Origin of the sequence: Parabacteroides sp. ZJ-118, assembly GCF_011038785.1 — a bacterium.
Classification (GTDB): Bacteria; Bacteroidota; Bacteroidia; order Bacteroidales; family Tannerellaceae; genus Parabacteroides.
Genome location: NZ_JAAKDT010000021.1, coordinates 1 through 49,763 on the forward strand (window position 1 = coordinate 1; position 49,763 = coordinate 49,763).

General features: G+C 50.3%; 33 protein-coding genes and 1 rRNA gene. 14 read left to right on the forward strand and 20 right to left on the reverse strand.

Annotated elements, in window-relative coordinates:
* Window positions 1-314 precede the first annotated feature (314 nt).
* Both G7Y39_RS07135 and gpmI read right to left on the reverse strand, forming a co-directional pair.
* Complete coding sequence (locus G7Y39_RS07135; RefSeq protein ID WP_165156454.1) at window positions 315-896, reverse strand: DUF3109 family protein; 582 nt, start codon at window positions 894-896, stop codon at window positions 315-317.
* Between the two features lie 18 nt (window positions 897-914).
* Entirely contained in the window at window positions 915-2,438 is a 1,524-nt protein-coding gene (gene gpmI / locus G7Y39_RS07140; RefSeq protein ID WP_165156456.1) for a 2,3-bisphosphoglycerate-independent phosphoglycerate mutase, read from the reverse strand.
* Window positions 2,439-2,544: 106 nt separating this feature from the next.
* Between gpmI and G7Y39_RS07145 the strand changes: the two genes are divergently transcribed.
* The gene (locus G7Y39_RS07145) at window positions 2,545-3,243 is read left to right on the forward strand and encodes a M48 family metallopeptidase (protein WP_165156472.1); all 699 of its coding nucleotides are present in this window, start codon (window positions 2,545-2,547) and stop codon (window positions 3,241-3,243) included.
* Window positions 3,244-3,285: 42 nt separating this feature from the next.
* Here G7Y39_RS07145 and G7Y39_RS07150 read toward each other — a convergent pair whose 3' ends face one another.
* From G7Y39_RS07150 to dxs, 6 genes are all read right to left on the reverse strand, one after another.
* Window positions 3,286-6,000, reverse strand: a complete 2,715-nt coding sequence (locus tag G7Y39_RS07150; RefSeq protein ID WP_165156474.1) for a TonB-dependent receptor — start codon at window positions 5,998-6,000, stop codon at window positions 3,286-3,288.
* A 100-nt stretch (window positions 6,001-6,100) separates the two neighbouring features.
* Window positions 6,101-13,519 (reverse strand): cell surface protein SprA, encoded by a 7,419-nt coding sequence (gene sprA / locus G7Y39_RS07155; RefSeq protein ID WP_165156476.1) that lies wholly within the window; start codon window positions 13,517-13,519, stop codon window positions 6,101-6,103.
* Window positions 13,520-13,562: 43 nt separating this feature from the next.
* On the reverse strand, window positions 13,563-14,153 hold the full coding sequence (ruvA, locus tag G7Y39_RS07160; RefSeq protein ID WP_165156478.1) for a Holliday junction branch migration protein RuvA: 591 nt from the start codon (window positions 14,151-14,153) through the stop codon (window positions 13,563-13,565).
* A 164-nt stretch (window positions 14,154-14,317) separates the two neighbouring features.
* Window positions 14,318-15,772: a TrkH family potassium uptake protein gene (locus G7Y39_RS07165; protein WP_165156480.1), complete on the reverse strand. Its 1,455-nt coding sequence runs from the start codon at window positions 15,770-15,772 to the stop codon at window positions 14,318-14,320.
* A gap of 9 nt (window positions 15,773-15,781) precedes the next feature.
* Window positions 15,782-17,119, reverse strand: a complete 1,338-nt coding sequence (gene trkA / locus G7Y39_RS07170; protein WP_165156482.1) for a Trk system potassium transporter TrkA — start codon at window positions 17,117-17,119, stop codon at window positions 15,782-15,784.
* A 20-nt stretch (window positions 17,120-17,139) separates the two neighbouring features.
* The gene (gene dxs / locus G7Y39_RS07175; protein WP_165156484.1) at window positions 17,140-19,038 is read right to left on the reverse strand and encodes a 1-deoxy-D-xylulose-5-phosphate synthase; all 1,899 of its coding nucleotides are present in this window, start codon (window positions 19,036-19,038) and stop codon (window positions 17,140-17,142) included.
* 262 nt (window positions 19,039-19,300) lie between these two features.
* Here dxs and G7Y39_RS07180 point away from each other — a divergent pair, with 262 nt between their 5' ends.
* The 4 genes from G7Y39_RS07180 (at window position 19,301) to G7Y39_RS07195 (ending at window position 28,056) form a co-directional block, all read left to right on the forward strand.
* The gene (locus G7Y39_RS07180; RefSeq protein ID WP_241159978.1) at window positions 19,301-19,594 is read left to right on the forward strand and encodes a hypothetical protein; all 294 of its coding nucleotides are present in this window, start codon (window positions 19,301-19,303) and stop codon (window positions 19,592-19,594) included.
* A gap of 21 nt (window positions 19,595-19,615) precedes the next feature.
* Window positions 19,616-24,229: a translocation/assembly module TamB domain-containing protein gene (locus tag G7Y39_RS07185; RefSeq protein ID WP_165156488.1), complete on the forward strand. Its 4,614-nt coding sequence runs from the start codon at window positions 19,616-19,618 to the stop codon at window positions 24,227-24,229.
* Window positions 24,230-24,276: 47 nt separating this feature from the next.
* Window positions 24,277-26,607, forward strand: coding sequence for a BamA/TamA family outer membrane protein (locus G7Y39_RS07190; protein ID WP_165156514.1), 2,331 nt, complete (start codon window positions 24,277-24,279; stop codon window positions 26,605-26,607).
* Between the two features lie 126 nt (window positions 26,608-26,733).
* A complete protein-coding gene (locus G7Y39_RS07195; RefSeq protein ID WP_165156490.1) occupies window positions 26,734-28,056 on the forward strand; it encodes a hypothetical protein in 1,323 nt (440 codons plus the stop codon).
* A gap of 200 nt (window positions 28,057-28,256) precedes the next feature.
* Here G7Y39_RS07195 and G7Y39_RS07200 read toward each other — a convergent pair whose 3' ends face one another.
* From G7Y39_RS07200 to G7Y39_RS07235, 8 genes are all read right to left on the reverse strand, one after another.
* On the reverse strand, window positions 28,257-30,413 hold the full coding sequence (locus tag G7Y39_RS07200; RefSeq protein WP_165156492.1) for an MAC/perforin domain-containing protein: 2,157 nt from the start codon (window positions 30,411-30,413) through the stop codon (window positions 28,257-28,259).
* Between the two features lie 66 nt (window positions 30,414-30,479).
* The gene (locus G7Y39_RS07205; protein ID WP_165156493.1) at window positions 30,480-30,965 is read right to left on the reverse strand and encodes a helix-turn-helix transcriptional regulator; all 486 of its coding nucleotides are present in this window, start codon (window positions 30,963-30,965) and stop codon (window positions 30,480-30,482) included.
* Between the two features lie 264 nt (window positions 30,966-31,229).
* Window positions 31,230-32,387: a 1-acyl-sn-glycerol-3-phosphate acyltransferase gene (locus G7Y39_RS07210; protein WP_165156494.1), complete on the reverse strand. Its 1,158-nt coding sequence runs from the start codon at window positions 32,385-32,387 to the stop codon at window positions 31,230-31,232.
* Window positions 32,388-32,404: 17 nt separating this feature from the next.
* A complete protein-coding gene (locus G7Y39_RS07215) occupies window positions 32,405-33,382 on the reverse strand; it encodes a D-alanine--D-alanine ligase (protein ID WP_165156516.1) in 978 nt (325 codons plus the stop codon).
* A gap of 3 nt (window positions 33,383-33,385) precedes the next feature.
* Window positions 33,386-34,465, reverse strand: coding sequence for an RluA family pseudouridine synthase (locus G7Y39_RS07220; protein ID WP_165156495.1), 1,080 nt, complete (start codon window positions 34,463-34,465; stop codon window positions 33,386-33,388).
* Window positions 34,466-34,469: 4 nt separating this feature from the next.
* The gene (locus G7Y39_RS07225; protein ID WP_165156496.1) at window positions 34,470-35,096 is read right to left on the reverse strand and encodes a PASTA domain-containing protein; all 627 of its coding nucleotides are present in this window, start codon (window positions 35,094-35,096) and stop codon (window positions 34,470-34,472) included.
* Window positions 35,097-35,247: 151 nt separating this feature from the next.
* Window positions 35,248-35,400, reverse strand: coding sequence for a 50S ribosomal protein L34 (gene rpmH, locus G7Y39_RS07230; protein ID WP_005633099.1), 153 nt, complete (start codon window positions 35,398-35,400; stop codon window positions 35,248-35,250).
* Between the two features lie 196 nt (window positions 35,401-35,596).
* Window positions 35,597-36,562 (reverse strand): tetratricopeptide repeat protein, encoded by a 966-nt coding sequence (locus tag G7Y39_RS07235; RefSeq protein WP_165156497.1) that lies wholly within the window; start codon window positions 36,560-36,562, stop codon window positions 35,597-35,599.
* A 163-nt stretch (window positions 36,563-36,725) separates the two neighbouring features.
* Here G7Y39_RS07235 and G7Y39_RS07240 point away from each other — a divergent pair, with 163 nt between their 5' ends.
* The 7 genes from G7Y39_RS07240 (at window position 36,726) to G7Y39_RS07270 (ending at window position 45,271) form a co-directional block, all read left to right on the forward strand.
* Window positions 36,726-36,956 carry a hypothetical protein gene (locus G7Y39_RS07240; RefSeq protein WP_165156452.1) on the forward strand — a complete coding sequence of 77 codons (231 nt, stop codon included), beginning with the start codon at window positions 36,726-36,728 and terminating at the stop codon, window positions 36,954-36,956.
* Between the two features lie 263 nt (window positions 36,957-37,219).
* Window positions 37,220-37,516, forward strand: coding sequence for an OadG family protein (locus G7Y39_RS07245; RefSeq protein WP_165156498.1), 297 nt, complete (start codon window positions 37,220-37,222; stop codon window positions 37,514-37,516).
* A gap of 18 nt (window positions 37,517-37,534) precedes the next feature.
* Complete coding sequence (locus G7Y39_RS07250) at window positions 37,535-39,430, forward strand: biotin/lipoyl-containing protein (RefSeq protein ID WP_165156499.1); 1,896 nt, start codon at window positions 37,535-37,537, stop codon at window positions 39,428-39,430.
* A complete protein-coding gene (locus G7Y39_RS07255; RefSeq protein WP_165156500.1) occupies window positions 39,430-40,665 on the forward strand; it encodes a sodium ion-translocating decarboxylase subunit beta in 1,236 nt (411 codons plus the stop codon). The genes G7Y39_RS07250 and G7Y39_RS07255 overlap by 1 nt, the downstream gene beginning before the upstream one ends.
* 216 nt (window positions 40,666-40,881) lie before the next feature.
* Window positions 40,882-42,738: a DUF349 domain-containing protein gene (locus G7Y39_RS07260; protein ID WP_165156501.1), complete on the forward strand. Its 1,857-nt coding sequence runs from the start codon at window positions 40,882-40,884 to the stop codon at window positions 42,736-42,738.
* Window positions 42,739-42,801: 63 nt separating this feature from the next.
* Complete coding sequence (locus tag G7Y39_RS07265; RefSeq protein WP_165156502.1) at window positions 42,802-44,010, forward strand: hypothetical protein; 1,209 nt, start codon at window positions 42,802-42,804, stop codon at window positions 44,008-44,010.
* Window positions 44,011-44,077: 67 nt separating this feature from the next.
* Complete coding sequence (locus tag G7Y39_RS07270) at window positions 44,078-45,271, forward strand: esterase (RefSeq protein WP_165156504.1); 1,194 nt, start codon at window positions 44,078-44,080, stop codon at window positions 45,269-45,271.
* A gap of 96 nt (window positions 45,272-45,367) precedes the next feature.
* On the opposite strand, the gene G7Y39_RS07275 is transcribed toward G7Y39_RS07270, so the two are convergent.
* The 3 genes from G7Y39_RS07275 to G7Y39_RS07285 are packed head-to-tail and all read right to left on the reverse strand — an operon-like array spanning window position 45,368 to window position 46,707.
* A complete protein-coding gene (locus G7Y39_RS07275) occupies window positions 45,368-45,994 on the reverse strand; it encodes a lysine exporter LysO family protein (RefSeq protein ID WP_165156506.1) in 627 nt (208 codons plus the stop codon).
* Window positions 45,991-46,269: a LysO family transporter gene (locus G7Y39_RS07280; protein WP_165156508.1), complete on the reverse strand. Its 279-nt coding sequence runs from the start codon at window positions 46,267-46,269 to the stop codon at window positions 45,991-45,993. Before G7Y39_RS07280 ends, G7Y39_RS07275 begins: the two co-directional genes overlap by 4 nt.
* A 54-nt stretch (window positions 46,270-46,323) precedes the next feature.
* A complete protein-coding gene (locus G7Y39_RS07285) occupies window positions 46,324-46,707 on the reverse strand; it encodes a hypothetical protein (protein WP_241159979.1) in 384 nt (127 codons plus the stop codon).
* A gap of 256 nt (window positions 46,708-46,963) precedes the next feature.
* Between G7Y39_RS07285 and G7Y39_RS07290 the strand changes: the two genes are divergently transcribed.
* Complete coding sequence (locus G7Y39_RS07290) at window positions 46,964-49,222, forward strand: GH92 family glycosyl hydrolase (protein ID WP_165156510.1); 2,259 nt, start codon at window positions 46,964-46,966, stop codon at window positions 49,220-49,222.
* Between the two features lie 6 nt (window positions 49,223-49,228).
* A complete protein-coding gene (locus tag G7Y39_RS07295; RefSeq protein ID WP_165156512.1) occupies window positions 49,229-49,549 on the forward strand; it encodes a heavy metal-binding domain-containing protein in 321 nt (106 codons plus the stop codon).
* 113 nt (window positions 49,550-49,662) lie between these two features.
* On the opposite strand, the gene rrf is transcribed toward G7Y39_RS07295, so the two are convergent.
* Window positions 49,663-49,763: ribosomal RNA gene (gene rrf, locus G7Y39_RS07300) — 5S ribosomal RNA — on the reverse strand; the annotation flags it as partial.

Genomic DNA, 49,763 nt, shown 5'->3' on the forward strand with positions numbered 1-49,763 from the left:
GACCCTCCGCCTTGTAGCGAATGTAAAAGTTTTCAAAATCTTCGTTGCTGTAATACATAATTTATCAAGATTAATGTTACAGCCGCGAATGTAGTCGGTTTTACTCAGGCTGTGCTTGGACGCTTACATGCCCATTCTAAGCTTGCTACAATGGGCATTCAAAGGATGCTATGATGCCCATCGTAATCGGCTTACGACTGCGATCGTAGCAAACCACCGGTTTCCGCTAAGGAAAACTCCGGTTTCTATTGGGGATTTGTGCTTCAAAAAAAGGTCGTACATGTTTTTAAGAAACACGTACGACCTTTGTCCAATTATTCTTCCATCTGACTCTTCCATTCCTCCCCGCACTTTTCCAAGGCCTTATACCAAGCCTCGCCGAACTTACGGATCAAAGGCTCCTTGAGGAACTCATAGACCGGCAATCGCTCTTTCTTTCCCAAGATCTCTGCCACCTTACAAACGCTCCAGCGATGATAGTTCACGGCCTTGAAATCCCGATACTGAGTGACACGTATCGGATAAAGGTGACAAGAGATGGGCTTAGGGAAATCCGTCTTACCTTCCCGGTATGCTTTCTCGATAGCGCATTTGCAATTGCCATCGGCGTCGTAACAGGTAAAGACACAATCCTCACCGTCCACGATGGAGGTAACCGTATCTCCCTCCTCATCGATGTAGGCTACGCCTTGCTTATTAATGACCTCGCGCGCTTTCGGGGATAAATCATTCCAAATCAGGGGCAATACCTCCCGGAGCTTCGCCAACTCCGAATCCTCCAATGGAGCGCCGGAGTCTCCTTCCACGCAGCACATCCCCTTGCATTTGGAAAGATCACATAAAAAATAACGGTCGAGGACTTCAAGACTCACCAAGGTGTCTTCTATCTGGATCATAAGATACTCCCGGTTCGCTTATTTGATCAATGACTTGCCGGTCATCTCCTTCGGCTGTGCCAATCCTAAAATATGCAGGATTGAAGGAGCCACATCGGCCAAGATGCCATTCTCTACTTTAGCGTCCTTGTTGGTTGTCACATATACGAATGGAACGGGGTTCAACGAGTGAGCCGTATTCGGAGTACCATCCTCGTTCAAAGCATGGTCGGCGTTACCATGGTCGGCGATGATGATTACCTCGTAGCCGTTGGCTTTAGCGGCCTCAACCGTATCGTGCAGGCAAGCGTCGATCGTTACGACCGCGTTCTCGATCGCCTTGTAGACACCCGTATGGCCTACCATGTCACCGTTGGCATAGTTCACTACGATGAAATCGAATTTCTTCGTGTTGATCGCGTCTACCAATTTATCTTTCACCTCGAAAGCGCTCATCTCCGGTTTCAAGTCGTAAGTAGCCACTTTAGGAGAAGGAACCAGGATACGCTCCTCGCTGTCGAACGGAGTCTCGCGGCCACCGTTGAAGAAGAATGTCACATGGGCGTATTTCTCTGTCTCGGCGATATGCAGCTGAGTCTTGCCTACGTTTGCCAAGAACTCACCCAGCGTATTATTTACGTTCTCTTTGTCGAACAGGATATGGACCCCCTTGAAGCTGGCGTCGTACGGAGTCATACAGAAATATCGCAAGTCCGGGATCGTATGCATACCCGCTTCCGGCATGTCTCGCTGGGTCAGTACGATCGTAAGCTCTTTCGCGCGGTCGTTACGGTAGTTGAAGAAGATCACGACATCCCCCTCCTCGATAACAGCTACCGGCTTCCCGTTCTCAACATGAACGATCGGCTTTATGAACTCGTCCGTCACACCCTCGGCATACGACTCTTCCACCGCTTTTACCATGCACTCGGCTTGCTTACCCTTACCTTCGACCAACAAGTCGTAGGCCTCTTTCACGCGTTCCCAACGTTTGTCGCGGTCCATCGCGTAATAACGTCCGATGATAGAGGCGATCTTTCCTCCTGTAGTCTTCAGGTGATTCTCCAACGTCTCGATAAAGCCTTTACCGCTCTTCGGGTCCGTATCGCGGCCATCCATGAAGCAATGAACATAAGCCTTGCTTACCCCGTATGCCTTGGCGATATCCGTCAACTTCAAAAGATGCTCCAAGGAGCTGTGTACACCGCCATCGGAGACCAAGCCCATGAAGTGGATCTGCTTATTGTTCTCTTTCGCATAGCTATAAGCACGTTTGATCTCCGGGTTCTCCAGGATCGTATCCTGGCGGCAAGCGATGTTGATCTTCACCAAATCTTGGTAAACGATACGGCCAGCACCAATGTTCAAGTGGCCCACCTCAGAGTTACCCATTTGTCCGTCCGGCAAACCAACGTTCTCGCCGGAAGCCTGTAACTGTGAGTTCGGATAGGTTCTCAACAACTCGTCCCAATAGGGGGTCGGCGTGTTAAAGATCACGTCGTCTTTACCTTTGTCACCGATTCCCCAACCGTCACAGATAATTAAAAGTGCTTTTTTGCTCATGATTGCTAATTTATTATATGGATTATGTTTTTAACCTTTACGGTCGCGAAGATAATCAATTCCATTCTATTATTGTTTCTCTCAATGTATTACTTTTGCGGCAGGAATGGAAAAGAATATACAAGACAAGGATTTGGGAGTCATAACGCTCCGGACCACTCCCCGGGCCACTCGATACACGCTCAAGATATCGAAGGGAAAGATAACCGCCACGATGCCGCCCGGAGGAGACGAGAAACGAATGATCGCTTTTATCCTGGAGAACAAGGACCGGCTGATAAAAGCGCTCCAGAAGTATCCGCCCCGGCCTCTGCTCGACGAAAGATCGGAGTTGCAGGCTACGACATTCCGCTTGCATATCTTCCGGACGGAAAGGGAAAATTTCTACATGCGCTTGGAAGAGGGAGTCTTGCATATCGCCTGTCCCTTGGAGACCTGCTTTGAGAGAGAGGAGGTACAATCCTTGCTGAAATCCATGTTGGAAAAGGCATTCCGCCACGAGGCGAAACGGTTGCTACCCCAACGGATCGCCCAGTTGGCCCGGCAACACGGCTTTACGCTGACCGGGGTAAAGATCAACAACAGCAAGACGCATTGGGGAAGTTGCACGCCGCGGAAAAGTATCAACCTCTCGCTATGCCTGATGCTTCTTCCTTGGCATTTGGTGGATTATGTATTGTTGCATGAGCTTTGCCATACGATAGAGATGAACCATAGCGAAAGGTTCTGGAAACTGATGGATCAGGTGACGAACAATCAAGCGACCCGTTTACGAAATGAGTTGAAAGGCTACCCTATGTTGTAGAGGCGGAGCGCGTGCGCTCCGCCTCTACAACCGGGTGAATTGTCAGAAATTGGCTCCTACCTGCAGGACGAAAGTCCGGGGTGCGCCGACGTCCATCGGGCGAGCGCTATAGCGCTTGTTCAAGAGATTGTTCACCAGCCCTTGTACACGGATATTCTTCGTCACCTTCATCCCGACACGCATATCCATGACGAAATACCCTTTGTTGTTCTCTATCCAATAATCATGCAAGTTCCCGAATAGCATCGAGCGCATATAATCCATCAGGTTAGGCTCCGCTTTCACGCGTTCATCGGCCATAAAATAATCGACCGCCAATGTCTTGCTTTTCCATGACAGATTCGTTCCGATATTAAACTGCTTCCATTCCAGATCGAGTACCCCCTTCACGGAATGTTTCTGGCGATATTTCAAATACTTGCTGTCGTTCGATTTCGAACGCATCGCCATCAAGTCGTCATTCGCTTCCTCCTCCGCATTCCGCGCGTCCACGTCCAGATCGATCGGATTCGTATAAACATACCCCAACGTATACGCCAGACGGGTATCACGGTTAAACTCATACGCGCCCGAGGTAGACAAGTCTACTCCATAAATCTCCGCCCGGCCTACGTTCGTGAACTGAGCGCCGATTCCTAGGCCGTCGCCGCTGGAGAACGCGTCGAACAACTTGGAAAGCCCGTCAATATAATCGAAGGTCTTCTTATTAAAGAGGCCGAAACGGAACTCGATCATATCCTTGTAACGGGTATAAAAGCCGGCCACATCGATAAAGCCCTTCAAATTGCCAAGCTTATAGCCTTGCTTGAAACCGAGCTCGGCGTTATAACCTTGCTCCGCCTTCAATTCAGCGTTCGGGAAAGCGCCCACACCTCCGATATCCTTCAGGATAAACTTCTCCGTAACGGATGGATAACGGTATCCCTGTCCGAAAGAAGCCCGGATAAAGCTATACTCACCCAACTCATAATTCAAGCCTCCGCGGAAGACAGGCTTTACCGGAATCTTCGCCCCGAAAATCTTCGTCTCCGCTTCCCGGTAGAAATCATCTACCCGGTAATACTCCAGACGAACGCCGACCGAGACGTTCAAACGATCGATAAACTTATGATCATATTGCAGGAAGGTAGCCACGTTATCGCTACTATGCTGTCCGGTCACCTTCGAATCCGCGTGGATACGCTCATAAGTACCTCCAACCGTGAGTTGTGAATGATCGAACTTCTTGCTGAATTGGTAATCCAGATTATAGGAATAGGTATGATCCGCAGCCCCCGGCGCCTTTTCCTCCACCGGTTTCATGGCATCTACCAGCCAAGCGCCTAAATTATTCTTATCGGGCAGCGGAGTACGTCCCATCACCCAAGAAATCAAGTCCATGTAATCCGCCGAGGTAGCTGTCGGGAAAAACTGATTCCCCAGCTTGCCCAACTCACCCATCAATCCGCTCACCTTCCCGTTCATCACCTCCGGGAGATACGGTAAGAAGGTCGGCAACAACTCGGTTTGCCAGTTTCGCGCGAGGTGGATAATCTCCGGGACGGATGAGATATCAAAACCCATCTGGTTCGTTATGTCGAAAAGCGACTTATCCGTGGTATGCGTGATGATACGGTTCCCTCGATGGAAGAAACGGCCCTTGAGACGATGCGTCGTCCCTTTCTCCGAATTTGTATAATTCAAGAATGGATCGATATAAAATGCATTCTCACGGCGTCCCATATTCGCCAGCGGAGACTGGACATAGGGCTCCTCCGGAGAGCGCCAGATGAAGAAACCGGTATAATCGTCATACAAGTAGTTCACATTCACGCCATAGTTCAACCCCTGTACCCGGGGATCGCGATACGTAAGATTCCCGCCGACCCGGACACGGCGGTTGTAATTATCCTGCCGATACCCATCGTCAAGGAATGTATTGGCGCCCACCGTCAAATCAAAGTTCTTGATCCTACGGGAATGAGAGAGATCCAAGCCGCCGTATAAGGGCGTCCCGTCTTGACGCGGCTTCCCGTACAAACCTCCTTGTACGTTCACCTGTGTTACCGGATCCAATCCGGGGCGTTTCGTTTTCACGTGAATCAAGCCATTCAAGGCTGATGAGCCATACAATACGGAAGAGGCTCCTTTCAGCACCTCTACTTGATCGACGTTCTCCATCGGGATCATGTTCCAGTTTATCTCACCGGAACCCGGTGTCAGCACCGACATTCCGTCCACAAGAATCAAGCAACGGCTACCCACCCCGTAGGTCCATCCCGTACCACCGCGTACGGAAGGCTGCCGGTCCGTCACATCCACACCGGAGATATTCTTCAGCACGTCCGTCAAATCTTTCGGAGACTGACGCGTGATATCTTTCGCTTTCAACAATTCCATGGAGACGGTAATATCGCTTAGCTTTTGCTCATAACGCCCGACGCTCACGACGACCTCGTCCATCATGTTTGAGTTGGTTCGTAAGGAGACATCATGTGTCAAGAACTCTCCCGGATCTACTTTCACGGGGACACTCAACGTTTCATATCCCAGATAGCTAAAAGTCAGCACAGCGTCGCCATCCGTCACCTTCAGCTCATAATAACCGTTTATATCAGACACGGTTCCTCTCATGCCCCCTTTGTCCTTATAAAAAACGTTCACCCCGGCTAAAGCCTCCTTGCTCTCCGCATCTTTAATATGCCCTTTCACGTCTTGACCGAAAGAGGCATGGGTGATCAGGAGAAGACATACTATCAATTTGTAAGTGTTCTTCATATCCAAATTATATTTTGCGCGAAGATAAAGGTTTATTCCATACTGCTAGACAGGTATTTAAAAACAGACCAAGAAGTCCTGCAAATAGACTACACTCTTTTTATTGCGCCAAGGAGAAGCGGAGGCTAATGCCATAGTTCGAGTTTGATGTCGGGTAAGAAGAGGTGGAGACGATCGGCTCGTTGATCTGTAAATCATAAAACGCTCTCAATGTCAAGGCACGACTTAACCCGTAATCCGCGGAAAACTGGATGGTCTTGGCGATATTCCCGCTGGTAGCCTGCGTCAATTGATCCTCGATCTTGCGGATCAGGGACATCATCTTACGGTAAGAGAAATCCAAGCGGATCGTAAGGTCATTACTGAAGTCGCGCGTCTTTTTCATTTTCAACACCTTGTTAAACTCAGTCAACTTATATCCGACCCCTATCACAAACTCGTTGGAAAGCGCCTCCACCAATTGGTAAGAGGAGATATTCAAGCTTAAGTTACGCGTCTTGCGCAACTCAACCTTACCGGTTATATTATTCAATAAAGTGGCGTCCACGCCAAACAACGGGCTGAATCCTTCCGTGATACTCACGGCCGCTATATCGTAAGGAGACGAGGGCGTAGGATTACCGGTCTGGATATCACGGATATATCCCAAACCATCCTGCCCGGCATCCACCCAATCCAAGAAGGAGGAGAACGCGCCCACACTATAAGAACAACGATATTGATGACTTAACATCATGTTCTTAAAGTATTTGCGGATAACCGGTATGCGGATCAATCCATCATACGTAACACGCCAGTTCGGTAGCAAACTCTTAACAGACGGGAAAGCTGACAGGCCCACCTTATTCGGATCCTTACCCGTATAAGCCGCCAAGAAAGCAGGTACCAATACCTCCATCGAGTTCAGGCTTACGCCTCCCCCTACGGCCGGATCATACGGTTTTCCCGCTAAAGCATGCCCCGCCATAAAACCGGAACTCGGGTAAACCGTACCGGAATAGGTATCCATCAAACGCCGGGCGATCACGTTACGATGAGCGATAAAGTTGTCGAAGGCTTTCGACGCATACCCGTTGTTAGCGTTTCCGCTACCGCCGAAAGCGCTTCCCAAGGCGATCGTCGTCATCGTAAAGCTGCCTCCCATCTGCTCGGGCATACCGTCTTGCATATAATAGATATCGGTACTACGGGTATCTACCCGGTTGGCGTTCAAATCAATCTTCAAGCCGGCTATAGGTTCAAGGTTCGCACGGATCGTAAGGTTCTTCGCGCTATTGATCATGGCGGGAGTCGTCAGATTCTCATTCTTTACCAGCCAACCCCGCTCGTCAGCCTCGTCGATAAAGCTCCTCCGTACTGCCCCGAAAGCGAAACCAAGCCCCGGAGCTAAGGTACCCGTACGCCGTTGTCCGAACATATCGCCAACCTCCGGAGCGTAACCACTCAACATCATACCGTCGATCAACGAGTACTGCACGTTTACCCGACGCAGCATCATCAAGAAACGACTTCCATATTCCGCTACTTTCGTCAAGGTCCCTTCCAAAGGTTGTGGACCGGGCACGATTGTCAACTTCAAATGAGCCGTATCTTTATTCAAGATCATGACTTGGGCATAATTGACCGGCTTATATTTAATTGAATAGACCTTCCCGTCCGCTCCGCGTGCCGTGATACGGACCTTCTTCGTAAACATTCCATGCTGCACGATCGTCCCACTATCCGGACTCAATTGGATCTCTTTCTCCAGCTTCACCTCTTTCTTCTTTTTCTCCGGTTGGCGAGCGCTTACCCGGGAAGAGGCCATAAACTTCTGGTTGATCTTCTTCAGATATTTATTCTTATTGTACAGTGACTGCAAATTGAAACTACCCTGCCAGTCAAATTGACGTTGGTTCTTTATGATATTACCCTGTTCCAGCTCAACACTCGCGACATTGGCTCCACGATCCCAGTTGTACGTAGCATTATACGTCAATGAGCTATTTACCCAGTCTAATGCCGGTATGAATTGCAATGGCATATTCCAAGTGACATTAAACGTCTGGTCGTATTTCAAAGGAGTACCTAAATCACGGATACTTTGCTTCACGGAGTCCTTCCATACCTGATAATCATCCGGGTTCAACTTCTTGTTAACTTGAACATTCGGCTCCTCGATACGGGCATTCGTACCGGAAGTAAACGTCATGCTCAGGTTGTTCGTAAAGTCCCAACGCAAACTGAAGGCACGGTCCCACAAGAAATTATGGCTGAATGAGAGCAACTGGTTACCTCCACCCGTAGAACTTGTCAAATCTCTCAGCTTAATCTCATAGTAATTCCGCATCATCGCCGTCTGGAAACTGATATTTGACGGGACGTAATTCAACCCGAACTGCTTGATATATTTCGTATATCCATTATTCTTCTTCAGCTTCTCGAATGGCCGGAACGGTTTCACGTAAGGCGTATAATTATAAGCGAAATTACCCCGGTAATCCTTGGTGGTCTCATATTCAGTCTCCGGATTCTTCTTGCTGTTTTGGCTATAAGAGTAACCAAACGAGAAGTTCGCCGGGTCATACGGCATCGGATTCTTGCTGCGGATATCTACCTTTACGTTATTGAAAGAGACGCTCTTAATCGTGGTCTGATCCAATGAATAACCCTTGATAGAATCTTTCTCGGCTTGGGTCTCTACCGCATCCAAAGCATCCGAAAGCTTAATATCCTCATTCAACGGGTCATACTCAGGGGTTGTCGTCTCCTTCGAATAAGCATAGTAAAAAGGTATGCTAACCTTTGCTTTCTCAGGGAACAACTTGCCCAACTCAATTGAGGTCGCTACGCTATATTGCGAATAATCATCCATCCGGCGTTCAGCCAGCGACTGATCCAACGCGCCGAAGCCAGCGGTTTCCATCCGTCCACTTACATTGACCGTACCCAAATCAGATAAAGCGACGTTCAGGTTCGCGTTAGCGGCCCAACCACCTTTCTCATCGAAATCGGTCATACGGAGTTCGTTTACCCAAACCTCGCCGCTCTTGATATCACCCGTGTTGTTACGTACACCGATCATGATCACTTTTACCTCCGCTAAGCTAGGGTTACCGATGATGCTGATTTTATTACGAGTATTATCCGGATCATTTTTCGAATAGACCTTTTGGTAGCTTACGTTTCCCTGTCCCTGACGTTTCAGTTTATCCCGCTCCAACTTCAAGTCGGTTAGAGTCTCCAGCTCAAAATTCAAGGTATTATTCAGAGGCCATACTTTTTCTTGATCCGCGCTATTATTCGTGTTATAAAGAATCGTACTATGAGGAGTCAGATCCAAAGGCACCTCATACTCGTAATAATTATTCTTATAGTCGGAACCTAAACGAATGAATACAGAGAAATCACCATTCGATAAAGTCTTGCTCTCGTCAATCGGCGCTTCCGCATGAGCAAACATTTGCAATCGTTTATACCGGCGAAGGTCATAGGCGGTAGATTTATAAACCGCACGCGCATCCGCAGGAGATAAATCTGTTATCTTCATGGATAATGCCTGCTCGTTCTGTTGAAGCAACTGAGGCTGACTGGAATCGAACATACGGCTGATACCCGGGGGCAACACATAGTTGACCGGCTGACGCTGCCCGTTCTCCTCTATATTTACGGAAGATACGACGACCTGTCCATCAGACTTTGGCGGAATAAGAGGATTTGACAAATCCTGCGTATAAGTACGCCAATCACCACGAACCAGTTCCAAGGTACCAAAACGCAGAACCGTAGGCTTACGGAATCCTGTCATATACATACGCATGAAACGGACAGTCTTGAAATCCCGGATCGCCCCAACTCTCTTCTCATAATCCTTAATAGGAATCTTAAATAGATACCATCTTACTTTCTCCTTATTACCATTCATTAAGGTTACCTCCGGAGTACGCTCATCGACGATGTTGTTTACACCGACCTGTAAGTCTTTTGGACGGAGAGATATCTTGTACTCAAAGTATTTCTCTGTCTCATTCAACGTATTATCGCCATTAATATCTTCCACATCCGGTGTACTCTTTCCGGCTGTAGCATATCTTTGATCGGATTCTTGCGAGTTTCCTTCTGTACCGTTATATCGCTTATAGCGAGATAAGATATCCAATTCCTCGGCATCGTAATCATCCCCCCGGAAATAGTGATAATTATCCCCGGCAGGATCGTTAAAAGGAGAAAATGGATCATCCATCATTTTAGAGATTGTCTCACCAGACAGTTTTGCCCTCAATTTATTCAAATAATCCGCGTACGTAGGGGAAGTCAGCTCTTCATCCGTAGAAAGGCCGTTCAACCCGACATCTTGCAACTCACGATTTTGGGCATCAAACGCATATCCCGTACTTTGCGTGCGAGGGACCTTACCCCAAACGGTCGTATCAACTTTCGACATATCACCGTCCACAGGCATACCATTCTCAAAGAATTTCCTCTCATCTTTCAAGATATCCTCGGAAATCTCGCCCAAGTTAACGTATAGGTCACCACCCTCGGCCGTCTCGTCCTCAAGATACGGGTCTAAAAGCCAGAATTCGATATATTCATAATTGGCGGATTCCAAATCGCTAGGCTCGATCTTACGCATTACACCGCCCCAACGTTTTTCCGGATTGCCTAATGTACCGTCCGCGTTTACATTTTCCGCATCTAGGTTATACGGGCCACGCTCATTCGGGTAAAAAGCGAGATTCAATACGGGCAAAGTCGTATTATCATTGGTTCCCAACTCTTTGTTCGGGAAGATCTCTTTATAACTGACCCCACGAGTATAATGATTCGACAAATCGTCATTCGTAAGATGTCGAGGGCGAGAAGAGGAACTCTTACGTGTGAAGATACCATCTACCGTATACCAAGCCAACAAAGCCCTGTTTTTACCATAAGCGATATCATTCACTTTCTCCGCTTCCGGAAATTTAGGATTCGAATCTTCATAAGGGGTACTCGCCAAGTTCCAGGCATAGGGGTTCAAAAGATCCATACCACTTTGTGTAGACTCGAAGTCATCCAAATAAGAGTAACCACCCGTATATTGATTCTCATAATGTCCTGCTATCAAATGAGCGAATTCCGCGTTGAATGAGATTTGGCTAGGTTTGGTCAATGTCAACAAAGGTAACTTATCAAATACATTTGTCAGCCACTGGCTCTCCGCTTTATAAGAGGTATTCAACCCCCATAAGGTATTCTTTATTGACTCATCTCCCAAAGTGGTTTTTACCGTAAGAGGCATTTCCGACATGTGCATAACCGTGGCTCCGACCATGAAGTCCTTATTGAACTGGTAATTCAAATCCAACCCGATCATCGTTTTCCGCTGCATATTAAAAACGGACTGGTTCTCCAAAGATACGCTAACAGGTGTTCCGCTAGATATGATACTCTCATTCAAGATCGTCACACGTCCCAAACTATAATCTACCGTATAATCCACATTCTCAGTCAGTGTAGCTCCTCCCGCCGTGACACGTACAGACCCGCGGGCTACGTTTGTGGCTCCCAAATCGATCTCCGAACCCGACGAGGCTTTATACTCACCACTTAAAAGAAATTTATTTTTCTCGGCGATCTGGCGGGCAACGGTTAATGTTGAATCGTACAACTCTTGGAACACATATTTGCTAGCATAGGCATTACCTACCTTTTCCCGCAATTTCGAGCCGAAAGGTTGTACGCAAGGAAATATAATCTTACCGGTCTCCGCCTGTATCGTATAACCGTCAATAAAATCGAAGAAACCATCCGGATTCGGATTGTCATAGGTATCCAATCGATCCAACCCTAATACCCGGATCAAAATTTGATTCGCGCAATCACCTTCCGGAAGATAGTTTACATACGTACCGGTAGAGTCGCTTTGATAGGTCACGTCCAATTTAAACTTCTCTTTCTGTACCGAATAAGCACCCAATGAGTATACATTCTTCATCATCAAGTCCCAGAACATCATATCCGGCGACATCGTGATACCCTTTAGTAACTTCACATAAATACAGTCGCTCGTATTCTCTTTATTATCCGTGGAAAATTCACCTACCTGATAGGTCTTGCCATTATAAATAAAACTAAAAGCGACACCTAATACCTCATCTGCCTGCAACTGGGTCCTCAAAGAAATATAGCCCAACTTCTTGTTTAATGTATACTCAGACGACTCTAGCAAACGGGCACTCTCGATTTTCTCAAAATCCCGTCCTCCCTCCATGGAACCTTTCAACGCATCATTAACCTTACTGATCTTTCGGGCATCCGTAAACTGTGTAGTTAAAGCCGTATATAAGTTATTTGCTGAATTATCCGGACGTCTGTCCGTTCCTGAAGGCATCACCAATGCGGTATTGCCGATATTACGAGATTCATTTTCCCCCAAATCTGTGAAAGCTAAGATATTACGGGATTGGTCATAATTACCGCGTTTATTGGTTACCCATACCTCTATCTTAGAGATCTCGATACCGGAGGTGACGGTAGGCAAAGACTCCATAAACTTATCGTAGTTATCATAGAAATAATGGGCCAAGAAGAAATGACGGTTCTCGTCGTATTCATCCACCTTGATCTCAAAGGGCTTCGTCTGCACGCCACCTTTTGAGCTAACCGTCTTGGATTCTGATTCCTGTTGGGCGAATAAGGCATTTACCCGCAACTTGCCAAACTGCAAATCCGCTTTCATACCAAATAATGCCGCACCTCCATTAATCAAGGAGTTGCTGGTATTCATGCTCACATTACCGGCTTCTAACGATTTGATAATCTCATCCTCCTCGCCGGTATACGCCAACTTCAATTTTTTAGAATCGAAATCAAAGGAGGTCTCGGTATTGTAATTCATTCCGAAATTCACCTTGCTACCCACCGAGGCTTGTACATTTAGCTGCACACTCTCGTCAAAATTGAAGAAAGTACGTTTACGGGAACGCTCCGGAAGAGAAGGATCATTATTCTTATTCGTCTTCAAACCCATCGTGATCTCGGCCGAACCTTGGGTCCTTACGCGTACTCCACCGGGGCCGAAAATACGTTCCGCCGCACCGATATTAAACTGCATATCGGTTAAGTTGAATTGTTTATTCGTAGCTTTTTGGAACTCTTCCTCGTTCTTTTGGCGGAAATAGGAACGAAGCGATTGTTGCATCGAATAATCTTGGTATTCCACTGGGGTTAAACTCATCGGCGTACCAATCTCCATATCGCCTAATTTCGTACGGACAATATACGTATTCGTCCTTAAATCATACTCAATCGTAGTCTTGACATTCTCCGGATCACGCAAATCGGCAGGTGATCGCTTCACGATATCTTGATATTCCTCCGGTGTGGTTTTAGCTACCGGATAACGGGGAGGGATCGTATCCTCCGGAGCTTCCAGCAACTCCAATTCCGGCAAAGATGATGTATACACAAGGTAGTCAGCATTCAGCGAATACAAGCCGACACCAAACAATAATACAACAACCCATACGGAATATTTCAATATTCGTTTTCTCATTTTCTCATTTAATTGTCAATCGTTAATCCTCAATTGTCAATTATCAAAGCATTCTAAGCGCAGTTTTAATGACTTGTTCCACAGCCAAAGCGGGCGAACCTTTCAAAATAGTGGATACTACTTTTTGTGAAGCCGCTTTCTGGAAACCCAACATAACCAACGCGGCCACAGCCTCCTCGGTTACCGCTCCATTAGAGACTGGAGCCTCCGGCAAATTCCCGGCCATACCCTCCATCGGTTTCACCTTATTTTTCAAATCTACCAAGATACGCTGGGCCGTCTTCAAACCAATCCCTTTCACGGCAGTCAATGCGGCCTCATTCTTCGAACCGATCACTTGAACCAATTCGGATGGCGGCAGAGAAGAAAGGATCATGCGTGCGGTATTCGGCCCCACTCCGGAAACGGAAGTAAGCAAAAGGAACAACTCCCTTTCGATTTTCTCGGCAAAGCCAAATAATAAATGAGCATCCTCCCTGATTACCTCATATATATATATTTTCCCGGAAGTCTCGTTCCCAAACGCACTATATGTATTCAAGGATATATTCAGCTCGTAGCCTATACCACCACACTCCAAAATCATACGTGCCGGCGTAAGTTCCACGATTTCACCCCTTATATATTCTATCATCTATATATCTTTTTAATATTCCGTACCTATTATAACGCAAAATTAATCAAAAACGTATATCAGGTTACCATTCTTTTCCCCAGATAGCTACCATCCGGGCGTACTATACAGAATACCACACAGCAAACCAGCGATGACCTGTATACTTTTCATGTTCAATAATTTTACTGTTTCCAAAAACCGGGGACTAATATCGTTAATACCGTAAATATCTCCAGACGCCCTGTTAACATCAAAAAGGACAGAAACCATTTCGAAAGCGTGGGGACATCCGCGAAATTGCCCACCGGTCCAAGCGTTCCCAAACCGGGTCCTATATTACTTATAGCAGAAACAGCGGCGCCAATCGCCTCCGAAAATTCCATTCCATCCAAAGATAGAGCCAAACAGCTCACCACGATTAACGTAATATAAGCGAACACAAAAGCTAACACACGGTGTACGATATCACCAGATACGACATGCCCGTTCATTCGTACCGGTATCACCGCATGGGGATGTGTCTGTTTCTTAAATTCATTGGAGAGATTCTTCGTTAAGATAACGAAGCGTCCCATCTTCAAGCCACCGCTAGTAGAACCGGCGCATCCACAAATAAACATCAAGATCAATGCGATAAACCAGAAGAACGGTCCCCAAGGGATATAGTCACCCGTTGCGAATCCACAGGTAGAAACCAAGGTCACCACTTGGAAAGCCGCCTTACGAAACGCATTCTCTACATCCGAAGCGAATCCAAGGTACAAGATCCACACCATGACAACGATAATAGCGCTTAAAACAAAAAAGAAAAACCAGCGAAATTCCTCATCTTTAATCAATTTCTTCACATTTCCATTAAAACAGAAATAAACCAATGTCATATTGGTAGCTCCGATAAACATGAAAATAGTTATTACATACTCTATGTAAGAGGAATTCCAATAAGCGATACTTGCATTTTTGGTTGAATAGCCACCGGTAGATATCGCTGTGAACGCATGATTTACCGCATCATACAAGTTCATCGGACCTGCCCATAAAAGGCCGACTAAGAAAAGTGTCAGAAAAACATACACCCCCCACAGGCGTTTAGCGACTTGCGTAATACGAGGACGAAAACGTTCATGGGTTATACCGGGCGTCTCGGCATCAAACATCTGCGAGGCCCCTCCTCCGAAAATAGGCATCAAGGCCACGGTGAATACAACCATACCGATACCTCCCTGCCACTGTGTAAGACTCCGCCAAAATAAGATACCTTTAGGCAACGCTTCTATATCCGTTAAAATAGTAGAGCCTGTAGTCGTAAATCCGGACATGGTCTCGAAGAAGGCATCGGTCACATTATCTACATATCCTCCCATATAGAACGGTAACATTCCAAATAAAGAGAATAAAATCCAAGTCAATGTCACGATCAACATTCCTTCCCGCCGACCAGCCGAATGTTCATTCGCCTTAAAGCCTATAGAGTAGAACAAAAAACCGATCCCGAATAAAATTCCGCTTGAGATAAGAAGCGGATACACATCACTTCCCCGATAAAGGAAGGCTACGACGGTAGCAGCCAGCATGAAAAAAGTCTCAAGGATGAACATCATCCCTAGCATCTTCACTATAAAACGTACGTTCAACATCACTATCAACTAGTTAAAGTAGTCCTCCAGCTTACGCATGGCCGTATCCAAGCAGAATACGACAACGTGGTCGTATGCCTGTATCTGAGTATCACCCTTGATCATCATAGGTTCACCGTCACGAATCAACCCACCGAGAGTCATATCTTTCGGCAGACGGAGATCCTTGACTTGTTTCTTGGTAATCTTTGAATCCGGGCGAGCCACCAACTCCGCCACATCCGCATTCGCAAAGGTCAAACATTTCACGTTAGAAACATCCGCATCCAGAAGAAATTGATAGATATGGCTGGCCGCTATCAGCTTTTTGTTGATAACCGAACCGATGTCCATACTTTCCGCCAATTGGATATAATCAATATTCTCAATCTTAGCGATTGTCTTAAACACACCTAAACGCTTAGCGGCCAGACATGCCAATATATTCGTGCTGGAGTTTTCCGTCAAAGCTATAAAAGTCTGCGCATCCTTGATACCTTCTTGCATCAACAAATCAGTATCGCGGCCGTCTCCGTTTATAATCAAGACATTACTGGGCACTACCTCTGCGATTCGATGACTTTTCTCTTTATTCGTCTCAATCACTTTTACCCGGATGTTATTCGGCAAATATTGGCAAGCACGGATAGCGATACGGCTTCCTCCCATAATAATGACCTTCTTTACTTCCGGATCTTTCTTCCCAGCCAACAAGCGCACATCCTCTATATGGGAGCGGGTCGTCGTAAAGAACACGATGTCACCAGACTCTATCCGGTCTGTACCGCGGGGGATTATTGTCTCGTTCTTCCGCTTAATGGCGACAATATGATATAGCTTCTGCTCATTTAGCAATTCAGCCAATATCTGGTTCACCAAACGGGAATTATCCCGAATTTTAACACCAATCAGAATTAAAGCGCCACCAAACAGTTCCCAATATTGGCGTGTCCACGGACGGCGGACAGCGGTCACGATCTCCTTAGCCGCCAACATCTCGGGGTAAATCATCGAGTTGATTCCCAGTTTCTCGAAAAGCTCTTTATTTCTGGGTAGTAAATACTCGTAATTATTGATTCGAGCCAACGTTCGATGCGCCCCTAGATTATGAGCCAACATACAAGCCGTCACGTTGGTAGTCTCCTCGGGAGTAACACTTACGAACAGGTCCGCTTTCTTGATCCCCGCCTCCTCCAAATCTCTAAGCGAAGTCGGATTCCCGACCATAGGGAGAATCTCCATGCTAGATTTTGAGAAATTCAGCCGTTCCTCATTCGGATCCATCAAAATGATGTCCTGATTCTCTTGAGATAACATTTTCGCTAAATGTGTACCTACTTCTCCCGCACCGGCTATGACAATTTTCATATTTTATTAATTGACAATAATCAATTCTCCTTCTTCAACTGTTTCGCAATGCTCTCGGCATCCATACCACAGAATTGATACAGTTCTGGTATAGAACCATGCTCGATAAACGCATCCGGCACCCCGATGCGCTTTACATGAGGCGTATAGCCATTGTCTGCCATAAACTCAAGGACAGCGCTACCCAAACCTCCTTTTATCACTCCATTCTCTACCGTAACAATACGGTTATATTTCCGCCCGATCTCATGCAACAGCTCCTCATCCAACGGTTTCAAGTAGATCATATCGTAATGGGCTATCGATACCCCCTCTTCTTTCACCATCTCGATGGCCTTGATCACCTCGTTTCCGATCGGGCCGATAGAAAGTATGGCGATATCATCTCCGTCACGCAACTTTTTCCCTTTTCCGATAGGCAATACTTGCATCTCGTTGCGCCAATCTTTCATCTCTCCCTTACCTCTGGGATAACGGATTACGAACGGACCATCAAAAGCAGCATAACCTGTATACATCAAATTCCTTAAATCCAACTCATTCAATGGAGAAGCGATTACCAAATTCGGTATCGGGCGGAGATATGCTAAATCAAACACGCCATGATGTGTAGCCCCATCCTCTCCCACTAAGCCCGCACGATCCAGACAGATCACCATATGTAGTTTTTGCAAAGCTACATCATGGATAACCATGTCATACGCACGCTGCATAAATGAAGAATACACGTTGCAGAAAGGCATCATCCCCTCCTTCGCTAATCCGGCAGAGAATGTCACGGCATGTCCTTCTGCGATTCCCACATCAAATGCACGATCCGGGAAGGCTTTCATCATATAAGTCATAGAGCAACCGGAAGGCATAGCCGGCGTTACTCCTACGATACGCTCATCTTTCTCCGCAAGCTCTACCAATGTATGACCGAATACGTCTTGATATAATTGGGGTTCATCCAATTTGCGAACGATAATGCGCCGACCCGTTTCCTTATTGAACTTTCCGGGAGCATGCCATTCCGTCGCGGACTCTTCCGCTGGTTTAAAGCCTTTTCCTTTTTTCGTTTTGATGTGCAACAGCTTAGGGCCTTGCATATCTTTTATATCATTCAATACCTTCACCAGATAATTTACATCATGCCCATCTACCGGACCGAAGTAACGAATGCTGAAGCCTTCAAATAAATTATGCTGCTGGGTAAGTAATGCTTTGAGACTATTGTTAAGACGCAAGATGTTTTCCCGGCGATCGTTATTGATGAGCTTGATCTTCTTTAAGCCCCGATACACATCGTATCTCATTTTATTATAGGCTTGACTCGTCGTTATATCCACTAAATATTGACTAAGACCGCCTACGCTATGATCTATCGCCATATCATTATCATTCAAGATAATCAACAAATTATTAGGGTTGACAGAGGCGTTATTCAACCCCTCGAATGCGAGCCCTCCGGTCATAGCGCCATCCCCGATCACGGCGATCACGTGGCGATCCAATTCCTTCTTCAAGGCCGAAGCCACCGACATACCCATCGCCGCAGAGATTGAATTTGAGGCATGTCCGGCGATAAAAGCGTCATACTCGCTTTCCGCGGGATTAGGGAATCCGCTAATTCCTTTAAACTTACGGAGCGTATGGAAAATATTTTTCCTCCCTGTAAGTATTTTATGCCCGTAAGCTTGATGCCCGACATCCCAGACAATACGGTCATAGGGGGTATTGAATACATAATGAAGGGCGACTGTCAACTCTACCGTGCCAAGGCTTGCGCCCAGATGACCGGGATTCTCAGACAAAACATCGATAATATATTGACGCAAATCGGCACATACCTGCTCCAACTTATCCTGTGACAACTGTCTCAGGTCTTCCGGAAAATGAAGGCTATCCAATAGGTGTTCAACTTTGCTTTCAGCCATGTCTGCTAATTTTTCTGGCAAAAATACAGAATAAACAGCATATACAATAGTATTGTCCTGTCATTTCTTAGACAAAGGAGAAATCCCTATTGATTTTAGCCGCGAATCCTATAAAATTCCATCGCTGTGTTTTTTCAAGTTATAATATAGTCGTGAATATAAAAACAATACCTATTACGAATTTGTCCTCAAACGCTGCCTCTAAGAAATATTATGTTATCTTTGTATTATGTCCAACTAAAAAGACTGAGTCGTGAAAACGATGCCTTATTACTCAATCATCCTCTTATTATTCAGCGGTCAAATACTTTTGGCGCAGAATAATCGCACATTCAACGCAGAGCGTCGTTTTCAACCGGACGAGGCCCTGAAAGAAATTAAGGAAAGGGAACGAAACAAAACAGTGGGCTCAAGCGTTATGAGTAAAGAAGAGATGCAGAAAACCGGATGCCGGGATCTCTATTGCCTGCAACGAAAGATGAGCGGCATAGCATTCGCCGGTGAATACGGAGTAAGAGGCGCGAACGGAGCGATCGTCATAAAAACAAGCAGATAAGAAAAAGAGAAACATATCAACATGAGAGTATGGATTAAACGGATAGGGGTGATATGCCTAATACCGATCGCAGGGGTATTGTTGCTCTCCATATTACTGTATATACCTCCTTTCCAAAACTTCGCAGTACGAAAAGCGACCGAATACGCGGGGAAAGCGACGGGTATGCAAATCGGGGTCGAACAGATCAGGCTATCTTTCCCGTTAGACCTTACGGTTAAGGGTGTCGAGGTCGTGAATCCTCCTGCCGATACCTTATTAAGTCTACAAAGCTTGATGGTACGGGTTCACGCTCTTTCGCTCTTGCGGAAGCAAGTATGGGTAGAGGCCATCGATCTCCAGAACGTAAAGGTTCATACCGGGACTATGATCGAAGGGATGGAAATCAAGGGATTCTTGGGGAAGCTTCACCTGCACGCCGATCGTATAGACCTGTCCGAGGAGAAAGCCACATTGAATATTGTGGATCTATCCGATACCGCCATCACCCTTCTGTTAAATGACTCGACCTCGAAAGAAGACACGACATCCTCACCTCTGAACTGGATACTCAAGCTGGATAAGATTCGTTTGGAGCGGGTAGCTTTCGCCTTACAGATGCCCTCGGATTCTTTACGACTTACTGCTTTCGTAAACAAAGCCGGGCTAAATAACGGCCTCGCGGATCTTGGAGCGGAACTGTATCAGGCTGGAAACTTTGACCTGACAAATTCCACATTCGCTTATGACGGAAATTACGCAGCACCCGAGCAAGGACTCGATTTCTCCCACATCCGTTTGACGAACCTGAACACCGCTATCGATTCCATCCGCTATCATGGAAAAGAGATGAACGCTCGTATCAAGGCATTCTCCGCGGAAGAGCGTTCCGGCCTCAAGGTATCGGCATTGACGGGAAATGTCCGGAGCGACTCTGAACAGATCGACTTACCGGATCTGCTTCTCCAGACCCCGAATTCAGAAGCGAGATTGACTGCGACCATCCCGTGGAGCTCCTTTGAGGATCATCCGCTAGGGAGCCTGAAGGCCCGGTTAAGTGCCTCGTTGGGGAAAGAAGATTTATTGATAGCGGCAGATCCCCTTCCGGAGGATTTCAAGCAAGCCTATCCGGACAAGTCGCTCGTTATTACGGCCGGTGTGGAAGGCAACCTTTCCGGTATGCGTATCACCCAAGGCGATATCGTGCTGCCGGGAGCATTTCAGATGAACGTCACGGGCAGCATAGAGTCCGTGACAGATCGCATCCGGCGAACCGGTGACGTTCAATTCGAGGGCCGATCCGGCAACCTGGATTTTTTGCTGGCCCTGCTTCCCGCCTCCCGACGAGATCCGTTCGCCCTTCCGGCAGGCATTCAGTGGAAGGGAGAGGCTATGGTCGCAAATCAGGAATACCGTGCGGAGCTTCTCCTTACCCAAGATAAGGGCAAAGTGGATCTAACCGCCCGCTATGATCCGGTGAAACAAGCTTACGAGGCTCATTTACGGATCGACAGCCTGGAACCCACCCATTTCATGCCCAAAGACTCTCTGTTTTGGCTGACCGCCTCCGTCAAAGCGGAAGGCCGGGGCACGGACCCTTTCGCTGAACGGACATGGGCCAAGCTGGAGGGTACGATTTCGGATATACGCTACGGCGCCTCATCGGTATCGGACATATCCATCGAGGGCTCTCTGGAAAAGAATTTGCTACAAGTAGACTTGCTCAGCGAATACCCGTTGGCGAAAATGGAGGTCTCCTTAAACGCGACCCTCCGCAAGCGAGAAGTAAAAGCGATGTTGATAGCGGATGTGGAGAACGCGGATTTACGGGGTATGCACCTGATGGAAGATCCTTTCGCCACCTCTTTCCAACTCTTCGCCGAGGCGGAAAGCGATCTCGAGGAGAACCACAGGATAGACCTTACGCTGGGAAACTGGGAGGTCGTCACCTCGAAACAACGCTTCAAGCCGAAAACGCTCACCTTGCATGCCCGGACAGATGCCGATACCACCCGCGTGTCTTTTCACGCCGGAGATTTGGGGATCATCCTCACGGGTAACGATTGCATACATCACATCGCAGATCAGTTGACCAAGGTATCGGATGATATCGCCCTCCAGTTGGAACGAGACTCGAGCGTCAATCTGGAGATCCTTCGCCAGCTCCTCCCCGATATGTACCTCGAGGTACGGGCCGGGCAAGACAATCCGATCTACAACTATCTCCAAACCTATTACGTAGATTTCAAGAGCATCGCCATGAACGCCTATACCTCGCCGGAGACGGGTATACGCATGGATGCCTTCGTTTACGAGCTGGCACGGGATACGACGCGGATCGATACCCTACGGGCGGAGATGCGCCAAGATTCGCTCGGGCTACGCTATCACGCCCAAGCGATCAAGAATGCGTACAGGCGGCAACCCCCCTTCAGCGCCGGGCTGGAGGGGCAGATACGTCCGGGCTTCGGCGACGCCCGCCTCTATTTCAAGGACGGGAAAGGTAAGACCGGCCTGTCGCTCGGGATCCGGGCCGACAAGATACCAGACGGGGTCAAGTTCCATCTCTTCCCCGATGACCCGATCCTCGCATTCCGCCCTTTCAAGCTGAACCCGGACAATTACGTCGCGGTACGCGGCCTGAAGGATATCGAGGCGAACCTGCGACTCAGCGGAGAGAACAACGCCGCCCTCTGGATACACTCCCAAGCGGGAAGCGACGGGAGGAAGGAGGTCCACGCCGAGTTGAACCAGATCGACCTAGGAATTATCTCCAACGCATCCGGTTATCTCCCGCCGATGAAAGGCCTCCTGAACGCCGATTTCCAGTATGCGCCTTCCGACTCTGCCTTCCTGGTCGTAGCGGATATAAACGCAGATGATCTCTATTACGAGAACGAGCGGGTCGGCGAGCTCATGTTCAACGCGGTCTATCTGCCTCTGGAGCGGGGGAACCACCAAATGGATATGCACCTTTTCCGAGACCGGAAAGAGGTAAGCGCCATTACCGCCTTCTACCGGGCGGGCGAGACCGACTCTATCAGCGGTACAATCGAGTTCATGCACTTCCCCTTGGATATCGCCAACCCGTTCATTCCGGATGACATGGCGAAAATGGGCGGAGACCTCGACGGCACGCTCGCCATCAGCGGACAAAGCGATACGCCCCTGGCCGAGGGGTATCTGGTGCTCGATTCCGCCTCCGTCTATGTAGGCGCCGTAGGCTCTACCTTCCGTTTCGACGACAAGAAGATAGCGATAAAGCAGAACCGGATTTTGTTCGACCAATACGGCATTTACGCCTACAACAAGCAACCGTTTATCATCAACGGGACGGTGGACTTCAACGATTTATCCCGGATGACCGCCGATCTTAAATTGACGGCGAATCATTCGCAACTGCTGAACGCCAGGAAAAACGAGGAAAGCCTTGTCTACGGGAAGCTGTTCGTCAACCTGAACGCTACCGCACGCGGACCGTTGGACGCCTTAACCACGCGGGGAGACTTGCAATTATTGGGCGGGACGAATATCACCTACGTACTGAAAGACTCCCCGCTGACCGTGCAAGACCGCATGTCGGACCTGGTAACCTTCACCTCTTTCTCGGATACCCTGCGCCGGCGCATGCCTCGCAAGCCCCCGTTGCCGGTGGGGGGGATGGACCTGTTGATGACGATCCGCATCGATCCCGCCGTACAAGCGAACGTAGACCTGAGTCCTGACCCGTCCAACCATATCCGCCTGGAAGGTGGCGGCGATCTGTCCTTCCAGTATACCCCGCAAGGCGATATGCTCTTGAGCGGACGCTACACGCTATCCGGCGGGACCGTCAAATACGCCATCCCGGTTATCCCGTTGAAGGAGTTCAACGTACAGGAGGGCAGCTACGTAGAATGGACGGGCGACCCGATGGACCCGATCCTGCACCTTACGGCCACCGAGCGAGTCCGTACGTCCGTCACCCTCACCGGGCAATCCTCTCCCCGCCCGGTGAATTTCGACGTAGGCATCGAACTGACCCAGCGACTGGAGAACCTGGGGCTGCAATTTACCCTTACCGCCCCGGAAGACCTGGCGATGCAAGAGGAGCTGACCCTGAAAGGTCCGGAGGAACGGGCGAAGCTGGCCGTCAGCATGCTTGTGACCGGTATGTACCTTGGCGGCGGCGGCGACGGCAAGGTAAACGTGAATATGGGAGACGCCTTGACCAACTTCTTGCAAAGCGAGATCAACAACATCGCCGGAAGCGCCTTGAAGTCCGTGGATATCAGTTTCGGCATGGAGACGTACGATGATAATGGCGACGCCGGAGGCGGTACCCGTACCGACTACTCCTTCCGCTTCGCCAAGCGATTCTACAATGACCGCATCCGCGTGGTCCTGGGCGGTCGTATCTCTACCGGCGAGAACATCAACAACGGGCAGGCGCAGCCGTTCATCGACAACGTATCCGTAGAATACCGGCTGGACAGCAGCGGCTCCCGGTACGTCAAGCTCTTCCACGACAAGAACTACGAAAGCCTGCTGGAAGGCGAGATCACGGAGACCGGGGCGGGCATCGTGCTCCGTAAGAAGATGATGCGCCTCCGGGAACTATTCAACTTCAAGAAGACGAAAGTGAAACCCATAAACGACGAAAAAGAAACGGAATGAGAAGCATTTTAACCTATTTCAGGCAGGGCACCTCGCCTTATCGGGCGATGACGCCTACCCGCAGGCCGCCACGCGTCGCCGCCGGGAGCCTCCTGCTATCCCTACTTATCCTCGCCGCTTGCTCCACCACGAAGCACCTTCCCGAGGGGGCGGTCCTCTATACCGGTATCCGGGAAATAGAGGTGAGGAACGAAGATAAGACCCCACCCGGCGAGACCGCTTTGGAAGAGATCGAGGCCGCCCTGGCCTATCCCCCCAACAACGCCTTGCTGGGAAGCTCCTCGATCCGGGTGCCCTTTCCTTTCGGCCTGTGGGTTTACAACGCTTTCGTGAACAAGAAGGGGAAGGTCGGCAAGTGGATCTTCAACCAATTGGCGGCGAAACCGGTGCTGATCACCACCGTGAACCCGGAGGTCCGCGTCAAGGTAGCCCGGAATCTACTGAACGAGTACGGTTATTTCAAGGGCGAGACCGCTTTCGAGGTCATTCCCGATCCGAAGAATCCCCGGAAGGCGAAGCTGGCATATCGCGTCACCATGAACGATGCGTATACGCTGGACAGCATCCGATACGTCCCGATCCGTCACTGCGTCGACTCCTTGATCGATGCCGCGAGCGGCGACCGCATCCTCCGCGAAGGAGCGCATTTCAATGTTGTCCGGTTGCAAGCCGAGCGGGAGCGCATCTCCTCCCTGCTCCGCGACAACGGCTATTACTATTTCCGCCCCGATTTCATCACTTACCAGGCGGATACGTTGCTGAGCCCGGGGAAAGTGGCCCTGCGGGTGGCTCCGAAGGAGAGCCTTCCCCCCTCGGCCCTGCGCCCTTGGAAGCTCGGGGAGATCTCCGTCTGGCTCAACGGCTACCGGAACGAACCCCCTACGGACTCGATCCGCTACAAGGATCTTACGATCCATTACGAGGGCAAGCTAAGGGTACGCCCCTCGGTCATCTACAACCGTTTATACTTCAAGCCGGGCGAGCTTTACAGCCAGCGGGCACAGGAGCGGACGCAAACCGCCCTGTCTCGCCTGGGTATCTTCCGCTACGCCGAGTTGCACTATTCCCCCCGCGACACCCTGCCCCGCCAAGATACGCTGGACGTACGGATCAATACGGTCTACGATCTTCCGTTGGATGGCGAGCTCGAGTTGAACGTCACCGCCAAGAGCAACGACCAGGTGGGGCCGGGCGCCATTTTCAGCGTGACCAAACGAAACCTCTTCGGAGGGGGCGAGACCTTCGGCGTGAAGCTCCGCGGCTCTTACGAATGGCAGACCGGGAACAAGCTGGATGGCAGCAGCTCCAAGATCAACAGTTACGAGTTGGGTCTGACAACCACGCTGACCTTCCCGCGGGTATTGTTCCCCACGTTCAGTCAACGAGACCTGAATTTCCCGGCCAGCACCACCTTCCGCCTCTACGCGGACCAGATGAACCGGGCCCGTTTCTTCCAGCTGCTGGCATTCGGCGGCGATGCCTCGTATGAGTTCCAGCCTACCGCCACGTCTCGTCATTCCATCACCCCTTTCAAGCTGACGTTCAACCTGCTCCAGCACACCACGCACGAGTTCGACAGCATTACCGACGTGAACAAGGCCTTGAAGAAGAGTTTGCAAGATCAATTCATCCCGGCCATGAGCTATACCTATACCTATGACGACTCCCCGATTACCACTCGGCGGAACCATCTTTGGTGGCAGGCATCCGTCACCCAGGCGGGTCTCATCTTGGATGGGATTTACGCGTTGGCCGGGAAGAAATTCAGTCAGGAGGATAAGAAACTACTCGGCAACCCCTTCGCCCAGTTCATCAAGGGGACCGCCGAGATACGCTATGACTACGCCCTCGGGCACAAGCAGCATCTGGTCGGCCGGTTAATGGCCGGCGCCATCTACAGCTACGGCAACGCCCGCACCGCGCCTTATAACGAGCAATTCTACATCGGCGGCGCGAATAGCATCCGCGCTTTCACGATCCGTAGCATCGGCCCCGGACGTTACTATCCGGACAGCGACGACCATAAGTACGCGTATATCGACCGCACGGGCGATCTTGCCTTCGAGGCCAACCTCGAATACCGCTTCCCGATCCTGGGCGACCTGTACGGAGCCACTTTCCTCGACAGCGGCAACATCTGGCTGATCCGCGACGACCCGGAACGGCCCGGCGGACAACTGAGGCGGGGGAGCTTCCTCAAGGATCTGGCCCTGGGTACCGGCTTCGGCCTGCGTTACGACCTGACCTTTATCGTCATCCGTTTCGACGTGGGTATCGGCCTGCACCTCCCTTACGATACCGGGAAGAAAGGGTATTACAATCTCCCGAAGTTCAAGGACGGCATGGGCTATCATCTGGCCATCGGATACCCCTTTTAGTTGTTCCATTTATAGGATTTTGTGGTCTTATCCACGTTTTTTTATCGGCGATCGGTCAACCCTGATTGGAAATGAGATACCTTCGCATTCGCATTTTACTAACAAGATTAATTATTGAATAGAATCATGAAGAAGATTTTTTACTTAATGTTGGCAGCCCTTACGATGGGATCCTTCACCGCCTGCGACGACGATGAGGATATTCCTGAAATCATCAACCCGACGCCCGACGATGACAACGCTGAGGATACCCCTCCAATCGTCAACCCGGCGCCCAAGGAGCAATGGGGCAAGACGCTTCGGGGCGACGATCAGTCCCTTTTGGCGTTTCCTGATATCTACGCCAATTATTGGGAATACACCTATTCCTACAAGGATCATCCCAACATCGGCCTTCGCCTGACCGGAAAGTTCCCGAAGGCGCGTTTCTTCAACTTCACGGTTTACAACGACGAGACCCAGGTGGACATGTCCAGCATTGAAGACGTAAACATCCAACCCGACGAGAACGCCATCAACCCGTATGTGACGGAGACGAGCGACTACGCGTCGAACGGCTACACGGTTTACATCATTCCCGCCGGCACTCCTGCCAGCATGCGCGCCTCGATGAAGAACGTATGCGAATTTCCGGACGATCTCAACATGGTCTCCATTTTCATGCGTCTTTACTTGGCGAAACAATATAGCGGCGATGAGTATGGCGGCGCGGAGATGCCTGCTATCCAAGCGTTCGACGTGACTACCGGCAAGGACGTGGAGTTCCCGAAACGCGAGGTCTGCAACATCCACGAATCGTTGATTATGCCGCCGATGAATTTCTCCGCCGATCTGCCGCAACTCCCGTTCATGCGTGCCCCGCTGAGCCTGATGTACCCGAACGGCCCGGCCGAATACCTGTTCGCCCGCATCAAACTGAACGAGGGTGAGGTGGCTACTTTCCGCTTCATACCTCCCACGGCGCCGAAAAGCGTAAGCGAGTACGCCACGGCTGACGTACGATACTGGTCCATCTGCCTGGGATCGGCCGAGAGCTACTCGTACGTCTCTATTTACGACGAAGAGATGCCGAAGTTGGACAAGGAGGGTTTCGTAACCTTTGTCATAGCGGACGCCAACTCCGCCAAGCTGGCCGATCTCCAAGCAAAGGCGGATGCCAACGACGGCACCTATCTGCTGAAGTGGAACCGTAAGGAGCATGGCGATGGAATCCTTGCCCTGTATCGCAACATGGTGATCAACGAGAATTACCCGCATTCCATGCGCGAGCTGATGGAACCCGTTCCGCTAGCGGCCGCCGGCGGCGATATGAGCGGTTTCAAGCCGCAGAAGATGCTCGCCAAGTTCGCCATGGGCAAGTGGGGTCCGCAGGGCCATAAGTTCAGCGAGGAGGAGTTCTTGAGCGACAGCTTCAATTACGAAGATATCCGAGGTCCGGAATTGAAATAAATCAAGATATACCCTAATCAGTCGAGAGTCCCCTTGTTTTCCGGTTGGGGCCGGATTCGAGGGGACTTCTTTGTACCCATAAGGAAGGATCAGATCTCGTCCGGGCTTTGGTCGCCGTCGCCGGTGTCATCGCCACCGTCGCCCGGGATCGCGGGCTCGGGAGGGGCCGCTACGGTCGTAGCGATCGCTCCCGAGGGGTTTTACCAGTTTTGCGCCTTCTGGGCCTTCAAGGGGCGGTCGAGCGCCTCGTACACGAAGACGGGCAGGATCCACTCGCCGTTATGGCCCGCCAGATGATCGCCGAACCAGCTGTCATACTTGTTCGGGCGGTACGGGTCGCCGGCTCCGAGGATATAGGGCTTTTGGTCGCCCGCGCGATAGTTCGTCGTCCCCCAGAAACGCTCGAATTGCGTTTGCGTCAGGGTATAGGGCATGAGCATATCGGTGCCCGGCGAGGAGGCGATGACGGAATACTGGTCCCCGCTCTCGCGGGCGACGCCCACGCCGGTGATGACACGCCCGGCCTCGCGGTCGGCCTCCTCGGCGAACTTGAGGGAGACGTAATGGTTATCGATGGCCGACCAGTTCATGCCCGAGTCGGCATTGTCGCCCCGGATGGTATAGCCGGCGCTGCGGGCGGCGTCGCTATCGAGGAAGCGGATGTTGGTGATCGGGTCGCACTCGTCCACAAAATCGAGGGCTACCCACCAAAGCTGGTCGGTCGCGTCGCTCACGGCGATGTAATTGGCCGACGAGGTCTCCAGCATGCACCCCTTCCGCTCGTCGCCGGGCGCCTTGCTGTTGGCCACGAGTGGGGTATAGATGCGCTTCGTCATGCCGTCCGGCCCTACCATCACGCGTTGCTCCGGTTGTTCTTGATAGCCGTTCTTGGCACGGAGCATCATGAAGTCCGCCACGACCAGCTTCGGCTTGTCCGCCAGCTTCGAGTGGTCATCCACGTAGGCGTTGAGGTGCTCCATCAGCGCGTCCCGCCGCGGCTGGTTCTTCGTCAGGAAATAGAGGGGGACCAGGAAGCACTTGGTGGTATCGCCCCTGGGGGCGTAGCTGACGAGGTGAAGGTTGCTGTTCTCGTCGGCGATAGACTGGTCCCAACTCTCGAAGTCCATGGAGGCGTTGCCGCCGGTGATGATCATGATGCTCTCCTCCGACATGTGCTCGTTCAGCTCCGACTTCGTGCTGCCGCCCCCGGCGCCGATCTTGCCGCCGTGCGTGCCCATCACCCGGTAGTAGGTCTGGAGCCAGTTCTCGCCCGCTCCCGGCTGCGCCTCCGCCTTGACAGAGAGGTCCACCTCGGCGGCGACCACCGTCTCGTCATAGTAGTAGTTCTCCTTGCGGCTGTATACATAGGTATAGCTTCCGCCGAAGACCCCTCCCACCAGCACGTGCGTGCCATAGGTATCGTAAAGCTTGTAGATGCCCTCCTTGGAGTTGTCGTAGCGCTTGTAGAGGTCGCTGCCGGGATCATTCAGCAGGCGCGAGGCGGTGGTGGTGAGGAACGGCAGGAAAAGGTCGGGATTGGTGTCGGCGGTATAGATGGCGGTGGCCAGGTGCAGCTCCACCATCGGCTTGACATGGATGTCGACATGATACTCGAAGCGGTTGGAGGAGGTGCGGTTGTGCTGGAACCGCTCCTCGAGCGAGCCGGAGAAGAGCTTCGAGGTCGACAGATCGGGCGCGCCCTGGTGGATGAAGCCGAGGTTGCTCGCCGATACGCCGAACTCCTGCCACATGTTGTCCACCAGCTCCCGGTAGTCGACGCCGGAGCGCTCGCGCCCCCACGACTCGGCATGCGGGGTCTTCACGAAGGCCTCGGTGCCGTAGATCAGGTTGAAATCGAGGAAAGGCTCGTTGGGGGCGGCGAAGATATCGCCGGTCGTGTTGATCGTCTTGCCGATGTTGTGCATGTAGCCCGGGGCGTCGGCCGACGCGGATCCGTCCAGCCGGGGTTGCGAGACGAGGTAGAGGGTGTCCGCCGGGGCGTCGGCCGACTTGGCGGCGCCTCCCCGCAGGGCGATCTTCTCGAGGAAGGGCTTGCGCTCCACCCCCTGCTTGAGGTTGAGCACGAGGAAGCGGCCCTCCGCCCCCTGCCTTATCTCGTAGTCAAAATAGGTACCGCCCAGCTCGACGTCGCCGACGCGGTCGTTGTCCACCGGGATGGCGATCTCGCCCTCCCACGGACAGATGATAAACAGGCGGCTGCCCTCCGGCCCGACGGCGAGGTCGAACTCCGTCACCCGCTGGGGGACGTACACCGTCGTGTCATCGTCGGAACATCCCGCGAGGAAGGCCGACGCCACCAGCGCCAAGGCGCCGAGAAACAAAGATTTCCTTTTCATACGTGTTGTGTTTATAGGATTTGTAAAATTAAGGATTCATTCGTTCGCCGTCCCGCGGGGGCAGCGCTACTCGATCGCCCGCACCCAGTCGTCCAGGACCTTGGCATCCTCCGGCAGCATCTTCTGCTTCAGCCGGTAGCGGGTGGTATGCAGGCTCCCGACGGAGATGGACATCTTGTCGGCGATCTCCCGGTTGCTCAGGTTCATCTTGATCAGCATGCAAAGGGTCTCCTCCACCGGCGTGATACCCGGCACCCGCTCCCTGAGCCGCGGCAGGAACCCCGGGTAGGTCGTCCGGAAGGAGCGGTGAAACGCCCCGTCCTTTTTCCGGTCCGGATCGGCGGGGAGGCACGAGGCAAGCAGGTTCTCCTTCCGCAGCGGACACTCGGCGGCGTGGCGCTCCAACAACCCCTCCAACCCGCCGAGACACTCGTCGATCCGCTCGTCGATCCGCCGGCTCAACCGCCGCCACACCAGCAACCAGCCGACCCCGCTGAGGAGAAGCGGCAGCATCGCGCACACCATCAAAATCCGCAAGTAAGACTCTTCCATGTCGTTTTATTTTTGTCAGCCCCAAAGAAAACGATTCCTATCCTTATACGACGAATACTTTTTTGAGCAATCCTCTCAACAACGTCTCAACAATGGCGCTATTCGTATGAATTATACCCCCCTATGCCGGCGATATGCCCCCCGAAGGGTTTCCCCGTCCACAAAAAAATCCCCCCTTTCCGGTGGGTGCTGCCGAAGGCGGCAGGCTCGCCAAAAAGGGGGGATCGAAAGGCGGATCGCCCCAGAACGGCCGACAGGGACGGCCTATAAAGTGACCAGATGGTTCTTCAACGGGTTGGAATACATCTCCAGGAGCTTCTTGCGCAGGAACGCCTCGTCCTTGTCCGGCAAGACGATCTTGTCCAGCTGCCCCCGCAGGTAGTCCTCGAACCGCTGCTTGTCCTTCGGGCCGTAGTGCGCCTGGAAACGGCGGGTGCCGTGCAGCAGGTCATACGCCACGTAGTTGCAGGGGTAGAAGCGGTAGTGCTTGTAGATCTCCCGGTCGATGATGGCGGCGATGGCGCCGACCAGCTCGTTCTTCTCCATGCCGGGATCCAACCGGGCCAGGGAGCCGTTGATGGGCGACGCCAGGGTGAAATGGACGCGTCCCTTGTCGCTGAGGATGCCGGTCTCCATGCTCAGCAGGTCATCGCGCTGGCTCTTGACGAAGTCGGGGTTGTCCCGCTTCATCTGGAACTCCTTCGCCTTGAGGTAGTCGCAGGGATCGAACTCGTAAGAGATGGAGACGGGGACGATGTTCAGATCCATCAGGTTCAACAGCAGGTTCCCCTTATCGCCGCCGATGCTCAGCATCTTCAACACGCTGCCCTGCGTACGGTCGTCCGAATCCTTGGCGCGGCCCTCGCGCTGGGCGATCCAGACGGACTCTTTCGTCTCCTTGATCGCGTGATGGATATAGGCGGAAAGGGTCTTGCTGACCTCCAACATCTGGCGGACGGAGACGCCGCGCTTCACGATAAAGCTGTTGTTCAGGCGGACGAGCGTCTCGATCCACGGACGGATCAGCAGGTTGTTGCCGATCGCCACCTGCGTCATGCCGTAGCCTACGTCGTAGAGCATGACGTTCAAGAAGGAGGCATCCAATACGATGTCGCGGTGGTTGGAGATGAAGGTGCAGGGCTTCTTGTCTTTCGGCAGGCGGCTGCGGCCGGAGATCGTCAGCGAGAAGGTGGTCTTCTTCGCCACCGTCATCACCGCCTCGTACGCCAGCTTCGCCTTGAAGTCCTCTTTGGTCTTGAAGGAACGCATGGTGGCTGAAAACTCTTTCCAATTCACGTCCGGGTAGATGTACCGGAAGGCCCGCTCGAAATCTTCATTGGCAATCAGCGATTCGATCGCCTCTTTCACCTCGTCGTTGTTCAGCGGACGGATATCGTCGAAATCATTCATAGGAACTTCCATCTCTTTATCATTGACTCTTAGTTAAACTCGCTTTCTATAATGTCTGTCAAGACCTCCCGGATCTCCAGGCCGGCGGCCCGCACCTGCTGCGGGATGAAGCTGGTCGCCGTCATGCCGGGCGTCGTGTTGACCTCCAGCAGGACCGGCTCGCCGTCCGGCGGGAGGATGTAATCGACACGGATCAGCCCCTTGGCGCCCAGCAGGCCGTAGATCCGCAGGGTCTCGCGTCGCACCTTCTCCGCCAGCTCGGCGGAGATGCGGGCGGGGGTGATCTCCTGTACCTGCCCGTTGTACTTGGCGTCGAAGTCGAAGAACTCGTTATCCGTAACCACCTCGGTCAGCGGGAAGACGACCGCCTTGCCGGCGGCCTTGTAGCAGCCGCAGGTCACCTCGGTCCCATCGATGAAACGTTCGATGACCACCTCCCGTCCTTCGCCGAAGGCCTTGGCGATGGCGGGTTGGATGCCCGAGGCCTCCTTTACCTTCGTCACCCCGAAGCTGCTGCCGCCGTCGTTGGGCTTCACGAAGAGCGGAAGGCCCAGCTGGCGGACCACCTCGTCGTCCGTCACCGTCTCTCCCTTGAACAGGTGGATGGAGGGGGCGATGTTCACGCCGAAGCCTTTCAAATAGTGGTTGCACACATATTTATTGAAGGTCAGGGCGCTCACCAGCATCCCGCAGGAGGAGTAGGGCATCCCGATCAGGTCGAAGTAGCCTTGCAGCCGCCCGTCCTCACCCGGCGTCCCGTGGATCGTGATGTAGGCGAAGTCGAAATGCCTCACCACACCGTTCTCCCGGAAGCTGAAATCATTCTTGTCGATCGGCGCGTGTTCCCCGCCGGGGAGCCGTACCGCCCATTCGTCTCGCTTGACGATGGCAATATATACATTATATTTCTCTTTATCAAGAAAGGAGTAGATTCCTTCCGCGCTTTTCAATGAAATAACGATCTCGGAGGAATCGCCTCCGGCAACAATAGCAATGTTCCTTTTCATCATCTATAGTTCTTTAGTAGTTGCATATACGCGCCATCTGTCGACCAACGCGGCCATGTCGGCCGGTATCTCGGAATCGAAAAACATCTCCTTGCCGGTGGTCGGATGGACGAAGCCGAGCGTCTTGGCATGCAATGCCTGGCGCGGGCAGATGGCGAAGCAGTTTTGCACGAATTGTTTGTACTTGGTGGTGGTGTTCCCTTTCAGGATCTCGTTCCCGCCATACCGCTCGTCGTTGAAGAGGGTATGCCCGATGTGCCTCATGTGGACCCGGATCTGGTGCGTGCGCCCCGTCTCCAGACGGCACTCCACCAAGCTCACGTAGCCCAGGCGCTCCAGGACGGTATAATGGGTGACCGCCGTCTTCCCCTGGTCGCCCTCCGGAAAGACCGCCATCTGCATGCGGTCGCGGGGGTTACGACCGATATTGCCCTCGATCCGCCCCTCGTCTTCCCGCACGATGCCCCATACCAAGGCGCGGTATGCGCGCCGGGTGGTCTTGTGGAAGAACTGCAGGCTGAGGTGGGCCTTCGCCTCGGGCTTCTTGGCGACCACCAGCAGGCCGGAGGTATCTTTGTCGATGCGGTGGACGAGTCCCAAGGCGGGGTCGTTGGGGTCGTAGGCAGGGTCGTCCTTCAGGTACCAGGCGAGGGCGTTCACCAGCGTGCCGGTGTAGTTGCCGTGCCCGGGATGAACGACCAGCCCCGCCGGCTTGTCGACCACCAGCAGGTCGTCGTCCTCATAGACGATATTCAAAGGGATTTCTTCGGGGATAATCTCCAGTTCCCGGCGCGGGCGATCCATCACGATAGAAACCACGTCCAAGGGTTTCACCCGGTAATTGCTTTTCACCGGCTTGTCGTTCACCCGGATACAACCCACCTCCGCCGCCAATTGGATGCGGTTACGGGTGGCGCCCATCATCCGGTCGACCAGGAATTTGTCCACCCGGAGCAGGGACTGCCCCTTGTCCGCCACGAAGCGGAAGTGCTCATACAGCTGGTTCGACGATGTTTCGTCTTCTTCCGGCATCAGCAGGTCGTCTACCTGTTCATCATCCCTATCGTCCAAAAACTCGTCCATTCCCTTAAAACCAGTTTTCTATATCACTATCCAAGGGTTCTACCGGAATACTATCCAAAGCCAATGAGTCGGGAAGCATATTCGGATCGCCACTGCTTACTTTCAATACGAGATGAGCGGTCAACGGTACCTGTTCCCCCTTGAGCAAGGTACGCCCGTTTAACTCCACCCCCATCGCCAAATCTTTATAATCGCCCGGCACATATTCGATCTCAACCGACGAGAAGCCGCGGGCCCGCAGTAAGGCATACGCCTGACGGAAAGATAAGTCTTCCACCTCCGGTATCGCGGCCATCTGGGAGGTCAACGCGTTAATCGTAACAAATAGGATCCGTCCCTCTTTCACCTTCGATCCGACACCGGGCACCAACTCCACGATGGAACCCGGAGCCACCTCTTTCGAGAAGACGGAATCGATCACGTTATAGCGCAGCTTGTTATTCCGGAAAAACTCAGCGGCCTCCTCCAGCTTCATTCCTTTCACGTCCGGGACGACCACCGCTTGATTATGGCGGGTATAAGAATCCAGCCACGCCAGCACGCCATAAACAACGCCGCACGACACGACTATCACCAGCAAGAGATTGATGACAAATGGATTCTTTATCAGTTTTACAAAAAAGTTACTCATTTCATGTATGTGTTTGTAGGCGGTTCAAAAGTAGAAAAAAAACGGCATATAGACCAATATCCACCGGAGCAATACTACAAAAACAAAGAAAGTAAAGGCTTTTTAGGAAAAAAACCTCTACTTTCTCTATAAATCTTCAGGACGGGATTGCTTATCCGTTGTATTCGTCTGATACCGTCAATTTCGCTCTGCCCTTCGCACGACGAGACGCCAATACTCTACGGCCATTAGCGGTAGCCATTCTTGAACGGAAGCCATGCTTGTTCTTTCTTTTCCGGTTGGAAGGTTGGAATGTTCTTTTCATCTTTCTATATTAATTTATTATTATTCGCATACTTATTCGGGCTGCAAAGATAGAGCCTTTTTTTTAATAAACAAAAGGTCGTGCGATTTTTTTAAATATCAAAGGAGCGTCATCGTCATCGAGACCATAGCGAATCGCGCAGGACTCTCTCCAGAAGAGATAGCGGAGTGCTAGCGCGGACTTAAAAAGAGGGGAGTCAAAAGATTCCCCCTTTATACATGTCATCGAAATTCGAATGCTGCCCGTTCATCTTCCGGGCCTCCTCGCCTTCCGGATTCAGTTCCAGAGATTTCTTCAGATCCTCGAACGCACCGGCCTTATCACCTTTCAGATTCTTGGCTCGCCCACGCTCGCTATAAGCCTTGGCAAAAGACGGATTCGTCTCGATCGCCTCATCAAAGAAAGCGATCGCCTCGTCATATTTCTTTTGTTCGATCAATAACTGACCGGACAAGATACAAGCGTCCTCATTAAACGGATTTAGATCCAGGGCCTGCTGGAAATCAGAATTCGCGGCATCGATATTTCCTAAAGCCAGATGAATACGTCCTCTTAGCAGGTAAGAACTTTCCTCCTCCGGCACGATCTCGACCGCTTTTTTCACATCGGGCAGCGCCTCTTTAGCTTGTCCCATTCCTAAAAGAATCTCCGCACGTGACAAATAAGCATCGGCGAAATCCTCCTTCAAGGTGATCGACCTCGTCAGGTCGGCGATAGCGCCAAATAGGTCATTCGTCGCTTTCTTCGCTTTTGCCATCATGAAATAAGCGACATGATTAGAGGGTTCTAGTTCAATCACGTGCAAACAATCCGTTATGACCTCCGCGTCCTTATCCAACATAAACAATAAGTTGACCCGCGTCAAGCGGGTAGCGATATGATCCGGCTCCATCTCAACCATCCGGTTCAACACCTCTTCGGCTTTCCCCAGCTCGTTCGCCATCGTATAAGCGGAGACGAGATAGCTCATCGTCTCAAAATCCTCTTGTATATTCAGCGACTCCGTAAAGCATTTGATCGCATAGGCGAGTTTTCCCATCTTTTGGGCACGTATACCGTCGTATTTCAAGATATCAAAGTTCTTCAACTCATTCTTCGCCCTATCCTCCGTCGCCTCGGCCGGTTTGGAAGAAGAGAATAAAGATGTAAAGAAATTTCCCATAGTCTTATACCTTAAGGCAGATTATAATTCCTTAATTCCGCAATATTTCAATTAGAGTTTCTTATAAGTTCCTGAACAACATTCTGTTGCCTAGAATTTTGCCATGTCAGGGAGACCACTTAACTTAGTGTTGTGGAAAAAACCCAAATAACCCTTGACTGGCATGGCGAAAGTAGTAATAAAATCAGAGAAACTCACACCTTTCGGTGGAATATTTTCAGTTATGGAGCATTTTGATGCTCTTTTGTCAAAGACGTTGCTCAATGCCCTGTTGTCGACAGGCGGTTTGCGGGCGGGTGGAAGAAGGAGGAAAATAGAGGTACGTAAAGATGCGCCCTTTGCACCCTGCCCTCCCCACTTTTTTTTCATTGAGATACGACCGGAAAACCATTGAGATACGGTGCCAAGTCAATGAAACGCGAGACGGATTCCCTAGTATCTTGTGCCGCCAGTCAAAAGCCGTTTAACAGCATCTATCCATCCTTTTTCTAACAAACATCCACAAAAGGACGATTTCCGCTTATTTATTTTCATTTTTTTAATTAAAATGTAACAGATCGTTTTCCCGCATTTTATAATTTCGCGGTTGTTTTTAATTTGGCTGAAAGTTGCTCAATCTTTAGTAGAAACCTTTTAAGCTATCCACAAATATAGAATATGGAGAATATAGAAACAGGACTTTTGTTAATGGGAGTTGGGATGACCACCGTATTTGCTATCCTTTTGATCGTTATCAATCTGGGAAAAGGACTTATCGTTTTGGTGAATAAATACGCACCGGAAGAGATCCTAGCGAAGAAGCCGGTAGCGGCATCCACTCGGGTACAAACGGGCATTTCAACGCAAACTACCGCAATCGGCAGCCTTTCCGGACAGGAGACTGCCGCCATCGTATCGGCAATCAGCGCCGTGACCCGCGGACGGGGGAAAGTTATCAAAATTGAGAAAGTATAAATAAGACATATTAACATCATGAGAAGAGAAATCAAATTCAGTTTGGTCTTCCGAGACATGTGGCAATCTGCCGGAAAGTATGTCCCGACCGTAGACCAACTAACCAGAGTCGCTCCGGCAATTATCGAAATGGGCTGTTTCGCCCGGGTGGAAACGAATGGCGGAGGATTTGAACAAGTCAACTTATTATTCGGCGAGAATCCCAATAAAGCGGTCCGGGAATGGACGAAGCCATTCCATGCGGCAGGTATCCAGACGCATATGTTAGACCGTGCGTTGAACGGACTTCGCATGAGCCCGGTGCCCGATGACGTACGCCGGCTATTTTACAAGGTAAAGAAAGCGCAAGGAACGGATATCGCCCGCACGTTCTGCGGTTTGAACGACGTGCGGAACATCGCCCCGTCTATTAAGTATGCGAAAGAGGCCGGTATGATCTCACAGTGCTCCTTGTGTATCACGCATTCTCCGGTACATACGGTTGCGTATTATACAAAAATGGCCTTCGAGTTGATCGAGCTCGGAGCGGATGAGATTTGTATCAAGGATATGGCCGGTATCGGACGTCCGTACACATTGGGTCGTATCGTAGCCAATATCAAGGAAAAGTATCCGGAGATTCCTATCCAATATCATAGCCACGCAGGTCCCGGCTTTAGCGTGGCTTCCATCATGGAGGTTTGCGATGCGGGCTGCGACTATATCGACGTAGGTATGGAGCCGCTTTCTTGGGGTACAGGCCATGCGGACTTGCTAACCGTACAGGCCATGTTGAAAGATGCCGGTTATAAGGTGCCTGAGATCAACATGACGGCTTATATGAAGGTTCGTGCCTTGATTCAAGAATTCATGGATGATTTTTTGGGATTGTATATCAGCCCGAAGAACCGGTTAATGAATTCCTTGCTGATCGGGCCGGGACTTCCGGGCGGTATGATGGGTAGCTTGATGGCGGACCTTGAGAAGAACCTAGAGACGATCAACAAGAGCAATATCAAGAACAACAAACCCCTGATGTCTCAAGACCAGTTGTTGATCAAATTGTTCGACGAGGTCGCTTACGTATGGCCGCGCGTCGGTTATCCTCCATTGGTAACACCATTCAGCCAATACGTGAAGAACCTAGCCTTGATGAACGTCATGCAGATGGAGAAGGGGAAAGCCCGCTGGAGCATGATCGCCGATGATATCTGGGATATGATCCTTGGAAAAGCCGGACGACTCCCGGGTCCGTTGGCTCCCGAGATTATCGAGAAGGCGCAAGCCGAGGGACGTAAGTTCTTCGAGGGTAATCCTCAAAACAATTACCCGGACGCGTTGGATAAGTATCGCAGGTTGATGAACGAGAAACAATGGGAAGTTGGCGAGGACGAGGAAGAGCTCTTCGAATACGCTATGCACCCCGCTCAATACGAGGCCTATCGCTCCGGAAAGGCCAAGGTCGAGTTTAAGGTAGACGTAGCAAAACGTAAGGCTGAGAAAGCGAACGCAGGTAAACCGGTGACACCCGCCGCTACATTGGCGATGCCAACGACTCCGCAAGTCATGACCGTAGATGTAAACGGACAGGCCTACCGCGTGACCGTCGCTTTCGGTGATACCAACAGCGCGGCTCCGGAAGCCAAACCGACGGCGGCCCTCGCCCCGAAAGCCCCGGAGGCGGCAAACGTTCCCGCAGGTGCGGGAAAAGAGGTGCTTTCTCCGCTAGAAGGTAAATTCTTCCTGGTAAAGAATGCTTCCGATACCCCGGTGAAGGTGGGCGACGTAGTGAAAGAAGGAGATATCCTTTGCTATGTGGAGGCCATGAAGACATACAATGCCGTACGTGCGGAGTTCGGGGGAACGATCACGGCGATCTGCCTGTCTTCCGGCGATGCCGTATCTGAGGATGATGTATTAATGACGATTCAGTAATGAACGAGATATTTCAAAACTTATATGAGATGACTGCGTTCAGCAATATCATTGCTGAACCGCAGTTCTTGATCATGTATGCCATAGCGTTCGTATTGCTCTACCTCGGCATCAAGAAACAATATGAGCCGCTATTGCTCGTGCCTATCGCGTTCGGCGTATTGCTCGCCAATTTCCCCGGAGGCGATATGGGAGTGATTCAAGCGGATGAGAATGGATTGGTCAATGTACACGGTGTAATGAGGAACATCTGGGAGATGCCGTTGCATGATATCGCCCACGAACTTGGCTTGATGAACTTCATCTATTATATGTTGATCAAGACGGGTTTCTTGCCGCCGATTATCTTCATGGGTGTCGGCGCATTGACCGACTTCGGCCCGATGCTCCGCAACCTTCGCCTATCCATTTTCGGCGCTGCGGCTCAACTGGGAATCTTCACGGTACTTTTGGTAGCGATCTTGATGGGATTCACGCCGAAAGAAGCCGGATCTCTTGGAATCATCGGAGGTGCAGATGGCCCGACGGCTATCTTCACGACCATTAAGTTGGCGCCCCATTTATTAGGGCCGATCGCTATCGCGGCTTATTCTTACATGGCTTTAGTTCCAGTTATCATTCCTTTGGTAGTTAAACTATTGTGCACGAAGGAAGAGTTACGGATCAACATGAAAGAGCAAGAGAAGAAATTTCCTTCCGGCACGGAGATCAAGAACTTGCGTGTATTGAAGATCATATTCCCGATCGTGGTAACCACGGTAGTCGCCTTATTCGTCCCCAGCTCAGTTCCATTGATCGGTATGCTGATGTTCGGTAACTTAATAAAGGAGATCGGGACAAATACGTTCCGCCTGTTCGACGCGGCTTCCAACAGCATCATGAACGCTGCAACGATCTTCCTTGGATTGTCTGTCGGAGCTACCATGACATCGGAGGCGTTCTTGAACCTGACAACGATCGGTATCGTAATCGGAGGTTTCTTGGCATTCGCTTTGTCCATCGCCGGGGGTATCTTCTTCGTTAAGATATTCAATTTGTTCACGAAGAAGAAAATCAATCCGCTTATCGGAGCCACGGGTTTAAGCGCCGTGCCAATGGCCTCTCGTGTGGCGAATGAGATCGCGTTGCGATATGATCCGAAGAACCATGTCTTGCAATATTGTATGGCTAGTAATATCTCGGGGGTGATCGGCTCGGCAGTAGCTGCCGGTGTGTTGATTTCCTTCCTGGGATAAATAAGATTAAATAGTATGAGTAGATCCCGGGAGACGGGGCATGCCCCGTCTCAACAACCGGAATCAAGAAAAATAGACCAGCCTTAACATCTATTAGTATCCAAAATAACTTTTTAGATAAATAATTCCCCTGAAATGCTGTAATCCAAAAATATTTAGTTTAATTTGTGACTTGATATAGGGATGTATTTATCCTTTCCTTAAAAGCGATTGTATATGAAGGACACTCTTGAGACTAATTTGCCGGAAGAAGCCGGGAAATTGGAAGAAACTAAAAAACCGGTTGAGATGCCGGAAATCGATGCTACCGCAGACGTTGAAGAAGCCAACGGCACGGCGGAGGCTGGTGCTGCTATTGCCGCAGGTAAATTAACCAAAGAAGAAATTCTCGCTAAGTTAACCGAACTTGTTGAGACTTCCGTAGAGACTTCCCGTGGAGAAGTAGAGGCTTTGAAACAGGCTTACTACAAGATTTGTCGTAGCGAGGTGGAAGAACTTAAGAAAAAATTCGTCGCTGATGGTGGCGAAGAAAAGGATTTTACAGCCCCCGCTGACGAAACCGAGAACAAGATCAAGGATTTGCTCACCTCTTATAAAGAGAAAAGAGCCGCTATCCTCGCCGAGGAAGAGCGTGTTAAGGCCGCTAACTACGCGTTGAAATTGCAGTTGATCGACCAATTGAAAGAGCTTTGCGAAAGCCAAGATGATTTCAATAAGTTATACAACTCCTTCAAGGACATCCAACAAAGATGGAAAGAGGTGAAAGCCGTTCCTCAAGAGCACGTGAATGAGCTTTGGAAGAATTATCAGATCTACACCGAGAAATTCTACGATATTATCAAGATAAATAATCAGTTCCGCGATTACGACTTCAAGAAAAATCTGGAATTGAAGACCGCTTTGTGCGAAACCGTAGAGAAACTAGGTAACGAGCCGGATGTTATCTCCGCATTCCACCAGCTTCAGAAACTGCATCAGCAATGGCGTGAGATCGGGCCGGTAGCGAAGGAGTTACGTGAGGATTTATGGGCTCGCTTCAAAGCAGCCTCGACCGTGATCAACAAGCGTCACCAGGAGCACTTCGAGAAACTGAAGGCGAAAGAGCAGGAGAATCTGGATGCGAAGACTGTGATTTGCGAACAAATCGAGGCGATCGATTTCAGCGTACTGAAATCGTTTAAGGACTGGGAAGAAAAAAACAAGGAGGTAATCGGCTTGCAAGAGAAATGGAAGACGATTGGTTTCGCTCCGAAAAAACATAATGTAAAGATATTCGAACGTTTCCGTGCCGCTTGCGATGTCTACTTCGAGAAGAAGAGCGAGTTCTACAAGACGATCAAGAGCGATATGGAGAAAAACCTGGACGCTAAGCGTGCGTTATGCGAGAAAGCCGAGGCCTTGAAGGATAGTACGGACTGGAAAGATACGACAGATAAGATGGTCGCATTGCAGAAAGAATGGAAGACGATCGGACCGGTAGCCCGTAAGCATTCCGACGCTGTCTGGAAACGTTTTATCTCGGCTTGTGATTATTTCTTCGAGCAAAAGAATAAGAACGTTGTTTCCCAAAAGAGCATAGAGCAGACCAACTTAGCCGCAAAGAAAGAGCTGATCGCCAAGATCAAGGGCATGGACGAGAGCCTTGAGCATGATGAGGCTATCGCGACCTTGAAGTCTTATATGGCGGAATGGAATACGATCGGTTTCGTACCGTTCAAGGAGAAAGATAAGATCTACAAGGAATATCACGAGGCGGTTGACCAACAATTCGATCGTTTGAAGGTAGACCAAAACGATCGCAAGATGCAGTCGTTCCGCAACAATCTAAACGAGATGACCAACGGCGAAAGAGGTAAAGGCCGTTTGTTCAGCGAACGTGATAAGTTGATGCGTATGTACGAGCGCATGAAGAACGAGCTTCAGACTTACGAGAACAACATCGGCTTCTTAAGCGTTTCCTCGAAAGGCGGCGGCGGCTTACTGAAAGAGATGGAACGTAAGATCGAGAAACTGAAAGAGGATATGGCTCTAACGATCAAGAAGATCGATGCCATCGACGAGAATCTGGAATAACAATCCCATAAACCCGAGCGAAGCCGTCCCTTAAAAAGACGGCTTTGTTGTTTTTACGCTTTTATGTCACGGATACATTATTTCAATCCCGGCCACGAGACGGCCGTACTTTTAGGGACACAGAACTACACGGCGCCGACAAATGTCCGTAAAATGCAACAAGACTTGGCGCTGCTGCCAGTTTGGTATGCGGAAGAGGATGCTTTTGTCTATCTGGAAGATCGTAAAGCAGCCCCTCCGTTTCTTGCCCATTTGCCCAAAGACCTGCACCCTGCTCCTATACCCGTAACAAAAGCGATGCTGGCGAAAAACGCGCCTTATCTCGCTCCTATGGATGCGGTTCCGTGGGGACTTTCCCCGCATAGTCTCCACCTATTCGAGCGGTTGAGGGACAAGACAAAAGTCCAGCTATCCGTCCCGGCTTGGAAGGAGGATTATTTTCGCCTTACCGGCAGGCAGACGGCGGCAGAATGTCTGGAAAAGATACAGACGCTCCTGCCCGATCTCTCTATTCCGGGAGCGCCTCGTTTCTGTACGAAAATCCGGGAGGTGGAGAGATACATGCTCTTATGCGACACTCCCTTCGTATTAAAAACGCCCTATTCCTCTTCCGGACGGGGACTGCTATGGGTAGAGAAACGAAAACTGGATACAAAGACGAAGAACTGGATAGAGGGCGCATTCAACAAACAAGGAATGATCAGCATCGAAAGCGGATTAGACAAAGTACAGGATTTCGCCATGGAATTTTATTCCGACGGGCAAGGTAATGTCCGTTACGAGGGATTATCCGTTTTCAATACCGAGGAGCGAGGTTCCTATACAGGTAATATCCTGGAGGAACAATTCGCCATGCTCTCTCGCATCACCCGATTCACGGGCGAAGAAACCTATTCCCGCATCCAAGAGGCGGTACGTATCGTATTGCAAGAAGCCTACGGATCTACCTACGCAGGTTGTATCGGTGTGGATATGCTGGTCTATAGACAAAAAGACGGATCTTTCGCTATTCATCCTTGCATTGAGATCAATATGCGGTATACGATGGGAATGGTCGCTTTACGTCTATTCCAGCACTATGTGGTGCCCGGAGCTATTGGCGATTACCGGGTTTCCTACGAGAAGGAAGCCGGGAAGGCTCTCGATAAACACCGCTTCATGTCAGAGGCTTATCCACCTCGCCTTGTCAATGGAAAGATTCAAGAAGGTTACCTCTCGCTATGTCCCGTCACAAAAGAGACACATTATCGAGCCTATTTATTGTTCATGTGACAAATTATTCATTATATTTGCGATAATCTTTGGAGCCTAGTATAATACCATTAATAAATTTATCATTATGAAAAGATTATCAATCTTGACCGTGTTCATGCTGATCAGCGTGATCACGTTCGCCCAACAGGCCCTTTGGGGTAGTCAGAACATCGTCTCTCCGGAGATTCATCCGGACAACACCGTAACCTTCCGGTTCATAGCACCCAAAGCGATAAAGGTGCAGGTAACAGGAGATTTCCTTCCCACACAGAAGATGAAGACTCAGTTCGGTTCAGTGGATGTACCCGGTACCGCTGATTTAAAGGAGGGCAAGGAAGGCGTTTGGGAATATACCACACCTAAACCGCTTCCCTCCGAATTATATAGCTACTCCTTTATTGTCGACGGATTAAAGACCACAGACCCGAACAATGTCTATCTGAACCGTGACGTGGCATCCGTTACGAATATCTTTATTATCAAAGGCGGGCAGGGCGATGTATACAGCGTCAATGATGTGCCTCACGGAACAGTCGCTCGCCGTTGGTATGAGAGTCCGACATTGGGGAAAACCCGCCGTATTACCGTTTATACACCGGCTGGCTATGAAACAAGCGGTAAAAAATATCCGGTATTCTACCTATTACATGGCATGGGGGGCGATGAGGAAGCTTGGATCGCTTTAGGACGTACGGCCCAGATCATGGATAACCTAATCGCACAAGGCAAGGCGAAACCGATGATCGTGGTTATGACAAACGGAAATGCGAATCAAGAGGCCGCTCCGGGAGAATCCAGCCTAGGTTTAATCAAGCCGAATATGCAACTGCCGAAAACCATGGAGGGTAGCATGGAAAGCAGCTTCCCGGATGTTATTAAGTTTATCGAGAGCAATTACCGCGTGGAAAAAAAGAAAGCCAGCCGTGCGATAGCCGGACTTTCCATGGGTGGGTTCCATTCTTTGCATATATCTAAGCAATATCCGGATATGTTCGATTACGTAGGATTATTCTCTGCCGCTATCCTCCCCCGCGAAGACTCCGAATCTCCCATCTACCAGAATATGGATGAGAAGCTGAAAGTACAATTCGGCAAGCACCCGAAATTATACTGGATCGCTATCGGTAAAACCGACTTCTTATACAAAAACAACGTGGACTATCGTAAGAAACTAGACGATAACGGCTACAAATACGAATACTATGAGAGCGACGGCGGCCATATCTGGAAAAACTGGCGTATCTATCTCACAAAATTCGCCCCGATGCTATTCAAGTAACAAAACACCCCAGTTGTAGAGGCGTAGCGTGTGCCGCGTCTCTATAACCGTCTCATACAATTACCGCAGAACTAAAGTTTCGACCTCAAGAAACGCTCACATCGAGCAGAAGAAAGATACGAAAAACGGAACCGTGAAGTCCACCACGATCCCGTGAAAGATAGAGACAAAGACCAAGTCCTTTCCGCAATAACGGGTGATGATCGGTAATGTCGTGTCCATCGTAGTAGCTCCTCCCGCACAAATCGGAGATAGCTTTCCGAGATATTTAACAAACAACGGAGCGCCCAGCAAGGCAAACATCTCACGGATAATATTAGCGATCAAGGCGATCGTTCCTAACTCCGCTGCCAATTGAGCCCCCAAGGTAGGTTCTTTCAGCTCTGTTATCAAGATGGATGATAATGAATAATAGGCGAAACCGCTTCCGACCGCCAAACAATCGAATACGCTCCATTTCGTAAGTACGAGACTGATCAAGGCGGAGAATGTCAACGTCCCGACAATCGTAGCCAAGGGTACCAGCAGCAATTTGGGCCGTATACTCGACAAAATCTCTTTCAGTTTCTTGTCGCTTCCGATGCTAATCCCTACTTGAAACATCAAGAGGTAAAGTACATAAACCGTCGCGTCACTCTCGATAACGACCTCGGGCAGATAGCCACTCCATCCCAGCAAGCAGCCCAAGGCAAAGAAGCCCGCGACGACCAAACTCCCTTTCATCCCCAATTCCTCTCCTTAAAAAAGAAATGGTAAACGCCCCATGCGGCCAAGAGGCTGCCCGACGTAGCGGCCGAGGCAATCAACAGGGCTTGCCCGCCCAACGTCGTAAGATTATTCACGACAGACTCATTAGCCCCTACCGAGATTCCCAGCAGGAACAAAAGGAGAAGAATCGTATAAGAAATAGGCTTACCGATCTTTTGCAGCCATTCTACTTTACGAAAGAAATACCCCACGGCAATGCCGCAGAACATGATTCCGATTACTGTAAACATCCTTTTGTAGTTTTTGCCGCGAAGTTAACGGAAACTCACGGTACCACAAAGCGGTTACTTCTTCGTTTTCTTGAATTTCACGGGGATCTGCATACCGCCGGCGTCGGCCATTCCCTTTAACGTATTTCCTTCCTGGATCATGGTCAAGTCTACGGGCGTTCCATCCACATAAAAGGAACCGAAATACTTATCTCCTCTCGCCTTGATATCACGTATCTCCAAGATGCTACCTTGTATATCCACTTTGGCGGTCAACTTGCCGTTCTCTTGCCTGATCTGAAAACTGCCCGCTTGATATCCATACGGAGCGTCGGGGGCAGAGAAGGACCAATCGCCTACGAGCTTACTAAAATCAGCGGCTTTATCCTGTGCCGAGATCGTGATGCAAAACAAAAGGCATAAAAGAGCCGTGAAGGCTTTCTTCATGTTCGTTCCCATAATCTTATGCGTTAAATGAGTAATAAGTTTAAATAACGGCTCAAATGTAGTGATTAATTTTCGATCTTCCGAGACATGTCCCCCTATACGGGCGCCAAAATCTTTTCCAAGGGAAGAGGGAATGCCCCGGCCTCATGAACGGAGCCCGAAAAAGGTCGTAGATTTTAAAGGGAAATTTCGAATATTCCCCCAAAGCCATTATCTTTGTGACAGATGTGCGATAATTTGCTTATTACAAACTAAATCCATAATAACAGTGAAAAGAACGATCTTATTTTTTCAAGCCGCTCTTGCCTGCCTGCTGGCAGGATGCAAGCAAGCGTCGGAGTCGCCACAGCTACAAGATGAGGTGAGGTATGTAGACCCATTCATCGGAACCGGATTCCATGGGCACACCTTTCCCGGAGCTACCCGTCCGTACGCGATGGTACAATTAAGCCCGGATACCCATATCTTGGGATGGGACGCAAGTAGTGGTTACCATTATGACGACAACCATATCTACGGGTTCAGCCACACGCATCTTTCCGGTACGGGTATCGGCGATCTGGGTGACGTAGCCTTATTGCCTTTCTCCGGAGGCGATTCCATCAAACCGATAGCGACCTTCCGGAAAGACACCGAGAAAGCGACACCGGGGTATTATGCCGTACGTTTGGACAACTTTGGCATCAACGTAGAATTGACTTCTACGGATCGCGTAGGTTTCCATAAGTATACATACGACAATCCCAAAGAACGTCGTGTCTTGCTTGACTTGGGGCATATCCTGCAACCGAACTGGGGACACAGGCTGGTCGGTAACCAGTATTTACTCGTAAACGACTCTACGGTGGAAGGAACCGTGAAGACACAAGGCTGGGCGCATTACCACTCCATGTCCTATCGGATTACTTTCTCGGAACCGATCGAGACCGTATACCAATACATGGACGGGAAATTACGTAAAGACTCCTTGTTCTTACGCCTGAATACGGCCGGGGATTTGAAGTTTCATTACAAATTCGCGGAAAAGGCACGACCGCTTTACGTAAAGGTTGCCTTATCCGTAATCGATCCGGAAGGCGCCGAGAAGAATCTCGCGGCAGAGTTGCCCGGATGGGATTTCGATAAGACCCGTGAGGAATCGGCACGTGTCTGGAACGAGGCCTTAAACTCGATCCAGCTCGAGGCAGATCCGAAAGTCATGGTCAATTTCTATACGGCGCTCTATCATACCATGATCGCCCCCTTCGCTTATCAAGATGTGGACGGGCGTTATCTAGGCATGGACAAGAAAGTACATACCGCCGAACCGGGTTATGTAAATTATTCCGTATTCTCCTTATGGGATACGTTCCGCGCGCTTCATCCATTAATGACAATCATTAATCCGACCCTGGCGACAGATTGGGGAAAGGTGCTCGTGCAGGGTTATAAAGAAGGCGGAATATTACCCAAATGGCCTTTAGCCTCCAGTTATACAGGTTGTATGGTAGGGTATCCGGCCGTCTCGGTCCTCGCCGACCTGGTAGCGAAAGATTTAGCGGAAGGAGATATGAGCACTTGGGCGGAAGCCGGCGCACGTTCTTCCGTTTATCGGGAGGATCTTGCCGAGAAGTTTAAAGGCACCCGCGAGCTGGATCTGATCACGATACATCCTTACTATAAGGAGAAATATGGTTTCGTCCCCGCCGACTCCGTGCCCGAATCCGTATCGTGGGGTCTGGAGATGGCGTATGAGGATTGGTGTATCGCCCAGATCGCCAAGAAAGCTGGTAACATGGAGTTAGCGGATGCGTATGCCAAGAAAGCTGAATACTACAAACGCTATTTAGATCCCGAGACGAAGATGATGCGTCCGGTAATGGGCGACGGTTCTTTCCGCACCCCATTCAATCCCCGCTATTCTTCGCACATGAAAAGCGATTATACCGAGGGGAATGCCTTCCAATGGAGTTTCTTCGCACCTCATGATATGGACAACTTCATCGCCGCTATCGGTGGCAAGAAAGAGTTGGAAACACGTTTAGACACCTTGTTCACCACCTCTTCCCAGATAGACGGGGCGGAAGCCTCCGGAGATATTACCGGATTGATCGGCCAATACGCTCATGGAAACGAACCAAGCCACCATATGGCCTATCTCTATAACTGGACAGATTCTCCATGGAAGGGGCAAGGGTATTTGGATTATATCATGCGGAATTTCTACACGAATGAACCGGATGGTATCATCGGCAATGAGGATTGCGGGCAGATGTCTGCTTGGTATGTCATGAGCGCGCTAGGTTTTTATCAGGTGAGTCCGGGTATTCCGGTTTATACATTGGGTCGCCCGATGGTAAACAAGGCTTCTGTGCACGTAAAAGGCGGTGTTTTCGAGATCGTGGCGATCGACAACAGCCCTGCCAATAAGTACGTGAAAGAGGTCAGGCTAAACGGCAAAGTCCTTGAGACTCCTTTCATCAGCCACTCCGATATCATAAATGGAGGTAGGCTTGAGTTTATCATGACCCATCAACCGGTAAAATAAATAGCTATGTTACTCACAACAACTAACACGATTGAAGGAAAAGAAATTACCCAGTACTTCGGAATCGTATCCGGTGAAACGATCATCGGAGCGAATGTATTCAAAGATTTCTTCGCAGGTATCCGAGATATTGTCGGAGGACGTTCAGGTTCTTACGAGGGCGTCTTACGCGAAGCGAAAGAGACGGCCTTGAAAGAGATGAGTGACCATGCGGCACGAATGGGCGCAAACGCTGTAATCGCCGTAGATCTGGATTTCGAGACCGTAGGAGGAAGCGGAAGTATGCTGATGGTTACTGCCGCAGGAACAGCCGTACGCTACCAATAAAGTAGAGAGACGCGGGCACGCCGCGTCTCCCTACAACGGATGGCTCATAAAAAAGAAGGGGAGTCAACCCTTTCGGATTGACTCCCCTCTCTTCCGGCTATCGCCTTCACTCAAGACGGCGGCTACCTACTCTCCCACTGTTACGCAGTACCATCGGCGTGACGAGGCTTAACTTCTCTGTTCGGAATGGGAAGAGGTGGATCCCTCGTGCCAT

Excerpts from the sequence above, each read along its gene's own strand:
- G7Y39_RS07135 (WP_165156454.1), bottom strand. The coding sequence starts at position 896 with ATGATCCAGATAGAAGACACCTTGGTGAGTCTTGAAGTCCTCGACCGT.
- gpmI (WP_165156456.1), bottom strand. The coding sequence starts at position 2,438 with ATGAGCAAAAAAGCACTTTTAATTATCTGTGACGGTTGGGGAATCGGT.
- G7Y39_RS07145 (WP_165156472.1), top strand. The coding sequence starts at position 2,545 with ATGGAAAAGAATATACAAGACAAGGATTTGGGAGTCATAACGCTCCGG.
- G7Y39_RS07150 (WP_165156474.1), bottom strand. The coding sequence starts at position 6,000 with ATGAAGAACACTTACAAATTGATAGTATGTCTTCTCCTGATCACCCAT.
- sprA (WP_165156476.1), bottom strand. The coding sequence starts at position 13,519 with ATGAGAAAACGAATATTGAAATATTCCGTATGGGTTGTTGTATTATTG.
- ruvA (WP_165156478.1), bottom strand. The coding sequence starts at position 14,153 with ATGATAGAATATATAAGGGGTGAAATCGTGGAACTTACGCCGGCACGT.
- G7Y39_RS07165 (WP_165156480.1), bottom strand. The coding sequence starts at position 15,772 with ATGTTGAACGTACGTTTTATAGTGAAGATGCTAGGGATGATGTTCATC.
- trkA (WP_165156482.1), bottom strand. The coding sequence starts at position 17,119 with ATGAAAATTGTCATAGCCGGTGCGGGAGAAGTAGGTACACATTTAGCG.
- dxs (WP_165156484.1), bottom strand. The coding sequence starts at position 19,038 with ATGGCTGAAAGCAAAGTTGAACACCTATTGGATAGCCTTCATTTTCCG.
- G7Y39_RS07180 (WP_241159978.1), top strand. The coding sequence starts at position 19,301 with ATGCCTTATTACTCAATCATCCTCTTATTATTCAGCGGTCAAATACTT.
- G7Y39_RS07185 (WP_165156488.1), top strand. The coding sequence starts at position 19,616 with ATGAGAGTATGGATTAAACGGATAGGGGTGATATGCCTAATACCGATC.
- G7Y39_RS07190 (WP_165156514.1), top strand. The coding sequence starts at position 24,277 with ATGACGCCTACCCGCAGGCCGCCACGCGTCGCCGCCGGGAGCCTCCTG.
- G7Y39_RS07195 (WP_165156490.1), top strand. The coding sequence starts at position 26,734 with ATGAAGAAGATTTTTTACTTAATGTTGGCAGCCCTTACGATGGGATCC.
- G7Y39_RS07200 (WP_165156492.1), bottom strand. The coding sequence starts at position 30,413 with ATGAAAAGGAAATCTTTGTTTCTCGGCGCCTTGGCGCTGGTGGCGTCG.
- G7Y39_RS07205 (WP_165156493.1), bottom strand. The coding sequence starts at position 30,965 with ATGGAAGAGTCTTACTTGCGGATTTTGATGGTGTGCGCGATGCTGCCG.
- G7Y39_RS07210 (WP_165156494.1), bottom strand. The coding sequence starts at position 32,387 with ATGGAAGTTCCTATGAATGATTTCGACGATATCCGTCCGCTGAACAAC.
- G7Y39_RS07215 (WP_165156516.1), bottom strand. The coding sequence starts at position 33,382 with ATGAAAAGGAACATTGCTATTGTTGCCGGAGGCGATTCCTCCGAGATC.
- G7Y39_RS07220 (WP_165156495.1), bottom strand. The coding sequence starts at position 34,465 with ATGGACGAGTTTTTGGACGATAGGGATGATGAACAGGTAGACGACCTG.
- G7Y39_RS07225 (WP_165156496.1), bottom strand. The coding sequence starts at position 35,096 with ATGAGTAACTTTTTTGTAAAACTGATAAAGAATCCATTTGTCATCAAT.
- rpmH (WP_005633099.1), bottom strand. The coding sequence starts at position 35,400 with ATGAAAAGAACATTCCAACCTTCCAACCGGAAAAGAAAGAACAAGCAT.
- G7Y39_RS07235 (WP_165156497.1), bottom strand. The coding sequence starts at position 36,562 with ATGGGAAATTTCTTTACATCTTTATTCTCTTCTTCCAAACCGGCCGAG.
- G7Y39_RS07240 (WP_165156452.1), top strand. The coding sequence starts at position 36,726 with ATGGCGAAAGTAGTAATAAAATCAGAGAAACTCACACCTTTCGGTGGA.
- G7Y39_RS07245 (WP_165156498.1), top strand. The coding sequence starts at position 37,220 with ATGGAGAATATAGAAACAGGACTTTTGTTAATGGGAGTTGGGATGACC.
- G7Y39_RS07250 (WP_165156499.1), top strand. The coding sequence starts at position 37,535 with ATGAGAAGAGAAATCAAATTCAGTTTGGTCTTCCGAGACATGTGGCAA.
- G7Y39_RS07255 (WP_165156500.1), top strand. The coding sequence starts at position 39,430 with ATGAACGAGATATTTCAAAACTTATATGAGATGACTGCGTTCAGCAAT.
- G7Y39_RS07260 (WP_165156501.1), top strand. The coding sequence starts at position 40,882 with ATGAAGGACACTCTTGAGACTAATTTGCCGGAAGAAGCCGGGAAATTG.
- G7Y39_RS07265 (WP_165156502.1), top strand. The coding sequence starts at position 42,802 with ATGTCACGGATACATTATTTCAATCCCGGCCACGAGACGGCCGTACTT.
- G7Y39_RS07270 (WP_165156504.1), top strand. The coding sequence starts at position 44,078 with ATGAAAAGATTATCAATCTTGACCGTGTTCATGCTGATCAGCGTGATC.
- G7Y39_RS07275 (WP_165156506.1), bottom strand. The coding sequence starts at position 45,994 with ATGAAAGGGAGTTTGGTCGTCGCGGGCTTCTTTGCCTTGGGCTGCTTG.
- G7Y39_RS07280 (WP_165156508.1), bottom strand. The coding sequence starts at position 46,269 with ATGTTTACAGTAATCGGAATCATGTTCTGCGGCATTGCCGTGGGGTAT.
- G7Y39_RS07285 (WP_241159979.1), bottom strand. The coding sequence starts at position 46,707 with ATGGGAACGAACATGAAGAAAGCCTTCACGGCTCTTTTATGCCTTTTG.
- G7Y39_RS07295 (WP_165156512.1), top strand. The coding sequence starts at position 49,229 with ATGTTACTCACAACAACTAACACGATTGAAGGAAAAGAAATTACCCAG.